This window comes from Pseudoalteromonas sp. SR41-8 (genome assembly GCF_014163915.1).
Lineage (GTDB): Bacteria > Pseudomonadota > Gammaproteobacteria > Enterobacterales > Alteromonadaceae > Pseudoalteromonas > Pseudoalteromonas rhizosphaerae.
This window is the reverse complement of the sequence record NZ_JACJEE010000007.1, coordinates 57,672-115,342: the sequence shown is the minus strand read 5'-3', so window position 1 is coordinate 115,342 and position 57,671 is coordinate 57,672. Positions and strand designations below refer to the sequence as shown.

The window sequence follows — 57,671 nt, the reverse complement described above, 5'->3', positions numbered from 1 at the left end:
CACAAGGGCTGATAATGAAGCGTGTTTGGTTGCTGCTTTATAGTTTTGTACTTATTTCATTCTCAGCCAATGCAACGCAGATCACCTTAGATAAGCATTTTGAACATATATTAAATATTCCTTTTGAATATTCTCAACAACCTTTAACAATAGAGCAAGCTAAGCTAGCCCCTACTCAGCAATGGCAACAACTTCCTGAGCAATCGCTCAATTTAGGACTAACCAATCAAGCCGTGTGGCTGCGCCTACAACTGGTCAACGCTGAGGATTCAGATCTACAAATTTTACTGTCCATTGATAATCCGTTATTAGATAAAGTGGCTGTATACCATTACTTTAAGCAAAACAGATTATTGTTTAAAGAAATTGGTGATGCATTACCACTCAATAACCGACAAATTAAAACAGAATCATTATTAGTAAAGCTAACACTCCCACCGAAAAGTAACTCAACATTACTACTTCATATTAAAAGTCTAGATGGTGTCAGAGTGCCGTTAAGTCTTTGGCAATATGATGAATATTTAAAATATAAAAGTAAGTTTAATTTAATGTATGGCTTGCTAGTCGGGTTTATTTTATCTTTAGCGATCACTTGCTTGGTTATGTTTGGTTTTTCACGAAAGCGCTACTTTGCACTCTGTGGCACTATTTTAATGACTTTATGGTTATTACTGATTTACTTATATGGCTTTGGCTATCGGTATTTTCACCCGTCTTTGCCTAGTCTGCAGCAGCTTGCAGTTCCAAGCATGTTGATATTAACCACTTGCTTATTCAAACTATTATTTGAACAATTACGACTGTCCACGAAAATGTGGCTGCAACCCTTACATAGATTGAGTAACTGGTTACTTTTTATCAGCCTATTTTTTATTTGGTTATTACCAACAAATATCATGCTTTATTACAGTCTACTCTTGCCCGCGCTAGTGATGTTATTACACATAGCGGCGTTAGGGATCGATATTAAGCAACAGCGAACACAGCCACTATGTGCGCTGCTATGTGGAGCGTTGATGTTTTTTTCCGCACAGCTTTACATGATTATTGTTGTGTTTAATTTCTATGATTTTAATGCGCGTGGTTTACCGTTTGTATTTTTTAGCTTTTTAATCTGCTCACTCAGTTTAAGCTTTGCTACCATCAAACACTTTTTAATCGAACGCGATGCCCAAGTTACTGCACAGCAGAGTAAAATAGCCCAAAGTGAAGCACAAGATGCCATCTTACAAGAACGTTTAGAGCTGCAAGAACAAGCTAGGTTAGATTTAGAAGCAAATATAGAAGAGCGAACGTTTGAACTTCAGGTCACTCTGCGTGAGCTTGAAGAAAAGAATCGCGCACTTGAACAAATCAATATGGAAGATCCATTAACACAAATAAAAAATCGCCGCTATTTCGATAAAAAGCTAGTAATGGACTTGCGTCGCTCTCGTCGGGAGCAAACATCTTTAAGCGTGATAATGCTCGACATAGACCACTTTAAGAGCATTAACGACACCTATGGGCACTTAATTGGCGACCAAACTATTCGTGCTGTGGCTGACATTATAAAAAGCCATTTAAAACGCCCACTTGACGAAGTAGCCCGTTATGGTGGCGAAGAGTTTGTTATCTTACTCCCCAATACCGCCCTCGGTGGTGCTGTAGAAATAGCGGATCAAATCCGCCAAGCAATCATGGATGCGACAATTACAGTAGCAAACAATGAGATAAAGTTTACTATTAGTGCTGGTGTATATAGCGCCATCGCTGAAGACATTCACAATCCGGGATTATTCACCGACTGCGCCGACAAAGCACTTTATCATGCCAAGCAAAGTGGGCGTAATCGTGTAGTTAGTTTTCCAATTTTAGACTAGGAGCAAATAATGGCCCAATCAGGTCTCGACCTTTTCCCTTATACTCGCATGCGCAGAATGCGCCGCAATGATTTCTCTCGCCGCTTGATGGCTGAAAATCAACTCAGTGTGAATGACTTAATTTACCCAGTATTTGTGCTTGAAGGTAACAATCGCCGAGAAGCCATTGCATCGATGCCAGGCATAGAGCGCTTATCGATTGACTTACTGCTGATTGAAGCAAAAGAGTTGGTTGAATTAGGTATTCCTGCAATCGCTATTTTTCCGGTCACCCCTGCGGACAAAAAATCATTGCTTGCTGAAGAAGCTTACAATGATGATGCACTGGCACAACGCACTGTACGCGCACTCAAAGAAGCCTATCCAGAATTAGGGGTAATCACCGATGTAGCACTTGATCCCTTTACAGTGCATGGGCAAGACGGAATTATCGACGATGATGGCTATGTAATTAACGACATCACGACAGAAATATTAGTTAAACAAGCGATATCTCATGCACAAGCGGGTGCAGATATTGTTGCCCCTTCAGATATGATGGATGGCCGCATTGGCGCGATCCGTGAAGCGCTAGAGGCCGAAGGCCATATTCATACACGCATTATGGCTTATTCAGCTAAATATGCCTCAAGTTACTATGGACCATTTCGTGATGCAGTCGGTTCGGCTGGTAACTTAAAAGGTGCGGACAAAAAAACCTACCAAATGGACCCAGCTAATTCCGATGAAGCCATTCGTGAAGTAGCGCTGGATTTACAAGAAGGTGCTGACATGGTGATGGTGAAACCCGGTATGCCTTATTTAGATATCGTACGCCGAGTTAAAGATGAATTTGGTGTGCCGACGTTTGCTTATCAAGTGAGTGGCGAGTACGCGATGCATAAAGCGGCGATTGATAATGGCTGGCTTGCTGAAGAAGCCACAATTATGGAGTCCTTGCTTGCTTTCAAACGTGCTGGCGCTGACGGTATTCTTACCTATTTTGCAAAGCAGGCTGCACAACTGCTAAAAAGGTAAGCCTTATACATTTTTAATTTAGAAAAGGGCGATTCTGCGCCCTTTTTATTTCCATATTATTAACATTTTGTATTTTCTTTGTCATAAATTTTCCTTAAACTGTTTGTCCCACTCGGGACACAATACACGGGAAAAAATAATAATGTTTAAAACAAAAATAACGCCATTGGCGCTTGTAATTGCAAGCCTCAGTGCACCAGCTTCTGCTAATTTAATAATTTCAGAATATGTTGAAGGTGGTAGTAACAATAAAGCAATTGAGCTTTTTAATACCTCTGGCGAAACACTATCGCTTGATGGCTATAACATCTCACTTTTCGCCAATGGCAATGGCGACCTGACAGCTCCAAATAATACACTTGCTCTATCCGGTAGCTTAGCCGCCAATGGCACCTATGTAATCGTAAATGCAGGCTCTGTAGACGAGCTTAAAGCTAAAGCTGATATTGAAGCAACCGTTACTTATTTCAATGGTGATGATGCATTGGTACTTACGAAAGACGGCACTATTGTTGATAGCTTTGGTCAGTTAGGCGTTGACCCTGGTAGCGAATGGTCAGCCGGAGGTGTTAGCACCAAGGACAAAAGCTTACGTCGCAAGCTAAGTATTACTGCAGGTCGCAGCGATGCTACTGCGTCATTTGATCCAAGTGAACAATGGCTACAATTTGATAAAGATGACTTTTCAGGGCTCGGTTTTCATGGTGAGAGTACTGAGCCAACCCCAGATCCAGAACCAGTTATTCCATTAGAATGCGGCGCAGCTAAAACACTTATCAGCGCAGTACAAGGTGAAGGTGGTGATAGCCCTCTATTAAACACAGAAATTGAGCTGGAAGGCGTAGTAACTGCTGATTTTCAAGGTAGTGAGCAATTAAGTGGCTTCTTTATTACATCACTTGATGCAGATATTGATACAAACCCACTTACTTCTGAAGGTATCTTTGTTTATTTTGCTAATACCGATGTCAATGTTGGTGATCACGTGCGAGTTAAAGGCAGTGTCGCAGAATACTTTAATGCCACCCAAATTGGTGATGTTAGTCAAGTAGAAGTATGTGCTACAGGCTTAACGCCAACAGCAACAAGTATCACTCTCCCTGTTAATAATGTAACCGATTTAGAAGCTTATGAAGGCATGCTGGTTTCACTAGAGCAACCGCTGGTTGTTAGCAACAACTATGGTTTAGGCCGTTATGGTGAAGTAGGTCTTGCCACAGAACGCTTATATCAAGGTACACAAATAGCCCTTCCTGGTGATGCTGCTAACGCTGTTGAAGCCGAAAACATAAAAAAACAAATCTTACTTGATGATGGTTCAACGAAGCAAAACCTTGACCCAGTTTCTTACCCTGGTACTGGCTTAGACGCTTATAACACATTACGTTTAGGTGATTCTGTAAACGGAATCACTGGTGTAATGGGTTACAGCTTTGATCGCTATCGTATTCACCCAACAGTACAACCAACTTTTGTTGCAACTAACCCACGTACAAATGCGCCAGAACTGCACGCTGATGCAGATATTCGAATTGCAAGTTTTAATGTCCTTAACTACTTTAATGGTGATGGTCAAGGTGCTGGTTTCCCAACCAGTCGTGGCGCTGATAGTGAAGCTGAATTTATTCGCCAACAAGCGAAAATTGTCAGTGCACTTGTTGCTATAGAAGCTGATGTTATCGGCTTAATGGAAATCGAAAACGATGGTTTCGGTGCAAATAGCGCTATTGCTAGTCTAGTTAATGCGTTAAACGATGAAGATAGCAATAATGAATACGCCTTTGTTAATTTTAACGTAGATAAAATTGGTACTGATGAAATTACCACCGCACTTATCTACCGTGCAAATAAAGTCGCACAAGTTGGCACCGCAGCTATCACAACCCAATATCCATTTGACTATAGTAACCGTACACCTATCGCACAAAGCTTCAAATCACTTGAATCAGAAGAAGTATTTACTGTTGCTGTAGCACATTTAAAATCCAAAGGTAGCTGTGGCAGTGCCGATGGCAACAATGCCGATTTAGGTGATGGGCAAGCATGTTGGAATGAGATCCGCGTTGCTGGTGCTAATGGCTTTGCAGACTGGCTTGATAGCAAGCCAACAGGCATAGACGATGAGGACATCATATTAGTAGGTGATATGAATGCCTATGCGATGGAAGATCCAATACGTGCATTTGCAGACAAAGGATTTAAAAATGTCGTTGCAGAATTAGATGGTAACACTCTTGGCTATTCATATAGTTTTTCTGGACGTATGGGCAGCCTAGATCATGCAGTTGCCAGCCCAAGCTTACTCGCGAAGGTTGTTGCAGCGACAGATTGGCATATCAATGCTGATGAGCCGATCAGTCTGGATTATAACGTAGAGTTTAAATCTGATTCTCAAGTTGCTAGCTTGTATTCAGAGAGTGCTTATCGTGCCTCTGATCATGATCCTGTAATTATTGATATTCAATCTGCCCCTGCTGTAGAGCCAATTCCTGAGCCACAAGCTCCAGTTCTAGAGCCTGAGCAGAGTTTTAGCATCAGTGAAAATAGTCCAATTGGCACTGTCATTGGTCAATTGAGTTTTAGTGATGCCGATGCACAGTACACACCCGTTATTGGCTTCATTGTATCTGGCCACGATGCAGTAACTATAAATGAGCAAGGGCAACTAATCGTTGCTGGTGATTTAGACTATGAGTTTGAAAGAAAAATCACATTAATGGTACAAGCAAAAGACAGTGCTGGTAATTTATCAAATGCGCAGCTCGTTTACATTAATATCGCTAATGATGAGACTGATGACGAAGACGATGACTCAGGTTCATTATTTTGGTTAACGTTACTGGCGTTACCACTAACATTCCTACGCCGTAAAAAAGCGTAGCATAAACTAAACTCTGCTTGTAATAAGTTTATTCAGCAGAGTTCAGATTAGTAAAAAGGCCGCTAAACTGCGGCCTTTTTTATGCATTACATTGGGTATGCTGTGAATTATTACAGCTATTCTTCTTACTATACCAATACATAATTGACTGCTGAGCTTGATCATCAAACTGCCAATTATAAAAGTGGATTACTTTGCTATCTTCTAAAGAAACCGATAATACAGTCAGTAATTTTAATGAGTTAAATTGAATATCAATAATTTCATCTGCATTAATATATTTTTTACCTAACCCCTGAGAGTAATAAATGCCCGCTTTATAACAATGCAAAAAGCGTAAATTGATGATGCTCAAAATTGAGATAATAAATATAACAGGAACAATAATTAGGGCTAAAAAAGTCTGATTTACAGCAAAGATGATTGTTAGCAAAAAAGCAACAGCACAAAGGGTTAGTATCATAACTAACTGCAACAGCCAGTTTGGGCTCAATTTAATTGAATTCATATAAACGTCCTAAAAAGTACACATATATGTCTCTTTATTCGAGAGACTTCCATTTCTCTAATATGCGTATATGGGTGGCATAAGCGGGTATTCTACCTGTATTAGTAACTAAGATTCAAGTAATTGCACTACTTTTTACCTAGTTATAAATAACTAGTTTAATTAGTAAGACAGCCAGCTTTTAAACTACAGCTTATGAGTGGAATAACGTTTAAGCTGCAGTAATAAATAGTTGATTATTTGACTCTTTGCTTCAATAGCGACTAAGAGTGCTAACGACTCATTGCTAGCATAACAACAAAAAAGTATTCGATTGTTGGAGGGATAATATTTCTGGCAATAAAAAACCCGCAACAAGTGCGGGTTTTTTTAAGAGTTTAAAGGCTAATTACTTAGCAGCTTTTTTCTCTTTTTCTGCAGCGATTACAGTTTCAGCTACGTTTTGTGGACATGGTGCATAGTGTGAGAACTCCATAGAGAACTGACCACGACCTGATGTCATTGTACGTAATGAACCGATGTAACCGAACATTTCTGATAACGGAACGTCAGCTTTAATACGAACGCCTGTTAAACCAGCTTCTTGGTCTTTCATCATACCACGACGACGGTTAAGGTCACCGATTACATCACCAACGTGATCTTCTGGAGTGAACACGTCAACTTTCATGATTGGCTCAAGAAGTTGTGCGCCCGCTTTAGGGATCGATTGACGGAAAGCGCCTTTAGCAGCGATTTCGAATGCGATTGCAGATGAATCCACGGCATGGAAGCCACCGTCGAAAAGTTCAACTTCAACGTCAAGCACTGGGAAGCCAGCTAGCACACCTTCGCTCATCATTGACTTGAAGCCTTTCTCAACTGCAGGCCAGAATTCTTTAGGTACGTTACCACCAACAACTGATGATTTAAACGTGAAGCCTGAAGCAACTTCGCCTGGCTTGATGCGGTAGTCGATTTTACCGAACTGACCAGAACCACCTGATTGTTTCTTATGCGTGTAGCTATCTTCGATTTCACGAGTGATAGTTTCACGGTAAGCAACCTGTGGTTGACCAACGATAAGATCTACGCCGTAAGTACGCTTAAGGATATCAACTTTGATATCTAAGTGAAGCTCACCCATACCTTTAAGGATAGTTTCGCCTGAATCTTCATCAGTCTCAACTTGGAAAGATGGATCTTCTGCAACCATTTTACCGATAGCAACACCCATTTTCTCATTACCGCCTTTATCTTTAGGCTGTACAGCAATCGAGATTACTGGAGTTGGGAATACCATTGGCTCAAGTGTTACTGGGTGCTTAGGATCACAAAGAGTGTGACCAGTTTGCACGTTTTTCATACCTACGATTGCAATGATGTCACCAGCTTGTGCGCTAGTTAATTCATTACGGTCGTCTGCTTGCATCTCAACCATACGGCCAACACGCTCAGTTTTACCAGTAAACGCGTTAAGGATAGTGTCACCCTTATTAAGTTTACCTGAGTAAATACGTACGAAAGTTAATGCACCAAAACGGTCATCCATGATCTTAAACGCTAACGCTTTGAATGGTTCGTCAGTAGATACGATTGCGAATTGACCATTTTCGTTACCTTCTTCATCCATAAGAGGTTGAGGATCAACTTCTGTAGGAGATGGTAAGTAGTCAACAACAGCGTCAAGTACTAATTGCATACCTTTGTTCTTGAAAGCAGAACCACAGTATGTAGGGAAGAAAGCAAGGTCACGAGTACCTTTACGGATACAACGCTTGATATCTTCTAAAGAAGGCGCTTCACCTTCCATATACGCTTCAAGAAGTTCGTCGTCTTGCTCTAGAGCAGTTTCAACTAGCATTTCATAGTATTCTTCAGTTTTGTCTACCATGTCAGCTGGAACGTCTTCGATCGTGTAGTTCTCTGGAAGACCAGTTTCGTCCCAGATGTATGCTTTTTTAGTTAAAACATCAACAACACCACAGAACTCATCTTCGATACCGATTGGTAACGTCATGATTAGTGGGTTTGCGCCAAGTACTTTACGTACTTGCTCTGTTACACGGTAAAAATCAGCACCCATACGGTCTAATTTATTTACGAAAATAACACGTGCAACTTCTGATTCGTTAGCATAACGCCAGTTAGTTTCTGATTGTGGCTCAACACCACCAGAACCACAGAATACACCGATGCCGCCATCAAGTACTTTTAATGAACGGTATACTTCAACTGTGAAGTCAACGTGTCCAGGAGTATCGATAACGTTAAAACGGTGATCTTTCCAGAAACAGCTTACAGCCGCAGACTGGATAGTAATACCGCGCTCAGCTTCTTGTTCCATGAAGTCAGTTGTTGATTCACCATCATGAACCTCACCAGTTTTATGGATTTGACCAGTAAGCTTTAGGATACGCTCAGTAGTCGTGGTTTTACCCGCATCAACGTGCGCGAAAATACCAATGTTTCTGTACTTCGATAAATCTGCCATTATTTTACTCTTAATAAAGTCGAAAAATTATTCGGCGGGAGTATAGCATTACTTATAGCGAACATCACCATACATGTCGCTTAAAATGCAATCAATTTTATAATATTTTACTTTCTATGGGTTTTGAAGCGCATAGCCACACTAAAGCCGAGCGCTTTAGCCATTTTATGCACTTTTAAAAAAGCACCGCTGACCCTTCACATAGGTCGCCTGAATACTAAAATCGCTGTTTAAAATAGCAAAATTCGCATGCTTACCTTCCGCTAAAGAACCAACTTGGCTGGCAATATTAAGAAATTGCGCGGGCACAATGCTGGCCATATTTATCGCCTCACGTAGCTCAACACTGCCTAATTGATGCATATTTTTAACTGCTTGCTCAAGCGTTAAAGTGCTGCCAGCTAACGAGCCGGAGGCAGTTCTCGCCACACCTTGTTGCACAACAACATCCATTTTACCCAATTTATACTCACCATCATTTAGTCCACCGGCATTGATACAATCACTGATCAAAGCGATTTTTTGTGGACCTTTTAGCTTATAGATCAGCTTTAAAATTGTAGGATGAAGATGTACACCATCTGCAATCACTTCAACAAGTGCGTCATCATTCATCAATACCGCGCCGGCACAACCTGGATCACGATGATGAATGCCACGCATCCCATTAAAAACATGCACCCCACCGCATGCGCCATGCTCAAGCGCGCTTTGAGTTTGTTCATAATTGGCATCACAGTGACCAAGCATTACCCTAATTCCTTGCGCTGTCAGGTATTCAATTAATACATTTGCGCCTGGCTTTTCTGGCGCCAACGCAACCACTTTTAAGCTACCCGTGGCTGCATTAATCATCGCTTCTAGATGCGACTGCGATAGCTCTAAAAAGTAATCTTGATTGTGCGCGCCTTTATGAACTTCACTGAAAAACAGGCCCTCACTATAGCCACCTAGCACCTGAGCACCGCTAGGTTGCTGCGTGTATGCCTGACCAATTACACTCATAGCATTAAGTGTTTGTTGCCAATCGGTGGTCACTGTCGTTGCTAAAAAGCCTGTTACTCCATGCTCTGCAAGTGAGCATGAAATCGTTTCAATACTACTCATTTTACAATCAATCACATCACAACCTTCGCGACCATGAATGTGTAAATCAATTAAGCCTGGAATAATTGCAGCATTACCATAATCATCAATAGGCACACCGGCTGTAGGGTTTTGCGTAAAATGACTAATAATGCCATTTTCAACTAACATGAAGTGATTTTTAAGTACTCGTTCTTGACAATAAATTACATCAGCTTTGACGTAAAACACGGATCCAATCATGCCAGCGCTCCCACTTGTTCTTTGGCCAAAATAGCGGCACCGCGAGCGCCACTGGCATCGCCAAATTCAGCAAGCACTATTTTTGGCACCCGAATATCAGCAAATACATACGGTACGATTGCCTCTTCAAGCTTGCTCATTAGTTCATCAACTAAAGACATACCCCCACCAACTACAATCACCTCAGGGTCATAGGCCATAATAATTGCCGCAAAAGTACTGCCAATTAAATCCAAATAACAGGCAAAGCTTTGTTGGCAAAATACGTCGCCTTTTCTCAACCCTTCAACAATTTCAAAAGTAGTTAATACTTCGCCAGAAAAGTGCTGGTAAATTCTCGCCAAGCCAGGGCCTGCAATATAACTTTCAATGCACCCTGTTAAACCACAGCCACATTTTAAAATAGGTAACTGGTACTTCTGCTGTAACACTGCAGAAAGTGCGTAATGACCGTATTCACCTGCAATTCCTTGGGCGCTTTTATACAATTGACCATCAATACACAGCCCACCACCCGCACCAGTACCAAGAATTGCACCGAACACCCGGGTATGTTGCAAACCAACGCTGCTGCGCGCTTCTGAGAGTGCAAAACAGCGGCAATCGTTTTCGATCGCAACCGGGCGATTTATTAACTGAGCTAAATCTTGCGCGGCATTTTTACCGGTCGCATGAGGCACGTTAGCCGACAGTACTTGTTGGTTCGCATTAACAATGCCAGGCATACCAATACCGACCGCACCGTGACATTGATATTTATGATCGGCACTTAAAATCATACCTACTAACGCATTTAGAAAGTCTTGATAACTATTTTGCGGAGTCGCAATGCGCCATGATTCAAGTTGCTTTAATGAAGCGTCAAATACAGCAAGTTCAATTTTACTACCGCCAATATCAATGCCATAAATATACTGCTTAGTCATTAATATCACCTTGTTTTAGCGGGTAAATCGTCACCCCTTGCACCACTCTGTTTACTTCACCAGTTGGGCATGGGTTATCTACTGTAATGCCTAGTTGCCACGCTTTATAGAACGACATTATTTGCGCGCAGACCATATAATATAAGCCATTAAATACATCGTCTAATTGCTGCATCACCGCGTCATCTGGCAGCGTCAAGGCGTGAACATCAATAGCTTTATTATCGCGACGTAACTCATTCAACAAATCAATATCGTACTGCTTGGTATAGGTATTAGTTGAGCCAAATAAAACAATTAAAGTTTTATCATCAACCAATGATTTTGGGCCGTGACGAAAACCAAGCGGGGATTCAAAATACCCCATAACTTGACCCGCACTTAATTCTAATAATTTTAATGCTGATTCTTGCGCATAGCCTTTTAAGGATCCTGCGCCTAAATACACTAAGCGATGCATAGGCAGTTCAGCCAATGTTTTTAGTTCAGCTAATTTACCAGCAATATTTTTTTCAACCGCTTCTGCAATAGTTAAAACAGCGTTATCTGCATCACTAAATATTGCCACACTTGCCACCAACATTGAGGTAAAACTACTGGTCATAGCGAAGCTGTGATCAAGTGTTTGCGTAGGCATCAATAACGAGAAATAGTTTTCATCTTGCGCTGCTTGTTTATGCAGTGCTCCATCAGGGTTACAAGTAATAAATAGATGCGCGCAGTGTTTTACATAGTTATTCACTACATCAACAGCGGCAACACTTTCAGGACTATTGCCCGAGCGTGCAAATGACACTAATAAAGTTGACTTATTTGGCTGTAAATACTGCTCTGGGCAGGCAACAAGCTCTGTGCTACTAACACTTCGACAAGCAATATCCAATTGTTGATTCAAATAACCAACAACCGCCTCACCAACATAAGCTGAGGTACCGGCACCGGTAAAAATTATTTGCGCATTTGGCTTATCTAATACGCCTGCAAGCCAACTATCTAGCTGCGCTCGCGCAGCTTTTACAATACTGAGCGTTGCTCGCCAACAATCGGGCTGCTGCATAATTTCTTTTGCAGTCCATAAACTATTTTTAGCTTCTAAAAGGGTTTCATCAATTGCTAAATAACTAGACATTACTACCTCACTTACGTCTATTGTTGTTTAAAACACGCATCTGCGTAGCGACTGGTTACTTGCATTATGTGATGAAGTACCAAAGATTTAGGGCTGTTTTGCAGGGTGTTATTTCGCACTGCAAGATACTGCAATGGCATATATTGGCTTAGTAACGGCAGTGGTATCGGTTGTTCTTGTAAATTACAAAATAGCTTATCAACGGCAGCTTGATTGCCTTGTTGTCCCCAGTAATAACGGATTCGATCACTAAAACTAAAGCGACGATAAAGCTGCTGCACTGATTTATCAACTTGATAAAAACGCTGCCAATTTTTCGGAAACTGCTGCATATCGGCATCAATAACAGTGCGTATATGTGAACATTGCTCGGTGTCTATTAGCGCATCTTCAATATGGCTTAATGCAAATAATGCCTCACGCAAAGCAAAGGTAAGCTCTGGGCCCACTTTTAAAATCGCAAAATGATCATTTACTAATTGTTGATACGCAATGGGCGTTTGATAATCAGTTGAATGTGCTTCAAAGGCAATGCCATCAACGGCCTTTATATATTGCTTTAGCCGTTGCGCTTTAGCGCTATCATAATCAAATACTTGCGTGTTATCGAATTCCACACCTGGCTGTACAACCAAGCCAACTACTCGCTGCCATGCCGATGATAACCCCTGCTGTAAAAATGCATCGTGATGCAATGCCAATGTACTAGCAACATGGTCAGTTTCTGTGACTGCAAGCGTATCTATTTGCTCATCGGCACCACCGGGCGGCGGCACCTCAGTACCAATAACATAGACTAAGTCACTGCGGCCAAAGGTATCTAATGCTGTTTGTTCAGCCACTGCACACAACTGCGCCGCACGTGTTGCAACTGTTTCATCAGCTAAAATTAATTCATCATCGGCGCAGCGCATACTGGTGTCTAAGTGAATTTTTTTGAATCCTGCACCAACATAACTGGCGATCAACTGCTCAGCTTTTTGCATCGCCGATTCAGCGCTTTCATCACACCAACACACAGGGCCTAAATGGTCACCGCCAAGGATCAGCTTATCAATTGCAAACTCTTGCTTTGTCGCAAGCTGCTCAATAAATGCCATAAAATCAGCAGGTAACATACCCGTATAACCACCAAACTGATTGACCTGATTAGCGGTTGCTTCGATTAATAAATAACTATTATCTTGTTTGGCTTGCAATATGGCAGCTTCTAGCACCAATGGATGAGCGGAACAAACGGCATAAATACCCTGTTTTTCGCCGCGTTTATTCGCTGCGATTAATTGCTGTAATATCGTCATTGCAAGCCTCTTCGTTAGATAATCTTTGTTTAGTTATGAAAGTTAAAGATCGAGAATATGTAACCGCACACCTGCATCTTCGAGCGCGGTTTTTATCTCTGCTGGAATTCCACTGTCTGTAACCAGTACGTTTATTTCACTGGCGGCAATAATTTTATGCACGCCTTTACGATTAAATTTACTAGAATCTGTTACTACTATGATCTCTCGCGATACTTCACACATCACCCGATTTAGCAGAGCTTCAAGCTCAAAGTGCGTTGTAATACCAATATCTTTTTCAAAGCCATCAACACCCAAAATTAACTTATCAAAGTGATATTGTTGTAAGTGCTGTTCAGCTTGGCGGCCATAAAATGACAGTGATTTTTTACGTAGCGTGCCACCAGTCATTAACACTTCAACCGATGGCGCATTAAGTAGTGAGTGCGCCACATTTAAGCCATTGGTCATCACAACTACGCCGTGGTGGCTGGTTAGATTTTTAGCGACTTCTTCAGTTGTTGTCCCTGAGTCTAAAATAATCGATTCACCATCCTTAATTAGACTCGCTGCAAATTTACCTAAGCGCTCTTTAATACCGCGATTTGCATCGTGTTTTTCTTTTAATGATAATTCTTGAGTTAAGCGATTACTGGCAACTGCACCACCACGGGAGCGTACCAACAATCCTTTTTCATCCAACTCATTTAAGTCGTTACGGATAGTTACCGTTGAAACACCAAACAACTGAGCTAACTCAGGAACCTGCACCCGCTCTTGTTTGTAGACCAATTGCACAATCTCATGACGCCTTTCGATAGTGTTAAGCATGCCCGCTCTCTTTCATTGTTAACTTTCATTCATTGTACGCAGCTTTCGTTTACTTTCAATTCAATTTTTTTACATTTATCTTTAAACATTAAAAAGTTAAATTAAACCATTGTAAATAAAGACTTTAAAATAAAAAATAAAAAACAACACCACCAAAACGAAAGCAAATGAAAGATTTTTATCTTGCATTGACATTTCATTGTGTGTACAAATAAAAGCCTGCGAAAACAAATTTACAAATAATAAACAATAAGGGCAATGTTATGGGCGATCTCAACCGTAGACGATTTTTACAATCAATGGCCGCAATTGCAGCAACCAGCGCGGCTTTGGGTTGTACCTCTACCACCAATTCCAAATCAATATTAAGAACCGCACAACAAGGACGTTCAACCCTTGGCTTAACAGTGCCAAAAATGGACGTAGTAAGGGTTGGCTTTATTGGCGTGGGTGAACGTGGTGTTGGTGCTGTTAAGCATTTTTGTCATCTCGATGGCGTTGAAATTAAAGCAATTTGCGATACCCATCAGGCCGTTGTAGACAGGGCCGTGAAGATTGTCGTTGATAAAGGTTTTAAAAAACCAGATACCTATGGCAAAAACGATCACGATTACCGTCGCATGCTAGAACGCCAAGATATTGATATTGTTATTATTTCAACACCATGGCAGTGGCATACGCCGATGGCTGTCGATACCATGGAAAGCGGCAAGCATGCTTTTGTTGAAGTACCAGCAGCAGTGACTGTAGAAGAGGCATGGCAACTAGTAAACACCTCTGAGCGAACTCAAAAAAACTGCATGATGTTGGAAAATGTTTGCTACGGACGCGACGAATTAATGGTTCTTAATATGGTTCGCCAAGGCGTTTTTGGTGAATTGTTGCATGGTGAAGCAGCATATATCCATGAGCTACGCTGGCAAATGAAAGAAATTGACCATAAAACAGGTTCTTGGCGTACACCATGGCATGCAGCGGTTAATGGTAATTTATACCCAACTCATGGCTTAGGCCCTGTTTCACAATACATGAATATCAATCGTGGCGATCGTTTTGACTATATAAGCTCGATGAGCTCGCCATCATTAGGCCGTGCAGCCTACGCTAAAAAAGAATTCCCCGCAGATCATAGCCGCAACAAACTTAACTATATTGCGGGTGATATGAATACCAGCATTATTAAAACGGTTAAAGGTCGCAGCATTATGGTGCAACACGATACCACCACCCCACGTCCTTATTCTCGTCATAACTTAATTCAAGGCACTAACGGTGTGTTTGCTGGCTTTCCAAATAGGATCGCACTTGAGCAAGGTGGCAGTAAAAGCTATCACGAGTGGGATTACGACATGGCTGATTGGTATAACAAATACGATCATCCGCTCTGGCAAAAAATGGGCGCTGAGGCTGAACGCAACGGCGGCCATGGTGGCATGGACTTCTTGATGTTTTGGCGGATTATTTTTTGCCTACGCAATGGCGAACCACTTGATCAAGATGTGTATGACGCAGCCGCATGGTCAGCTGTTTTCCCGCTATCTGTTGATTCTGTAGCCGATAGAAGTAACAGCAAAGACTTCCCAGATTTCACCCGTGGTCTTTGGCAGCAAGCAAAACCACTTGGCATTATTTCGTAATTAACCTCACGCGTGTTGGAGAAAAATACACTCAACACGCGTGGCAATAACTCAATAAAAAAACAACCATCAACAAGTAAAATACAGGTAACTATTATGAAAGCACAACTAAAACTGTCCACACTGTTTTTGTCTATGAGCGCCATCTTCAGTGGCACCTCGCTGGCAGCTGATGAAGACAAAAAAAAAGAAAAAGAAGCCGAAGCAGAGCAAGTCGAAGTAATTGAAGTTAGAGGTGTTCGCTCGAGTATTAAAGAATCCCTGTATTTAAAACAACAAGCTGTGGGGGTTATGGATGCTATCGTTGCTGAAGATATCGGTAAGTTTCCCGACCAAAACATTGCCGAGGCATTGCAACGGATGACGGGGATTGCAATTACGCGTAACGGCGGCGAGGGCCAAAATGTTACCGTGCGAGGTTTAGGTGGTGACTACAACGTTACCACCGTTAATGGCCGACGCATGGCATCAGAGCATTCTAGCCGTAACTTTAATTTTGACTTAATCGCCCCCGAAATAGTCCAATCCCTCGAAGTATACAAATCCCCACAAAGTAAAACACAAGAAGGCGGCATTGGCTCAGTTATCAATATCAAAACCCGCAAACCTTTGGATTTAGATGGTTTCACTTTATCAGGCAGTGCCAAAGGCATTTATGAAGAACGTACTGGCGACACCAATCCACAAGCTTCGTTTTTAATTAGTGATACCTTTTTTGATAATACCTTTGGAGCGCTGTTTACAGCGGTATATTCTGAACGTACACAGCGTGAAGACTCTTATGAAGGTGAAGGTTTTTATGATCCAGACGAGAATGTTGATGTACGTATCCCAATCGATAGTAACGGTAACGGCAAGCTTGAAGATAATGAGCAATCATACCCATCGATTATTCCAGGCTACGTACGTTATTCAAATTGGCAGGATACGCGTGAGCGACTGGGTGCAAGCTTAGCGCTGCAATGGCGCCCGTCAGATAGTATAGATGTTAACTTTGACAGCATGTACTCACAATACGAAACCAATGGTGAGCAATATCAAATTTCATTTGTAACCTATGATGAATCTTGGACACCGGGGATCCCCGCTATCGGTGAAGTAAAGTTCAATGAAGATGGTAATGCTAATTATGTAGAACTAGTTGATGGCGCAATGGCTGAGCTGTTAAATGTGTCTGTGCCACGTAATACAGATACTTGGCAATGGGGTTTTAATACGGTTTGGTATGCCACTGAGAGCTTAACGGTTGATTTAGATATTTCACAGTCACAAGCTAAAAATGTCAGCAATGGTAACAATCGTTTTATTGTTGCACGTGGTTTTGTTGATGGTATCACTATCGACCAAACCGGTAGTAATATGCTGCCAGATGTGACCATGACCCCAGCACTGAGTGCAGAACAACCTTTTGGTGCGCATTACAGCTACAATTCAGGCACCGATGTGAAAGACCAAATAGAAGAGGTGCGCTTAGCAGCAACCTATATTCCCTCTTTTGAACTAGTGAAAGATATTCAATTTGGCGTTCATTACGGCAAACAAACCAAAGAACGCAGTGTTTATAAATCAAAAAATGCATCAATGTTCAGTAATGGTGGCGCTTATTTTAAAAACTCAGAATACGACAGTTTTGACGACTCAAGTGTTGAAGAGCTAGGCGGCTTAAACCTATTTCGTTTACCAGCAGATGTACTCGTGCCAGCTAACTTTGATAACTTCTTAGATGGTGAGCCTGGTAAACATCCGGATCCATGGGCAAGCTTTAATTACGACAAACTGTATGCTTTTTATGAATCAATTAATCCACAAGCGGCGCAAGATAAAATTGTCGCAAAGAACAGCCCAAAGGATTCATTCGCCCTTACTGAGCAGACCTTAGCGGCTTTTGTTGAAGCAAATCTACAAGGCGATATTGCTAAACTGCCTTTTGCACTAAACATGGGCGTCCGTGTAATACAAACCGATGTCACATCAGATGGTTACATCTTTGATGTTGATAATGTTCGTTACAATATAACCGAAAAAGATGGCGCATTAAGCTATCGCGTTGAGGGTGAAATTGAAGATTATTACACCCGCTCCACCACTGAAGAAAGCTACACCGACGTACTACCGAGCTTAAACTTTAAATTGCATCTACGTGATGACTTACTCTATCGTTTTAGTGCGGCTAAAGTAATCACACGCCCAAACTTAGATTATCTATCGCCTTATAGCTACTTAGATTTTAATAATGCCGAATACCATGCCTCAAACCCGGGTATTAAGCCACTAAGAGCCAATCAAATAGATACGACGATTGAATGGTATTTCTCTGACTATGGTGCACTAACCTTTGCAGCCTACTATAAAGACATCGAATCAGTGATTGCCCGCGGCCGAGTAGGCACTGCGCAAGTGGGTAATTATTTTAAAGATGGAGTGGCTGTAGAAGGCCCAGTTTTTACAAAAATCTCACCTACATCGGAAAAAGGCGCAACAATTTTAGGCTTTGAAACAGCTTATCAGCAGTCTTTTGACGAAATACTTCCAGCACCATTCGATGGCCTGGGTGTACAAATAAACTATACTTTCACAGACAGCAGCTATGACGACGAAGAGCTAAATGATCTGCCATTTGTGGGGATGTCTGAGCACTCGTATAACGCGGTTATTTATTATGAAAAAGGTGATTATCAAACCCGTATTGCTTATAACTGGCGCGACGACTACTTAGTCTATCCTGATGCATGGGGCGGACCAGAATGGGCGGCAGACTACGGCCAATACGATTTCAGTGCCAGTTACAATATCACTGAGAAAGTGCGAGTTGATTTAAGCGTAACCAACTTAACCAATGAAAGACAGTGGTCATACGTAAAAACAGAAGAACAAATTCGTCGCTTAGCGCGCTATGGTCGCTCGATTAGCCTTGGCTTTTCAGCATCATTTTAAGCTTATACCCAAACCACCTCAAGATGCAGAATTCACATCTTGAGGAGGCTTGGGTATACCCTCTTATATTAGCGCCGTTTGTCGGCGCTTTTTATGGAGCTCACTATGAGAGTTTTACTATTTATTGGTTCATTATTATGGACTTCATTTTCGCCATTTGCAGTGGCAAACCAAACCACGGATTACTTTATTCCCAGTTATGGCAATAGTGCTACTAGCCATAGTATCGCAGCAAATAAAAAACTGATTAGTGATGTGGGGATCACGCACTGGCAAGACTCTGCAATACCAGTTAATCACTACTTTTACCTGCCAACAAAAGCGGCTTTTAATTTAAAGTTGCGCGCAAAAGTTGCAGGCGATCGCAGCCAGCTTAAAGTCGACTTTAATCAACAGAGTCAGTTAATTACGCTCACTAATCAGCAATTTCAAGATATCGATCTTGGCGAATTTCTGCCAGATCAAATCGGATACCAACAATTGCAACTTACCGGTATCGCTAAAACAGCTGACACCTTTGCTGATATTCAAGGTCTTATTGTCACGCTAGATAAAGAGTCGGCGGCGCCTTTATATGTAAAAGATGATATTTATTGGGGTCGTCGCGGGCCTTCCGTGCATTTAAACTATCCCATACCTGACAAGACTAAAAACTATCAATGGTTCTATTCAGAGCTGAGCGTACCACAAGGGTATGATCATCAAGGCTCGTATTTTATGGCCAATGGTTTTGCTGAGGGTTACTTTGGTATGCAAGTAAACTCTGACACTGAACGCCGTGTATTATTTTCAGTATGGAGTCCTTTTCAGACCGATGATCCAGCTGCTATTCCTGTGGAAATGCGTATTCAGCAATTAGCTAAAGGGCATGATGTGTATACCGGTAAGTTTGGTAATGAAGGTTCTGGCGGGCAAAGCTATTTAGTATTCCCTTGGCAAGCAGAACAAACCTACCGCTTTTTATTGAAAGTAAATCCGACTGAAAACCTTGCTAATCATACCGACTACAGCGCATATTTTTATGACCCTATCGCCGCAAAGTGGCTGTTCATTGCTTCATTTAGACGCCCTAGTACAGATACATATGTGGCAAGGCCACACAGCTTCTTAGAAAACTTCATCCCTGATGCAGGGCAATTCGAGCGCAAAGCGCTATACAGAAATCAGTGGCTCAGAGATACTCAAGGCCAATGGCACTCGCTTGATAAAGCACAATTTACTTATGATGCAACGGCTGCCAAGCAATCAAGAATGGATTATCAAGGAGGCACTGAAAACGCAGGTTTTTACTTACGCAACACTGGCTTTTTTACAGGCCCAACTAAATTACACAGTGAATTTGAACGCCCAGTTGGTCAAGCGCCTGAGGTAGACTTAAGCGCTTTGCCAGATAACTAAGCCATTTTATAACAGCGCTCTGGCCGACCTATGCTGCCATAGCTTTGGTCGGCACTGACTTGCTCTGCCTCTAGTAAATATTCTAAGTAACGGCGTGCAGTTGAGCGACTTACTCCTACAAGATCGCCCATTTGCTGTGCTGTAAAAGGCGTTTTTTTGTGCTCTTTAAATGCATCAATAATCTTTTTTAAAGTAAGCTGATCAACCCCTTTCGGCAGTCTAACCGGTGCTTTACTTTGTTCGCTTGAGCCAAATAAAGTGTCGACCATAGATTGGGTCACCTCGTTAGCATCAGACAAACACTGCTGGCGTGACTCAAATCGCGCTAACGCCTGATCAAGTCGATTAAGCATCAAAGGTTTAACCAAAAAATCACACGCCCCTAACTGCATTGCCTTTTCAAGAGTTTCGACTTCTTTGGCGGCAGTCAGTAGCATCACTTCGCTTTTAATTGAGCGCCGACGCAAGTCTGTTAATAACTCAAGGCCATTGCCATCTGGTAGATGGATGTCAAGCAAGATCAAATCGGGCTCTATCGCCTGTAATAGCGCGGTAGCTGTACTTAAGTTTGCTGCAATACCAACTACTTGATACTGACCTTGACGCAAGCTTTGTCGGGCAGTTTGGTTCCCCGCAACCCCATTCGGTAAAAGCAGGTATTGAGCAAGAAGTTGTGCAACTTCGAGCTCATCTTCGATGATAACTACTGAATATGTCATTTTTTATTACTCATTTTAGCGTTGCAATGTTAGCCCATTTACTTTTATTGTTGTTTGCTTGGCCACTGCTTATTAGCCTAAATTACCTTAGGGTTATTTAGGAATATAGACGCTTAATCGCGCGCCTTTTAAATCTGACTCACCAATTTCTAAACTACCACCACACGAATCTAAATTAGTTTTCACTAAATATAAACCAATGCCATGCTCTGCCCCTGCTTTTGAACTGTATTGTGGGGTAAATATCACTTCATGGTCGTTACCCAAGCCAAAACCACTGTCTTCGACATCAAACAATAATGTCTTACTCGTTTCATCAACCGTGACTCGTACATGAGGTTCTCGATCTTTACTGGCTCTGATCGCCGCATCAATGGCGTTATCAATTAAGTTGCCCAAGATTGATACTACTCGTTCTAACATTTCAGTACGTGCGATGGCACCAAGTAAACTTTCTGGGTTTAATTCCAATACTACGTTTAACTCGCGGGCTTTATGGTATTTACCCACCAGCAAACCGGCTAACACAGGATCTTGAATACGTTCTAATAAATGGTGGATCTGTGCTTGTGAACCTTGGCTTTCTTGGCCGATCAATTCGATTGCTTGCTCATTTTTACCCATTTGAATAAGCGCCCCAATTAGATTTAGCTTATTCGAATAGTCATGGGTTTGCACCCTTAACAACTCGGCAAATGCTTGTACTTTAGTAAGTTGCTGGCTCAAGTATTCAAGCTCATCAGCTGGGCGCAGAGTGAGTAAAATACCATCCGCCTGCCCTTGCACTTGCAATGAAAAACGCGACAACACCAAACGTTTATCCGCAGCAAACAACTCAAAGCCAACCATTTTACGACGCTGATTTCGTAATAAAAACTCAGCATGCTCTGGCAGTAAATCTTTCAGAGTTAATGACTGATTAATACAGGCGACTGGTTTATCTAAAATTTCACAAGCACGCTGAGTCAGTTTGCGTACTCGTCCGTCGGGATCAAGTGCAATAACACCGCTACGCATGGTATTTAAAATAGCGTCCTGCTCTGAAAACAACCTCGCTATTTCATCTGGTTGCAAACCAAAGATGGCATTTCTTACTCGCTGACCAATAAAGATAGCGGCAATAATACTCAAAGCAACTAACAACAAACCCCAAATCATAATTTCAACAATCCGCTCACGGATCAACGGCTCAACCGATTGCACTAAAAAACCGACCGAGACCAAACCAATAATATTTTGTTGCTCATCGTATACCGGCACTTTACCGCGAATGGATTTACCTAAGCTGCCCTGCGCCACCGAAATATAACGCTCGCCGTGTAACGCGTCTTGGCTATCACCGCCAACCATTTTTTTACCGAGTTTATTGCTATCTGGATGGACGATTCGATGCGCATTTTTATCACCAATAACAATAAAATCTGCGCCAGTTAGCTGGCGCAGATTTTCTATTTCTTGGTTGATTGCCACCAAGTTACTAGGGTTCTTTAAAGCTTTAACGACATCATCGCTTGATGCAATACTCGTCGCCACAGCGAGTGCTTTGTCACCAATGTGATCATGCAAACTTTGTGCGGTAATTCGATACACCAAACCGCCAAATAACACCGCTTGTAATACACACAGCCCTGTAACCCAAATTATTAACCGCGTTTCTAAACGCTTAGGCTTTTTAACTATGTTTTGCAGCGGATTTTGCGTCTTGGTGTAGCTCATTTTTTACCTCAATTATGCATGCTCTTGCTTCACTTTAAGCGCCGCTTTATCTGCCCGGCGTTGGGTTATAAAGTCTTTTAATGGAAATAACAACACTAATATTGAGATAATAAAAATGCTCAATGTTAGTGGGCGTTCCCATAAGAAGCTTAATGAACCATCCGAGATCATCATTGAACGACGGAAGTTACGCTCAATCATGTCGCCTAAAATAAAGCCTAATAGTAATGGTGCCATTGGGAAAGCCAGTAATCGTAATACCAACGCCACCACAGCAAAGCCAACCATCATAAATAAATCAAAGGTATTAAAGGAAACTAAATACACACCAATTAAGCTGAAGAACAAAATCATTATCGTTAATACTGATTTTGGCATCGCTAATACTTTTGCAAAATATGGTATCAAAGGAAGATTCAAAATCAGCAATACGATGTTACCAAAGTACATGCTAACGATAACCGCCCAAAATACACTTGGGTTTTCTTGCATCAGCATTGGACCTGGCTGAATACCGTAAGCAATTAAGGCACCTAACATAATAGCCGTAGTACCCGAGCCTGGAATACCTAATGTCAATAATGGTACAAATGAACCGGTACATGCAGCATTGTTCGCTGACTCCGGTGCTGCCAAGCCTCGTAATGAACCTTTACCAAACTTTTCTTTTAAGCCTTTAGGCGCTAAGTTACGTTCCGTCGCATACGCCATAAAGCTAGCGATAGTGGCACCTGCACCCGGCAATACGCCAACAATAAAACCAAGTATAGACGAGCGGCCAATAACTGGCGCAATGTCTTTGATCTCTTCTTTGGTCAATTTAGTTGAACCGATTTGCGGTGTGTCTGAATCATTAATACTCTTAGTTTCTTTTTTCTCTGGACGCACTACATTAATAAGCGCCTCAGCCAGTGCAAAAGTAGCCATTGCCACTAATAAAAAGCTAATGCCATCAAGTAAGTCAGCTTGGCCTAACGTAAAACGCTCAGTACCAGATGATGGATCAATCCCCACAGTCGCGAGCATTAAGCCAAATACTGTCATCATCATGGCTTTTAAAAATTGCCCTTTATTAGAAAACGCCGCGATCGCTGTTAAACCTAAAAACATCAGTACAACGTAATCTGGAGATTGAAAACTCAGCGATACTTTTGCCAACAAGGGGGCTGCAACCATCAATAAAATTGCGCCTATGGTTCCGCCGATAAAGGAGGAGTAAGCGGCTATCGCCAATGCTTTGCCAGCATGACCTTGTTTAGCCAGCGGATAGCCATCAAAGGAGGACGCAACTGTACCCGCCACCCCAGGGGCATTAATTAAAATAGATGATGTTGAACCGCCAAAAATTGCACCGTAATACACCCCCGCCATCAGAATCATCCCTGAATCGGCACCGATGCTATAAGTAATTGGGATCATTAACGCAATAGCAGTAATTGGCCCAAGCCCCGGAAGCATGCCGATAAAGGTACCAACAAAACAACCCACTATTACATACAATAAATTGTTCCAGTCGAGTACGGTCGACAAGCCCAGCATAATTCCATCAAACATAACTTAACTCCACAGGTTGCCAGGAACCAAATAAATACCGAGCACTTGGGTCATTAAAAACCAAAACACTACAGCAACAGGGATAGAGGCCAATAAGAGAATAGCCTTGCGGCGCTCACCCATAACAAAAAAGCCAACTAATAAAAACGCACTGGTTGAGATTAAAAAGCCAATAGGCTCAAGCGCTGCGCTATATATCACCATCAATATAAGCAACCCGATTGTTCGCAATACATGTGACTTTTCGAGCGCATTATCTTCATCAACGGCTGCAGTTGGTTTAAGTAAAGTAGCCCCGATAGAAAGCAGACAAACGATAATACCAAATGCCGCATATACTTTAGGTAAGGTGGCAGAAGTAACCGTTTCATACTCTTCAAATGGGAGTAACGGAATTTGCCATGCAACAATGGCGTAGAGGGTAAATAGCGCCAAGAATAAACTTGGCCCTAGTAGTTCGCGATTCAACATAAAAGCCTCGATTAACGTGACGTACGAATAAAGCCGAGTTCTTCCATAACAACTTTAAGCTGTGCTTCTTGCTGTTCAAGTGACTTTATAAATTGATCTTTTTCTTGGAATAGGTTTAACCAACCGTTACGTGCACGGACTACTTCCCATTCTGGAGTGGTTTGTAATTTACGTAACTTCTCGGTGTATTCTGCAAGTTTATCAGCCGGTAAATTAGGTGCCGCAAAGAAACCACGCCAATTAACAAACTCCATATCATAACCAAGTGATTTTAAGGTTGGAATTTGTGGATAATCTGGTAGTGCCTCACCAGAGGTCACAGCTAGAATACGTGCTTGACCGCCATTAGCGACTTCTAACGCTTCGCTAAGTCCGGTAGAAAGTAAGTTAACCTCGCCAGATAACAACCCTGCTTTGGCTTTACCACCCGCGTCATAAGGGATATAACGCAAACGACGTCCGTCAAGGCCTGCCGCTTTAACTGCTTGCGCTGCAACTAAGTGATCCATGCTGCCACGTGCAGAGCCACCAGCTACTTTTACAGAGCCTGAATCTTCTTTCATTGCTGCGATCACATCCTGCCAGGTTTTAAATGGCGAATCGTTACGTACTACAAATGCACCGTAGTCGGCAATCATACTGGCAACGGGAGTTAAATCACGGTAGCTGTAAGGAATTTTACCGGTTAGTGCCCGCAACACGATAGGTGTTGAGTTAACCATTAAGATATCGCCTTTTTTAGTACCAGACTCAATCAGATAAGCGATTGCACGGCCACCGCCGCCGCCCGACATATTTTGAAAAGACGCATTATCTTCAATACCCGCTTTCACTAAACCTTCACCCACACCGCGTGCTGTGGTATCCCAGCCGCCACCAGGGCCGCCCGGTACTAAAAAGTGAATGTCAGCCATAGCAAACGGACTGCTTAGTACTAACGATGCCGCAAGTACCGTAGTTTTAAATGATTTAAATGATTTTTTAAGTAAGTTCATCTCAATTTACTCCTAAAATAAATACTGCATGCGCGCACTAAAGCCCATACCTGAGTCTTCATCACCCACTAACGCAGTTGCGCCTGGACCCTCTACATCGCTGTAGATCAAGTTGCCCATAAATTTGATATCGCTGCTGATATAATAGGATGTGCCTAGGGTATAAGTAGTTACTTCAGTACCTTGCGTGCTACTTGTTGCATCCATTTGTGATACTCGGGCGACAAGCTCCCACGCATCTTTAATGCCTTTAGGTTGTACAAATAATGCTGAACCGGCTTTGTACCTGCGTTGCTCACCACCTAAGAAGTAGCTCGCTGATACATGAAAACCATCATAACGCTCGCCATCAAGCGGGTCGGCGCCATTAACAGCATCGAGTGTGCGGCTTGCGTATTCAGCCTCTAGCGTTAATGCATCAGCTTGATACGCAAACTCAAGACCACTTTGCGACAAACTATCCAATGCCACGGCATTACCACCCACCGCATAATCAACAAGACGTACATTGGCTTCACGTATTTCGCCACGGGCAAAGCGCGCACCTAACTCGTTACCACCCATATCACGGTATGAATGCCACGCACCTAAATGAATCACATCGCCTGGGGCTGCGCTTGACCAAGTAACACGTCCCGTTGCAGCGAGTGTTAGTTGATCATCTTCGTCATGACCCGTCGCACCAAAGGCATCATTTTTATAAACACCAACGGCATAACGAAAACCACTGTCTTTAAAGTATTGAGACGCTGACGCTCCCCAACGGAAGAACGGCGAAAAAGTATTGGCTAGCGTACTGCGCTCTATAGTATTGGTATGCTTAGAGCTCGTTAAGCCATTTAAAGTGATGTCTTCACGGATTTTACCCGCTTTAATTTTTAGACCATTATCGAAATTATAACGAACTCGCGCCATCACGATTTCTGCTGTACCTTCGGCAAACTCAAGCAGTAACTTGTGATCCCAGTTACCATGCTCACTTTCAACATAAGTACGAATACGACGCGCAAAAAAATCACCGCCCGCATCACCGTCATTATTCGCGTTATATGCACCATCAAAATAGTTGTAATCAAGTTGCACTCGACCACCAAATTCCAAATTAAAGCCGCTAGACTTCTTCAGCGCAGCGACTTCTTTTTGTAGTTCGTCTAGTTGCTGCTGTAATTTTTCAGTGTCATTGGCAGCGAATGCTGAGGTACTTGCTAGCGCTGCTGCAATGGCTAAAGCCAATTGTGTGTTACTTGCTTTCATTGGTTGTTCTCTCCACACCTGTTGATGATTTTGTTGTCGTTAGATGAGCGACTACACACTGCTATCTGTCTTCGAGCATAGTGTTAACGTCAGATTAACGAAATGTTTAGAATTTAAGCTGCATTGATCTGCTTAAAATGCATTTAGCGCATAAAAATCACGCACAATATGCACAAAACTACAGTTTAATAACTCGTTGATAGTAATTGATTATTTATTGAGGTTTAGCTAAAAGAGGCATCTTAAGGGGTGATAAATAATTCACCCCCTTGATAATACTTATACTTTAAAGTTGCTTACTAGGTTGTCTAACTGTTGACACTGCTGTGCCAATGCTTGGCATGCACGCTCAGCCTGATCCACTTTGTCTAGCATATTGCCACTTGATGTAGCGATACGTTGCACATTGATATTCACATCTTCACTCACTTGGCTTTGCTGCGTGGCAGCGGTGGCAATTTGCATGTTCATATCGTTAATAATGGTAACTGCGTCATTAATACGCTGCACCGATTGCGCGGCACCGCGAGAGTGCTCAATCGTTTGTTGACCGCTTTTGGTACTGGCTTGCATTGCACCAACCGCTTGATTGGTGCCTTGTTGGAGCTTTTCAATCATGGCGTTGATCTCTCCGGTACTATCTTGCGTGCGACTCGCTAATGAACGCACCTCGTCAGCAACGACCGCAAAGCCTCGCCCCTGCTCACCCGCGCGCGCGGCTTCAATGGCCGCATTTAACGCTAACAAGTTTGTTTGATCAGCAATACCACGGATAACATCAAGCACAGTGGCGATATTCATTACATCTTGCTCTAAGGTGTTTATTACGTCGCTCGATGCCGAAATGTCGGTCACCAGTTGATTAATTAACGAAATGGTTTCTTCAATTGTGGCTTTTGCTACATTGGCATCATTATTAGCAGTACTTGTGGCACTGGCCGCATCATTAGCGTTTTGGCTTACGTTATCACTGGTCGTGCTCATTTCATTTACCGCAGCTGCCACTTGCTCACTTTCTATTTGCTGATTACTGGCTTCACTTAATACACTTGCAGTAATAATGCGCAAACTTTCAGTTTCATTGCGCACCTGTTCAGCCGAGCCGACAACCGCCAATACTGTGTTATGAATTTTACTGATAAAGGTATTAAACGAACGCGCAAGCGCACCCATTTCATCGTTTGACTCACTGTTTAACCGTTGCGTGAGATCGCCTTGGCCACTAGCTATGTTTTCTAATGCTAACTGCATTTTCTTTAACGGCGCCAAAATAACGGTAGACAGCAGCCAAGTTGCAGCTATTGATAAAACAAAGCTCAATACAATACCAAACTGCAAAGCAAAGCTAGCAGACTCTTGATTAGCGGTTACTTCAATTAAAGAATTTGTAAGTTTGGCATCTATTTCATCACGCATGCTAGTAACATTTTTGCGAATACGCGCTAACACTGCTTCCATATCTTGTTTATGCTCAGCTAAGTAACTAGCCGCAAGCTGGTGATCACTAAAAAGTGCTTGGTAGTAACGAGACCAAATAGCGACATCGGCTTTGATATTCGTAACCCGCTGTGCATTGATCGCATCAATGTAGCCAGACTTCACCAGCTTTAATGGGCTAGAAAGGCGCGCGTCGATACGGACTATATTATCTCGGTACTCTGCAAGCTGTACTATATAGTTTTGTTTGTCGCCTTGTCCTAGCACCATGCTCAAACCTGCCGTTTTCACCTGAAAGAGATCACGATAGCCGTCTTCAAGATCGTCCAGCACCGTTCGCACCTCTAAGCTTATAAAACTGTTAAGTCGAGCTTGCTCTTTAAACGTATACAACACGTAACCCGACAACACCGAAAAAATAACTAAGGCGACGACGACAGGAATAGCAAATTTAACTCGAAAGCTAAGGTTATTTATAAATTGGCTCATTTTTATCACTTATCAGTTTGCGGGCAATGGGAGGGTGTGTTTAAAAGAAAAATAGCGCTATGTACCTGAAAAAACAAATAAACTAAATGAACAAAAAGAATTAAAAAACCTAATAGCCACGACCATTCCAAGTATATTTATTAAGCCCTATAAGCCACACTCCCACTTTTAATTTTATTTTCCCAAAGCTGGGAAACTGCTTCTAACAATAAAAAAGCAAACCAAGCAATTTCAATCACTTATAGTTTGGCATGTTATTCGCTTTAGGCTATTCAATTGCCTTAACAACAAATTACCAATGCCATGGATATAGATAGCACCTTAAAACGCAGCACCAAACCGAGTCAGCGTAAAAAACTCATATTTGGCACCTTACTTATTAGCATAGCGCTTATTATTTGGCTGATTTACTCATGGCTAGCACCTACCACATTGGCGGCTAATCAACTGCAAATAGCCACCGTAACTCAAGCTGATTTTGTAATAAAAATACGTGGCTTTGGCCGTTTAAAATCAAAGTATCAGCGTTATTTAACCAATACCGATAGCGCCATGGTCGAAGCTATTCATGTATACCCCGGCACCCGCGTCAATAAAGACACCGTTATTTTAACCCTGGTAAATCCACTACAAGCGCAACGTTTATCAGTCGCACGGCTCGAATTGGCAAGACAAAAAGCCAGCGCTAACGAACAAATAATCAATCAAAAGAGTCAGCTATTAGAGCGCCAAGCAAGCCTGACTATTTTAAAAAGCGAGCTTGAAAGTGCCCAACTGCGTGCACAGGCCGAAAGTAAATTAATCGAGCAAGGCATTGTTTCAAGCCTTGATTACAAGCGCAGTTTATTAACCGTGAAGCAACTAGAGCAACGTGTTGATATTGAAAAGCAACGCTTAGTCCAATTAGCCGATATGCACCATCAGCGCAGTAAAATTCAACAAGAGCTATTAAGCCAATTTGAATTGAACTATCAAGTACAACAGCAAGCCTTTGATGACTTACAGGTCACCGCCGGCATTGACGGCATGCTGCAAGAGCTTAATGTAGAGCTTGGTCAAAACCTTACACCAGGTACACGCCTCGCCATAGTAGGCTCAGATACCGCTCTCAAGGCTGAGCTTAGTGTGCAACAAAGCGATGCAGAAAAAATAGCTTTAAATATGCCAGCAAGAGTAAACACGTTTAGCACGGGTAATAGTGGCGAAGTAATCGCAACTGTCACCCGTATTGACCCTATCGTCAGTGATGGCCGCGTGATGATTGAACTTGATTTAACAGGTTCGTTGCCAGCTAACGCACGCCCAGATTTAAGTATTGAAGGGTATGTAATAAGCCACGTCATACCCAATGCACTCACCGTTAACTTACCCATCAAAGTGCAAGCCGATACTGACGCTACGCTTTTTAAACTTAACCCGACTACCCATTTAGCACACCCCACGCAAATTGAATTTGGTACACTCAGTGATAACAAAATTCAACTGCTGAGCGGCGCTAAAGTGGGTGAACAGCTGATCATTTCAGATCTCTCTAAATGGCAGCATTTGGCAACTATAAAAATAGAACAGGAAAGTTTATGAACACCAATACACTTATCTCATTAAAAAATATCGCCAAGGTTTATCGCAGCCAAAATGTTGAAACCTACGCCCTCAAAAATATCGACCTTGAAATAAATCAAAGCGATTATATTTGCATTAGTGGCCCATCAGGTTGTGGTAAATCAACGCTGTTATCTTTACTTGGCTTGCTAGACAGCCCTACCGAGGGGCAATATTTTATTAAAAACGTCGATACCAACACCCTCGACATGGACCAACAGGCAGAGCTGCGTAATTTACATATTGGCTTTATTTTTCAGTCATTTAATTTAATAGATGAACTTTCGGTGTTTGATAACGTAGCATTGCCGCTGACCTATCGTGAGCCTGCTATGAGCCAAGCTGATATTCAGAGCGCAGTAAAGCATGCTCTTGATGAGGTTGAAATGGGGCACCGCGCCCAACATAAACCTAATCAGCTCTCTGGTGGGCAACAACAACGTATTGCTATTGCCCGCGCCCTTGCCGGTAAACCCAGTATTTTATTGGTTGATGAGCCAACCGGTAACCTTGACTCTAAAAATGGTGATGCAGTGATGGACTTGCTCGACGCACTGAATCAAAAAGGCACTACCATTTGTATGGTAACCCATGATTTACGTTACGCAGGACGCGCAAAAACTCAGCTAAAACTACTCGATGGCGAAATTATCTCGTATTCGCAAGCACGCCAAGATACGCACACTGAAAATACCAGCGCTGTATCCGCTGATACTGCCGAGGTGATTTAACATGAGCCGTTTAACTAAAACACGTAGTCAACTGCGCTTGGCGTGGGCATCACTGATGAACGCACCGGGGTTTGTTACCGCCGTTGTAGCCACCTTGGCGCTCACTCTCGCGACCTTATTTGTAGTGCTAAGCCTAGTAAATAGTTACTTTTTAAAACCCCTTGATGTATTTGACGAAACCCGCATGGTGGTGGTTGAGCAAAGCCTAACCTATGACGACTACGATGCGGTTGGCTTTCAAAGTTATCAATCGATGGTGCACTGGCTTAAAAACAATCAAAGCTTTGAGCAAGCTTTTATGATGAATGCCGCTGAAAATGTTTTTTTATACTTAGACGGCCAACCAAAAAAGGATGTGCTGTATGTCGGTGGTGAATATTTTGAGCTCCTACATACTCCTTTTTTACTCGGACATGGCTTTAAAAAGGGCGGAACTTTAGAAGAAGCTGATAATAGCGCGGTCATTTCAGAGAAGTTCTGGAAAGAACATTTTAATAGTGACCCTGATGTAATTGGTAAGCCCTTAAAAACAGCCAGTGAGATTGAAGGTGATGGGCATATAATAACGGGGGTTGTAGCGGCTAATTTCAGCCCACCTTACATGATTAAAGCGGGCTCTGTTGATGTGTGGTATCCAACCAGTTCTGACCGTCGATTTTTCCATAATGATGACTGGCAAAGCCCGTGGACCAACACGTTTAGAAACTTAAAACTGATTGCAGTATTAAAGCCTGGCGTCACTAACGAGCAAGTAAAAACCGACTTAAAAGCCCAAATTGATAACATTAAATCTGAGTGGTTCAATAATGGCGGCATTACTGATGTAAAGCCCGTTGTAACACCGTATCGTGAAGTTGAGCTTGGCAATAACGATCAACTTAGTTTAATGATGCTTGCAGGCGCGGTGGGGCTATTGGTCATCGCTGTACTAAACGTCAGCACCTTGTTTTTTTCACGCGCGTTAGCACAGCATAAAACCTTAGCGCTGCAAGCTGTACTGGGCGCAAAACGTAAAACTTTATTTAGCAGCATTTTACTGCAATCACTCATTTTAATGAGTATATCGGTCAGCATTGCACTGTTTTTATCTATTTGGGGTATTCGGTTATTCAAAGTACTTGCAGAAGGACGCTTGCCACTGGTGAACAGCTTGGCTGTTGACCTTAATTTGGTGCTGATAGCGGTAGTTATGTGTATTGCTTTAGCGTACATATTCTCAGTGATCACTGCACGTTTAGTTAACTACAAAACCTTAAATAGCCAAATGCAAAACAGTGGCAAAGGCGGCGTGTCGCAAGTATCTGGTCGTACTGTGCGTATACTAATTGGCACACAAATGTTTGTGGCAGCCTTATTAGTTAGCTTTTCAATTATGATTGTTAGCAAAGCACTCGACACCATTAATCGCCCACTGGGTAGCGACACTGAAAACCTGTACTTTGCACAGTTATTTCAAACCAATAACAATGCAACACTGGCTGAGCGCTACGAGCAAATTAAGCAGTATCAAAAAGTATTACAAAATAGCGAAGGCATTAAAGATGTTGCTCTTGGGCAAAGCCCAGTATCCGCAAGACAAAATGCCAATACCCTAACCGATGTTGCAGGTAAAAGCTCAATCTTCTTTCCAAGCCAGTGGGTCGGGCCTGATTACTTTGATTTAGTGGGCACAAAAATACTCGCTGGGCGTACTTTTAGTGAGCAAGCAATGCGCGGTGAAACTAACGAGTTATTGGTATCTATCAGTGTCGCTAAATGGCTATTACCCGACCAGGAGTACACAAATGTTATCGGTAAAAGCTACAAAGGCCTTGAAGATAAAATGTTTGAAATTGTCGGTATAACGGAGGACTTTAACCACCCTAAATACTACGACGAATCATTTGGTCGGCACATGTGGTGGCCCGCACAGCCTTGGAGCTATATGTTTGTTATTGAAACAGAGCAAGGTGTTGAGCTGACCAGCAAGCAAGTTTTAAGTTTATTAAGAAAAGCCAATAGTCACTTAACTTTATGGCAATTTAGAGACTTACAACAAGAGTACGATGATTTATTGTATATGAGCCACCTAACAGTAGCACTGTGTAGTACCTTGGCATTATTTACTCTATTATTAGCAGCAATAGGTATCTTTGGCGTGCTGAGCTATAACCTAGGTCTGCGCCGTTATGAGTTTGGTATTCGCATGGCGCTCGGCGCTAAAAAGATACGCTTATTTAAATTAATGAGCAAAGAGGCGGTGATCCCTGTGCTGGTTGGCTTTGCCCTTGCAATAATAACCGTGTTAGCTGGTTATTTTATACTTCAAGAACAGCTAATGTCATGGCTAATCATGGATGTCCGGCTGCAATTAATGGCATGGACAATTACCTTAATTATTGCCATGTTCGCGTGTTTTAGGCCATTATTACTGTTAATTAAAGCAAAACCCATGGCTGCGCTTCGTAACGACTAAGCAATATGATGTGATAACCAAGCAAAAGTAAAGCAATTTGCTTTTGCTTGAAACAAGAAGAACAAAATGGACACAATTTTAGTTATCGACGACCAAGCCGATGTACGCATGGCGGCCATCGTGGCATTAAATCAAATTGGCTATCAGTGCATTGAAGCACAAGGCCCAGAGCAGGCGCTGGAAATAATCAGCAGCACAGCTATAAGCCTTATTTTGCTTGATATGAACTTTAAACTCGACACCACATCCGGCGCTGAAGGACTGCGATTTTTACAGCAACTGCAGACCCTGAGCGCTAATATCCCGGTGGTAGTCATGACCGCATGGGCAAGCGTTGATGTTGCTGTAAAAGCCATGCAGTTGGGTGCGGTCGATTTTGTTGAAAAGCCATGGAACAACCTGCGCTTAACTGCGGTGGTACAACAGCAGCTGAAACAACAAAAAACCAACCACGACAATGCTTGTTTAAAAGCATTGCATAGCACCAGCGATGCTAATTACATTGCCCTGTCAGCCACTATGCAACAGTTATTAGCCCGAGCTAAACGCGCAGCCCAAACCAATGCCAGCATTTTAATTACTGGCGAAAATGGCACTGGCAAGAGCCTCTTAGCACATTACATACATCAACATTCAAACCGCAGTGAGCAACGCTTCGTTAGCGTAAACATTGGTGCTATTGCCCCATCATTATTTGAAAGTGAATTATTTGGTCATAAAAAAGGCGCTTTTACTGATGCCAAAGAAGACCGCTTAGGCCGCTTTGAAATAGCCAATAGCGGTACCTTATTTTTAGATGAAATAGCCACTTTGCCGCTGGAGTTGCAAAGTAAAATGCTGCGCGTACTCGAAAGCCAAGAATTTGAAGTGCTCGGCTCCAGTCAAACCAAAATTGCCGACGTTCGTATTATTGCTGCAACCAATGCAGAGCTTGCCAAAGCCATTGAAGAAGGCGAATTTCGCCGCGATTTGCTGTTTCGACTCAACACCATTGAACTACACATTCCGCCCCTGCGCGAACGCCCGGAAGATATCGTTGAGCTGGCTAATCACTTGTTGGCAACACACAGTAAAAAATATCAGCGCAGCGGCATGACACTGACTGGCGAAGCGACGCTGGCGCTTACCCAGTACCATTGGCCTGGTAATGTAAGAGAGCTTAGCCATTGTGTTGAGCGAGCCGTGATTATGAGCGACAACGACAATATTGGCGCCTGTGATTTAATTCTTGCACAACCCAGTAGTGAAGCAAGCATCAGCCATAGCGCAGCAGCCAATCAATCATTACCGCTATTACCGCTGGAGGAGCTAGAAAAACAAATGATCCAAAAAGCACTGGCTGAATTTAATGGCAATGTTATTGCTGCTGGGGAATTTTTAGGATTAAGTAAATCAGCTATTTACAGGCGCATCGATAAGCATCAGCTTGATTTAAAAGAAGCAGACAGTTAAATGCCAACCAACCAGTCACTTGAACAGCACCTTAAACGCTACCTTTATTTGATGGTTTTTATCCTGCTGACGTTATGTATTTTGCTTACGATCAGCTGGGATTTAGATTGGTTTGCCAATATCAGTATATTATTGCCGTTGATCACTCTAACGGTACTTGCGGCGCTAAAAAGTTATCGGCTAGTTACTGATGTACTCGATCGGTTTGGCTTACAACTTGATGCCCTTGCGAATAACGAAAGCAATAGCTGGCACTTAGCCAAATACCAAGGTGGGCGCATTACAAGCTTAAAAGCCGACTTTAATAAACTCAGTAACAAAATTGCTAAAAATAAACGTCATTACATACAAACCGAAGAGTTTGTATTTGAGTTTGTTGGCATGCTTGATTTACCCATTGTTATTTTAGACCCGCACGGATTAGTCTATTTCACTAATCAAGCATTCTTAAATAGTTTAACCACTCCTAACGTTGCAGGTTTAACAGCAAATAATCTCGGCCTCATATATAACCAAGGCATGTGGCAACAACATGATGATTCATGTTTTGAGCAGCGTTTTCATATCTCATCACAAACATTTTGGCGTGCAGGGCGAAGCTACGAATTACTGACATTATTTTCGATTGAGCAACAACTACGTAGCAACGAGCAACAAGTATGGCAGCGATTAATACGCGTACTTAATCATGAAGTTAGAAACTCCCTCACACCGATTTACTCAATGAGTCAGTCTCTTCAGATCATGAAGCAGCAAGGACAGATCAGTAATGCACCTGATTTAGCCAGCGACATGCTACAAGTGATTGAAAAACGCGCCCAGCATTTGCTCGACTTTGTAGCCAGTTACAGTGCCTTTTCACAGCTGCCTGCCGCTAATAAGCAAGCCGTAACCACAAAACAAATCAATCTGAGATTACATGCCTTATTTCCACAGTTAGTTATTCAAGCAACTGAACCTCAGCACTTCAATGTAGATTTAGGCCAGTTAGAACAAGCACTGATCAACCTAATTAAAAATGCCTTTGAAGCCGGAGGTTGTAGCGCACCTACTCTTAGCTGGCAACAACATAAAGATAAAGTTGTTATTAAGCTGCTCGATAGCGGCACTGGTATTACAAATCCTGAAAACCTATTTGTGCCTTTTTATTCAACAAAAGCGCAAGGCGCGGGGATCGGTTTAGTGATCAGCCGCGAACTCATTCGTAATCAAGGTGGTCAGTTACAATTATTAGCCAATCCTGAAGGTCAAGGTACTCGTGTATTAGTTACCTTACCAAGATAATGCCCTGTATTTTATTGGCTTATAAGCCATAGCTTGGTAATCTAACAACAATAGGGACACTTAAAACCAGCCAAAAAGAAGAACAATAATGAAATGGACTCAATTAACGAGCCTCACACTCAGTGTGTGTTTTTTAGTTATAAGTTTTTATAGCACCAGCCAAGAATACCAAATCCAAGCTGCAGATGATTGGGTGAAACAACAGCCACTGATTAAAACGGAAATCCCAGTCAACCAAATCGTCGATGGTACTTATTACCGATTACTTGATACCCAAATAAAAGTATCTGCTCAACATCCTCAGCAGCGCTTCACGCGTACTGTGATGCAGGCGGTGAACCAAACTGGCATCGATTACATTAGCCAACTTAATTTAGACTTTGATCCCAGTTATCAAACCCTCACACTCAATAGTCTTGGCCTTATCCGAGATGGGCAATACATAAATAAACTCGCTAGCGCACAATTTAAGGTCTTACAACGAGAAACCGAATTAGCCAATGGAATTTACAACGGCAGCCTAAGTTTAAATATTATTGTTGATGATATGCGCATTAACGACCAGCTCGATTACAGCTTTACGATTACTGGCCGCAACCCTATTTACCAACATTTTAGCGCGTCTCGCACATTAAACTGGTCGGTACCGGTGGCGCAACAATTTATGCGTGTGTTATGGCAAAAACCCACACCACTTTATATCAATACAATTAACGGCGAGGTTGACATAAAAGACACCCCGCTCGCTGTTGGTCATGACTATCAAATCAGCTTACACAATCAAGCAACAATCACATCTTCAAGCCAAACACCATATTGGTATAACCCGTATAAACAGGTTTTTTTCTCTGAATTAAAATCATGGCAGGAAGTTGCTAACTGGGCAGCCCCTTTATATCAATCCGCAATAGAAGTAACAGATCCTGTAACACTCATTGCCGATGAAATAGCCATGCATAATCCACAAGCCTCCGATCGTATCGCCGCTGCATTAAAATTCAGTCAAGACGAGGTTCGTTATTTAGGCTTGGAGATGGGTACTAACTCCCACCAACCAACGTCGGCATCTGAAACTCTGGCACTTCGTTATGGTGATTGTAAAGACAAAACCGTACTGCTAATTTCATTACTTAAAGCAATGGGGATCAAAGCCTATCCTGCATTAGTGAACACTGACGAAGGTAAACGGTTAATTGAACTACCAGCCTCAGCACAAATATTTGATCATGTCATTGTCACGCTTGAGCATGCAGGTCAACGTTATTGGCTAGATCCAACAATAAACTATCAAACCGGAACTTTAGCGCATTTAGCACAACCAAATTATGGTTATGCATTGATTGTTAAACCTTTTGAGCAACAGCTTACAAAAATGAGTCCCCCTGTCGATGGTATTACAATTAAAACGCATGATAACTACACCATAGCTCTTAAACCTGAACAGCCAACAACATTTCAAACTAGTTACATATATAGCCAGTTTGATGCTGTAAATAGACGCAGTTCATTAGCCCGCAATGGACTCGATAAAATAGCGAAAGATTACCTAGAATATTACCAAGGCTATTTTCAAGGCATAACCATTGATAAGCCGATGACGGTAACTGAGAATACAAATAACGGCGAGCTGTTAAGTGACGAGTTTTACCTTATTAATGATTTTTGGCAACCTGACGACGAAGGACTCAGAGCTGACTTTTATGCCTCAGAGATACAAAATAGCGTTTACGAACCCGATCAAATTAATCGCACAACGCCGCTGTATTTTAAGTACCCAAATAATATTGAAACAACGATTAAAATAAAATTTGAAGAACCAAATTGGCACTTTGATAATAAGCAAAGTGAAATTGATAATGCGTTCTTTAATTTCAAAAAGAATATCCACTTTACGGACAATATATTAACACTCGATTTTTCATTTAGCGCCAAACAAGATCATATTCCAGCTGATCAGATTAAACTGTACCTGAGCGAACGAGACAAGCTAATCGACAATGCGCAGTTTGGCATTGTTAAATATGTAACTGCAGATACCACTAGCAGTTTTGATTTAAACGATAATTGGATCATTGTAGTATTACTTGCTTACCTGCTCGCACTGATATTTTTTATTGTGGCATGGCGTATCGAGTCAGCAAAGCGCCCAACATTTAGTGATGCGCAGTTTTACCCAGTTACTAATGCAAAGTTTATTCTTTATAGTATTTTTACTTTAGGACTTTTTATTAACTACTGGAGTTATCGCAACTGGAAAGCAATTAAAATACAGCAAAATAGTCATATCATGCCGATTGCTCGCGGGATTTTCGCGATATTTTTTTATTACTCTTTATATTTAGAGCTAGTTGCACACAGCCAAACGCAGCACAATAAAAATAAAATCATGCCAAACGTCTTGGCAATTATTGCGTGGTTACTGGTTATTTTGGCAAGTCTCATGACCCGTATTGACGAAGCAACTACTATAGCTATTTGTATCCTGCCATTTTTATGGCTGCCATTAGTTAATTACATTCAACACCTAAACCAATCATCTGACGCACTTGCATACAATTCTAAATGGCGAGTAAGAAATATAGTTATCGCCATAATCTGGGTACCTATTTTATTTTTAAGCTTACTGGAAGAAGTCTATTTATTACCGAGTACCGCTATCGTAAAAGGCGATAAATTGTGGTCATTTCAAATGCAATTCTTAAAACGCCATCAATTAGTACCTATTGATGAAGATGTTTTATATTTTTACAGCGATGCGTGGGTAGATTTTCGTAACGACGGCAATGGTATAAGCGACAACTACATTTTTAGCTATTGGCAAAATGAACAAGGCCAACTTGAATCAAACTTAAAACACTTTAAGGATGTTACTAGCGTCGAAGTCACTTATGGCAGAACACAACTTGATAATACAGTGATTAAAGTTATCGACAAACAAGGCGAGCACTTTTTACTTATAGTTAATAGCGAAGGAAGCAAAGATAAAGAATTGGTAGAACAAATAAATAACCGCATTGCAAGTAATAAGACGCCATAAGCATTAGCAATGCAAAATAATCTAATATCAGCAAGAAGTCGGGCTGTGTAATATTAATGCCAACAAAGTGCTTTATTTGTTGTTTTTATCAGCAAATAAAATAAATGAGAATTATTTGCAAATGGGTGTTGACAGATCATAAGATCTAACTGATAATCAATATCAACAAGACGCAAAGCACAACGACTTGTACGGAATAAACTGATTTGTTTCTCGACCCTGAAACACGTGTGGCGCACGTAAACAGCTAAGGTTACCTGTTACTAACCGCAACGCCCCTTGATGTTGGTGACAGGTAACCGCCCTACTATTTTACTTGCTACATTGCTCATATCGGTGACGGTAGATATGAAACTAAAAAAGCCCTTACGGGCTTTTTTTATGTCTGTAATTTAGTGAGCTAACCAGTGGAAAAACAATTACCGGCGGTTTTTACGTGCTCGTGCTCGACGTTGTTTTTTCTCTTCTTCTTTAGCGGCTTTTTTAGCCTCAGCCGCAGCACGAAGCCCTGCAACCATCACTTCTTCTTCTTCACGCATAGCTGGAGTTTCCATAGTGATACGACCAATTATGCCATCGCGTAATTCATTAATTAGAATTTCTGACATTTTATAAGTATCAATTTGGTTACCACCACGAATACAACCACGCTTTTTACCCGCCATTTCAACAAATTCCCAATCATTTTCAGGTAATTCATCAATTTTATAACGCGCTTTTAAAAGTTCAGGATACGCCCGCAATAGATATTCAGCGGTGTAACTAGCGACTTCTTCATATTCAAGTGCGGTATCACGTATCGCACCTGTAGCACCTAAACGGTAGCCTGAGTTTTCATTTTCAACTTTTGGCCACAACATACCCGGTGTGTCGTAAAGCATGATGCCGTCTTCAAGCTTAATACGTTGCTGCGCTTTAGTAACCGCCGGTTCGTTGCCTGTTTTCGCAACAATACGACCCGCTAACACATTAATTAACGTAGATTTACCCACGTTAGGAATACCCATGATCATGGCTTTAATTTGCTTATCAGCACCGACTTTGTGTGGTACTAATTTTTTACACAGTTCATTAATACGATGAACTTCAGCCGCTTTATCATTACCAAACGCAATCGCTTTTACGCCATTTTCTTGCTCAAAGTAATCCTTCCACGTTTGCGTCATTTTAGGATCGGCTAAATCAGCTTTATTCAAAATTTTGATGACCGGCTTACCTTCACGCAACGTCGCCACCATCGGGTTTTCACTACTGTAAGGAATGCGCGCATCAAGCACTTCAATGATCACATCCATTTGTGGCATTATTTCTTTAATTTCATTACGGGCTTTATTCATATGCCCAGGGAACCACTGGATAGCCATTTTTAACTCCTACAGATAATTTCGGGCTATTTTAACTGGCTCAGCCCTTAATTGCGCTATACTGGCGCAAATTTTTTTAAATAAACTGTTATGGCTCTTAAATCGACGATTATTAAAGCGCAGTTATCGCTAAGCGATATGGACCGCAACGTATACCAAGACTTTAATTTAACCTTGGCACAACACCCTTCAGAAACCGAGCAACGCTTGATGATCCGCTTGCTTGCCTATGCACTTAATGCCTGTGATGGTTTAGAATTTACTAAAGGTTTATCGGCTGATGATGAACCAGAGCTGTGGCATAAAAGCTATAGCGATGAGATCGAGCTGTGGGTTGAGCTTGGTTTACCTGATGAAAAGCGTGTTAAAAAAGCCTGTAATAAAGCTAAAAAAGTGGTGCTATACACTTATGGTGAAAACAACCAAGCAATTTGGTGGCAAAAGCATCAACCTAAATTGTATGAGTTTAAAAATTTAAGTATTTTTAGTTTAGATTTTGCTACAACTCAAGCGCTGGCAGCGCTGGTTGATCGCAATATATCGCTGACTATTACCATTCAAGATGGTGATGTATGGGTGAGCTCTGATTCAGTTAACATTGAAATAAAACCAGTACAATTAATGTAATTGTAGGTTCAATAGATTAAGAGGGTGTATGACTGTTAAACGCGTTGTGGTATTACACGGATTGTATATGTCTGGCTTTGTAATGCGCCCTTTATGCTCGCAGCTCGAAAAGTCTGGGTTGGATATTCTCAACCTCTCTTACAATACATTGTCTCCCGATCGCGCCGCTATTTTTAAACAGATTGATAATTTTATTAATGATAAAAATACGGCCCTTGTTTGTCATTCAATGGGCGGACTGGTGGCGCGCGCATACCTTGCTGCAAATTCTCAACAAAGCCAAAACGTAACAAAAGTTATTACTTTAGGCACACCGCATAAAGGCAGCCATATAGCCCGCAGAATGCAGCAAAAAGGCTTTGATGTATTTTTAAAAAACAGTGTGGAATTTTTACTGACCGAAAATGGTGATTGGCCATTTAATGCCAAGCTTTATAGTATTGCTGGCGATTTACCGATCGGCCTCATGCCGCTAATTGCCAAAGGTAGTCAATCAGATGGCACGGTATTAATTGATGAAACCAAACTCAAAGGCATGGCAGAACATAAAGTGTTTCATTTAAGTCACACCAGTATGATCTACTCACGCCAAGTGATGAATTATATTGTTGAGTTGCTGGTTTAATCTTCTGCACTAGCAGCCACTTTATAGGCAACAAATGCGATGATTGCTAAGATCAGTGGTGTTGGCGCTGCGATATAACCAAAGGTATCAAAGTTAGCAAAGCTTGCTCCTGCTAAATGGCCGACTAAGCCAACTACAAATGCAATCAACGCTATACCAATAACAACTAATTCCATTTTACTTTCTTTTTGTGTTTTAGCCTGCATGTTATCTCTCCATCAAATTTATCTGTGTTGATTATGCGCCGACTAAAAACGTTAATTTTGACCTAAATCAAATAACCACTCGCCATGTAATAGCTTGCTATAAAAGCTTGTTTTAGATCATCTTATTGTGCTTTTATTAAGCGATTTGCGGTTATTTTGATTTTTGGGGTGGTTTTTTAAAGATTGGAGCCCATCTCTATTGTACGAACAAATTAATTACTACAGCAGGTTGGCTAATAGGTAAAATCTATTAAGGTTATCGATTTTAACCATTTTACAGATTACTAAAAATGGCTGATACTTGCTTCAGTGTTTAGAAAACATCTTATCAGTTTATTAAGGAGAAGTTATGTCACAGGTAAACGCAATTGGTCTTAACAGCGCGAAAAGTGAAGATATCGTCAAGTCACTCAATACCCTGCTAAGTAGTTATCAAATTCAATATATGAATGCCCGCGGTTTTCATTGGAATATTAAAGGTCGCAACTTTTTTGAACTACACATCAAGTTTGAAGAAATTTATAACCTATTACTTTTAAAAGTAGATGAAGTCGCTGAGCGTATTTTAACGCTTGATGGCGCACCACTGCATGCATTTTCTGATTACTTAGAGATCAGCAAAATTAAAGAAGCAAAAAATATCAGTGATGGTGTCGCAGCAGTCGAAAACTTACTCGCTGGTTATAGCACGCTAATTAAAATGCAGCGCGATATTTTAGAGCAAGCAAGTGATGCACAAGATGAAGGTACGGCTTCATTGATGAGTGATTATATAACTGAGCAAGAGAAGCTAGTGTGGATGCTTAAAGCATATTTAAATTAATCATAACCAGGTTTTAATATATAGATGTTCCGGGTGCTTAGCTAAGTAACCTGGAATATCATCGTAAAATTGTATATCCATATCGCTACCCCGCCAGATATGTTCCAGCAAACTTTTGGCTACAGCACTTGCTTGAATATAAACAACACGTTTATAACCGCGCGCTTTAACACCATGAAAGTATTCAGTTGCAACCGCCAAGCTATCTGCGGTCGCTAATTCAAACTCAACTAAATTAATCACCGCATATTCAATAGATTGAGGCGGCAACTTTGCTAAATCAGCAAATACATCCTTGGTAAAAGCCTGTATACCTTCTCGATTAAAACAACCAATCACTTTGATATATATCGTTGGTGATTCAATTGAGTATTCCCAGCGCCCATGCACATTAAACATATAAGTACCTCCAAACATAGTGAAACTCAATTGAATAGAAAATCACACTTAATCAGCCAAACTGATAAAGAAAGCTATCTCTAATGCTTTTTCTTCCAAGCTTTTAAAGCGCCCTGATGCTCCGCCGTGACCGGCATCCATATCGGTTTTAAACACCAAAATATTATCGTCAGTTTTATATTCACGCATTTTAGCCACCCACTTCATCGGCTCCCAATATTGCACTTGTGAATCATGCAAACCGGTAGTCACTAAAATATGTGGGTATGCCTGTGCGGTAATATTGTCATACGGTGAATACTGAGCAATCACATCATAATAGGCAGGGTCATTTGGATTACCCCATTCATCGTATTCATTGGTAGTTAGAGGTATTGACTCATCCAGCATGGTGGTTAGCACATCTAAAAATGGCACATGGCAGCCAATTCCTAAATAAAGCGCTGGCGCTTGGTTAACAACCGCTCCCATTAGTAAGCCACCGGCACTACCGCCTGAAGCAAACACTTTATCTTGCGCACCATAACCTTGCTCAACCAATGCTTTGGTTACATCAATAAAGTCGTTAAAGCTATTTTGCTTATGTTGTTTTTTGCCTTGCTCGTACCAATCACGACCCAACATCTCACTACCACGAACATGTGCTATGGCATACACAAAACCACGATCGAGTAAGCTTAATGAGGTACTCGAAAAGCTCGGATCGATGGTTATGCCATACGCCCCATAACCATATTGAAACAGTGGATTAGTGCCATTTTTAGCAAAACTATCTTTACGATAAACCAGCGACACGGGCACTTTAATACCATCACGCGCTGTTACCATTAACCTTTCAGAGGCATAGTTTTGCGGATCAAAACTGCCTAATACTTGCTGTTGTTTTAATAAAGTTTTATCACCATTATTTAAGTCTACTTCAAATAATGAACCTGGCGTGGTGAGGCTTGAGTAATAAATACGAGCTACGTGCGTATCATGCTCAGGATTCATTGCAATGGCAGCATAATAACAAGGATCATCAAATTCTAAGGTCATACGCTGCTGTTGCTTATTAATGACCACAAAGCGTGTTTGTCCTTGCTCGCGCTCAGTAAGCACCAAGAAATCGTCAAACAGCTCTACGCCTTCTAATAAAACGCTATCACGATGAGGGGTATGCTCAAGCCACTGTGTTTTATCTGCAATGGTACTTGTATTAGCCGTCATTAAACGAAAGTTTTTAGCTTGCCAATTGGTCACGATATAAAACGTATCGCCGAGTTTATCAACATCAAACTCATGCCCTTCTTCGCGTGGCAGTAACTGAGTAAACACTCCTTGCGGCTGTTCAGCATCTAGCACCCAAGTATCGTTCGTTTCTGTAGTGGCTAAATCAATAATGATCAGCCCCTCATCACGGCTTTTACCAAGCCCCATAAAAAAGCTTCGATCTTGCTCTTCATATACCAATACATCGTGCGCTTGCTTAGTACCTAATACATGGCGATAAACTTGATAACCTAATAACGTTTTAAGGTCTTTCTTTACGTAAAAAACCGTTTTATTGTCGTTTGCCCAAACGATTTGCCCTTCGGTGTTTTCTAATACATCTTCAAGTAAATCATCGTTATCAATAACTTTAAACTTTACGGTATAGATACGACGGCCATCGGTATCTTCAGAGTAAGCCAACAATTGTTCATTAGGACTAATTGCCACCTCGCCTAATTCATAAAATTCAAAACCTTCTGCAAGTATATTTACATCTAACAGTAGCTGCTTATCTGCGGCATCCATCTGACGACTACGGTAATGGCGAGAATATTCATCATCGCCACGTACTTCAGAGTGATACCAATACTGGCCATCTTTAACGGGAAAAGTATTATCGTCTTTAACAATACGCCCTTTTAGTTCTTCGAACAGTTGCTTCTGAAAAGACTGAATAGGCGCTAGTTGCTGTTCACAATAGTCATTTTCAGCAGCTAAATGTGCCAGCATCGCTGGATCTGTACGTTCGTCATCACGCATCCAATAATAATCATCAATGCGTATTTTTTTGTGTGTTGTTAACGTGTGCGGCTGTTTACGCGCAACAGGAGCATTAGGAAGTGAAGACAACGATAAGTTTGATAGAGCCACAGAAAAACCAATAAAAAATTTCGATGGCTGGAGTTTAACATAATTTTCAAAAGTGCATAAAAAAGCCCACTCAATGAGTGGGCCGAAAAATGCTAAATAGCATTAAGGGGAAACTTGCTGCCAAGCAAGGTGCCAACTTTGTCCAACACCGGGCTCGTAAAGTGGATTATTTTCTTCTTTCACATTGCAAAACTGGCTGAAAGGCCAAGGTTTACATTTATAAATTAAGCCTGTTTTTGGCTGTAATACTTTTACACCCGCATTATATACACCACACTTTTCAGGATAGATATAATCATATGCGGGCTTAACAACCTGGTAATCATCACATTTAGCAATACATTGAAAAGTTAATTCCGCACGAGTAATCCCGCAACCTTCGAGTGCATAAATCTGGTTTGAACGATAAGCTACCACTAAACCTTGCTCAGTCATTCTTCCTGCTTCGACTAAGGGTATATGAGTATTAATATATTCCGCGACAAAGCGTGGCCAATTATGTGGCTCACCTTGTTCTTCGGTGATAATTTCATATTGAAATGATAAATCGACTAGCTCTCCTTGCGTGTCATAAAAAGTCACCGTCACCATATCACCTACAAACAATTGGGTATGATGATTTAGACAACCTATTGGCATCCAATTTCCACAGGCCAATGACGTATGCATAAACAAAGCAACACCTTAAGAATATCTAATAGGTACTATCCAGCATTTATTGGATAAAAGAAATACTTTTAACTACATTGTAGGGCTGATGACACACAGTGAGGTTGGTATTACCCTGTGCGACGGCCCCGCTATCTTAGTTTTAATGCTAAAACCTTAGACCGGAAACTTTGCGTCCTAACCTTTCGGTTAGTTTGCCAAAACAGCGTGAGTATAGTGTGACATAGCTCGAAGATCAAACTAAAGAATGTAATCAAAAGTTAAAGCTGGCACTTAAGTTTAATTAACCTGCACTCTGGTTAAGAGATTTTCTGTAAAAACAAGGTTAATTTACGTCTCAATAGCTGGCCTCTTGTAATTAAACTCAAAGCTACCAGTATTATAAACAGCTGCTCAAACATGATTTATTACATATAATTCAGAAGCTTATACTTATTTTTGTCGACATAAAATAAAAAAGCCAACCTTAAGCTGGTTGGCTTTTTATTATGGTGTAAGCAAAACCTTAACACTCAAAGTTAGCTTACTTTAACCTTTTGGCTAGTAAATGGACGTTTAAACAAACCCCCAATATCCGTTAAAATAATATACAGACATGGCACTAAAATAAGTGTAATTAAGGTTGCAAACATCACAGCAAAACCAAGTGCAACTGCCATAGGTATTACAAATTTAGCCTGTAAGCTGGTTTCAAACATAATCGGCAATACGCCTGCAAATGTAGTAATAGATGTCAGCAATATAGGTCTAAAACGAGCACAACCGGCCTCTATAACCGCATCTTTAATATCTATTCCTGCACGGCGTGCTTGATTAATAAAATCAGTCATTACCAAGGAGTCATTAATAACCACCCCTGCTGCGGCAATTAATCCAAAACCCGACATTAGACTAATGTCTAAGCCAAACCAAAAGTGGCCCCAAATTGCTCCTGTCAGACTAAATGGAATAACCGACATTACAATTAAAGGTTGTGAATAACTTTTAAGCGGTACGGCCAATAATATGTAAACTAAAATCATCCCGCCTGCAAAAAACAGTTGCTGCTCATTTGCTTGCGCTTGCTGCTCTTCTATTGCACCGCCTAATTCAGACTTAACACTTGGGTATTCTTCTTGAAGCTGTGGTAGTAAGTTTTCTTTAACTTGTTTGACTACCTCACTCGGTTCAATTGCTTCCTCGTCAATGTTGCCATAAACGTAAACAGTACGATAACCACCTTCACGGCGAATATAACTAATGCCCGGTGTTTCTGTTAGCTCAACCACATCACCTAATAAAACTTCTCGGCCTTGTGGCGTTGTAACAACCGCATGCTTAAGTGATGAAAATGCCTCACGAGTGAGCTTAGGATAACGCACCATCACCCGAACCTCCTCACCACGGCGAATAACGCGCTGCGCTTCACCACCATAAAAGCTTGCACCTACTTGGTTCGCAATTGCCGCCAGATCTAAGCCTAAGTCATAGGCAACTGGTTTTAAGCTCATTTGCACTTCTTTACTGGCAGGATCGATAGTTGAGCTAATATCAAACAAACCTTCTTGCTGTTGTAATAGCTGTATAAAACGACGACCCGCATCATTAAGCGTATCGATATCAGAGCCATATAGTAAATAGCCAAACTCGCCACCACTACCGCCGCCTCCGCCGCCAACATCATCTTGAATAGTTAATGATTTGACACCAGCGATAACCGGCATCGCTTCACGCCAACGTCGAGATAGCTCAAATGCATTATATGGACGCAGTTCTTCGTCAACTAATGGTGCGAGTAATTGCGCTTCAGTACGACCTTGATTGAACACTAGCACATCACGCACCATCTTCTGGCCTTCTTCACGCTCTGTTTGTCTATCAACCTCTAGCACCATAGCTTCAATTTCACGTATCGCATTAATGGTTTGAATGTCGGATACATTGTCGTTCATTTCTACATTAATTTGCGGGAAGTCATGAGGTACCTTAGGTGAAGGGATCATACGCACTTGATTAGATGAAATTAAACCAAAGGTTAAAATTAACAGCGCAATAAAACCAAACATCACCGTCCAGCGCCATTTTATGCAGTTCACTATAAATTGTTTATAAGGGCCATTAACAAAGCCAAAAAAACGGTTATTAAAACGTGCTCGCCAACCATCAGGATTAATAGGTGAGAAATGCGTATGCGCAATATGTGCTGGTAAAATTAATTTAGATTCAATGAGGCTGAAAACTAAACATAAAATAACCACCACTGAAATACCATAAAAGAAGGCACTTTCAGGACCACTCGAAAGCGTAAACGGAGCAAACACGGCAATAGTTGTTAGTACACCAAAGGTTGCAGGGGTTGCCACTCGCTTAGCGCCATTGACCACATTAACAACACCACCGCCTTTTTTCTCTATTTCGGTGTAGGCACTTTCGCCTATGACTATGGCGTCATCCACCACAATCCCCAGCACCATAATAAAGGCAAACAGGGACACAATATTAATAGTGACACCAAACAGCGGCATCAACATCATCGCCCCTAAAAAACACACAGGTAAGCCAATCATTACCCATAGCGCTAATTTAAAGCGTAAAAATAACGAAAGCATGATTGCTACCAAAATAGCGCCTTGAAATAAGTTAGCTTTCATCATATCTAAGCGCGCATTTAGGTAGTAGGTAAAGTCCATTAATGGCTCTAAACGCACACCGAGCGGTAACTCTTTATTTTTTTGATCAATATACGCTTTTACCGAGTCAGCCACCGGAATAATATTTTGATCTTCGGTTGCTTTTACCGATAAGTAAACCGCATTTTCACCGTTAAACTTAAAGTAACGCTCCCCTTCAGTGAACTGGTCTTTAATAACAGCAATATCTTGTAGTAATACTTTTGCGCCATTAGCGCCAATTTTAACCGGAATTTGTCTAAACTCTTCACCCGAGTAAAACTGATTCTCTACACGAACCGAAATAACTCCTGCATCTGTTTTTAATTGCCCAGCTGAAAAGTTAGCCGAATAACGACGTACAGCATTTACCACGTCCGACAAAGTTAAATTATATTGGCGTAATGTATCTGGTTCAATTTCTATTGCGATCTCATCCAGAGGAACGTCATTAACCACCAATGACACATTAGATAGCTGTAACAGCTCATTCTCAATTTGATTGGCTATAGGTTTTAATTCAATTAAGGGTAAGTCGGCCACCAGCGTCATACCTATTACGTCTTGGCGAAACTCCACTTGACTTATGGTGACCGGTTCCATTCCAGCAGGGAAAGTGGCAATACCATCAACGCGTAGTTTTACCTTATCAAGCACGTCGGTAAGTTCGGCATCAGTGTTTATTTCAAGGCTGGCCGTGCCGCCATTTCGAAATGCGCGATACACCCCTTTTTTTATCTCTGTTATATCTTTTAATGATTCTTCAATTTTTATTAGAATACTTTCTTCAATTTCTTGTGGCGAGGCCCCAGGATAGTTCGCCGACACATTAATATAGTTAATTTCTATATTAGGGAACATTTGTCGCTGAATCGTAAAGTAACTTATCAACCCCATTACAATGATAAAAAACATCATTAAATTAGCAGCAACAGAGTTATTAGCAAAGTAAGCAATTACCCCTGTTTGTTTAGCCTTGTTGGGTAGTTCGGTGTTATTCATAACTCAATCTACCTTTTATAGTTGTTCAGTAGATGCACTTTTCGGTGCCTCTATTTCTTTAGCATCTTGAAGGCCTGCAATTTTTACTGCCATGCCTTTTTGTGGATACTCCGGTAAGGTAACAACTAATTGATCATCAGCCTCTAAACCATCACTAATATAAAAGAACTCTCCTTCTTCGCGGATCACTTTCACTTTACGTGGTTCAAGTTGCTGTTCATCATTAACTATCCATACCATTTGGTTATTCACCAGTTCTTGCGGTAAACGATAGATATTATTAAGCATGGTGCCGGCAAAATTAACTTGTACATAAGTGCCAAACTTAATCGCTGGTTGTTTATTCACTAAACCATACGGATCGTCAATTCGAACAACCAAACTACTCATACGCGTAGCATTATCAACAATACCTAAATCACGATCTATTACCGCTTGGCGAGTAAAACCATTTAAGCCCGTTTTAATCACTGTTGCAGTGACGCCTTTGACGCGCTCAGGTAAAAAAACACTATCAAACCCAGCTATAGGTATGATGACTTCAGCGGTTTCAATATTATTTAATTCAGCAACTTGTGCGCCCATAGAAACAAATTGACCCACACCAACATTACGATTAATAACTAATGCATCGTATGGAGCGGTTACTTCACAGTTGTCTAAATCACGCTGTGCACGTTTTAATCCTGCTTGCGCTGACTTAACTGACGCTTGTGCACTTAGCACTTGTGGCTTACGTAAAAATAAATCGGTGCGTGCTTTGCTAGGGAATCGCTTAGCTTCGTCTTCTGCTACTTTGGCTTGCGCTTGCTCTTCAATTAACATCGCCTGCGCACGAGCTAGTTCAGCTTCAGCTTGCAGTACAGCCGCTTCGTAATTATCTTTTTCAATAGTAAATAGAACTTCTCCACGTCCAACAATACCACCGGCGACAAAATTAGGATGCCAACTAACAACTTCACCTGACACTTGTGCTGAAAGCTGTGTGTTTTCCAACGGTTTTACTTCACCATAACTGTTAATCATTACTTGGTGATCGTTGGCAGCCACAGCCTCAACTTTTACAACCGGCCGAGTGTCGACTATTTCTTTTTTTTCTGGTTCTTGGGCAATCGCATTAATTCCCACAAAGCCAACAATCCCTATGCCAAGCGCGACAAAAGGAAGTCCCCATTTTAATATCGTTGTTCGCATAATCAGTCCCCTTAATATTTTACTAAAGCCATAATAACAGAGCTGAATGAAACATTAACGTGACATTTGTAAGCAACTGTTACAAAAAAATTGATATCTTTAAAAAGCTTTAAAAAACCATTGTTAATCTATTATTTAATATTTTTTGTTATATTTTGATACAAAAAATAAACCATATAAATCAAAATGATAAAAACAAGCTTAGGAATTTCATCCTAGATTTGTTTCTTCCCGAGTCAGTTTGGGTACACTGAATAAGATTTTAACAAGTAAAATAAAGAGTATAAAATGAAGTTAACAACCATTACGCTAGCATTAAGTTTAGCTTTAGCGACCAACGGCCACGCTTTGGCCGCAGATAAAAAAGACGAAAAAAAAGACAAAACCATTGCCGAGCTGATCAAAGATAAAACCGAGTTTGCGGGGATATTTAGCCTCTATCAAGATGAAAAAACCGGTGATCACTTAATGGTAATTGATGAATCACAGCTTGATACCCCATTTGTGTACTTTGCCCATACTGTCGATGGCGTTACTGATGCTGGTCACTTCCGTGGGGCTTATCGTGAAACAAAGCTTATTGAATTTAGAAAGTATTTTGATCGCATAGACATTATCAGTAAAACACCTCGTTACCAGTTTGATGAAAGTAGTGCTATTGCAAAAGCTGCTAATGCAAACATCAGTGAAGCGGTACTAGCTAGTATTAAGATTGAAAAACAAGAGCAAGGCAAAATTGCTTTTAATGTAAACAAACTATTTTTAAGTGAAGCACTACATAAAGTTTCTCCTTGGCCAAACCCAGATGATAAAAATGCCAAAAAACGCTTTAATCTTGGTAAATTGAGCGACAAAAAGTCACGTATTATCAAACAGCGCCCTTACCCTAATAACCTCGATGTTGTTGTTGACTACGTATTTGAAAATGCTAACCCAAGCGTACGCGGCTCAAGTGCAGTAAGTGATCCTCGCAACGTATCCTTAAAGGTACAGCATTCATTCGTAGCACTGCCAAAGAATGATTACCAATCTCGTATTGACGATGCTCGCATTGGTTATTTCACAAATCAGTTTGATCAAATGACCTCCCCAGACTGGGCACCATATAATGATGTGATCAAGCGTTGGGACTTACAAAAGAAAGATCCAAGCGCTGCGTTATCCGAACCTGTAAAACCAATTACTTGGTGGATTGAAAACACCACCCCAATTGAGTGGCGCGACACCATTGCAAAAGCAACCCTGGCATGGAATAGCTCATTTGAAAAGGCTGGTTTTAAAAATGCTATAGAAGTAAAAATCCAGCCGGATGATGCAAAGTGGGACGCAGGCGACATCAACTACAACGTGCTACGTTGGACTTCATCACCAAAGCCACCATTTGGCGGCTACGGTCCAGCCCTAGCAAACCCATTAACCGGTGAAATTTTAGGCTCAGACATCATGCTTGAGTTTGTATTTATGAAAAATCGCTGGATTTACGATACGCTATTTACACAAGGCACTATGAGCCACAGCAATGGTGCTGCTAATACCGGTGAACTAAACTGCTCGCTAGGACATGAAATACAACAAAATATGATGCTAGCAAACAGCCTTTCAACCGGTGCAAGCATTGAAGACAAAGAAATTTTACGTCAAGGTTTAACCCAACTAGTGCTACATGAAGTTGGCCACACACTAGGTTTAAACCACAATATGAAATCATCCATTTTGTGGAATGAAAAAGACGTTCACGACAAAAATAAAACACAAGGGATCGTAACAGGTTCAGTGATGGATTATGCCCCTGCTAATATTGCTCCTATTGGTATGGCTCAGGGTGATATTTTCCAAACCAAGCCTGGTCCTTATGATGATTGGGCAATTGAGTTTGGTTACAGCCAAGCATTAGCGGATGAAGCAGCTGAACAGCAACGCCTTGAAAAGATTTTAGCCCGTTCAATCGAACACAAACTTGCGTTTGGTAACGATGCCGATGATATGCGCGCACCCGGTAGGCATATTGATCCTCGCGTGATGATTGGCGATATGTCATCAAACCCAGCAGCGTATGGTGCTGATCGCATGGCGCTAATCAACAAACTGTTTACTGAGCTCAAAGATAAAGCGCGTGTTGCTGGTGAGTCACACCAACAATTACTGATCTCAGCAAACAGCTTATTTGGTCAATATCGCACCCAAGCGAATATAATTTCTCGCCAAATTGGCGGAGTCTACGTAGAGCGCGCTGTTGTGGGTGGTAATGATGCTGTTGCACCATTTACCCCTGTGCCACTAGAGCGCCAACAACAAGCCATGCAAATTTTAGCGAAAAATGTATTTGCCCCAGATGTACTTACCAGCATGCAGCCTCTATATAACTACATGCAACAACAACGTCGCGGCTTTAATCATTACGGCAAAAATGAAGATCCAAAACCACATAAAATGATTTTGGGGATGCAAAAATCAGTATTAGCCCAATTACTCCACCCCGCTGTTATGCAACGCATCTCAGACACGGCACTATACGGTAATGAATATAGCTTAAGTCAGTTTATGAACGATTTAACGGCGAGTATTTTTATTGACAGTAAAGCAGCTAATTCAATCAGTCATAACTTGCAAATTGAATATGTCAATCAGCTAATTGCTATCGCGGGACTAGGTAAACCAAGCAAGCACGATAACTTAGCAAAAACTGCAGCGCTTTATCAATTAACTCAAATTGCAGACAGCAGCACGCCATGGGGTGCAGATACAGCGACAAAAGCACATAAAAAGTATATCGATCGCCTAATCAATAAAGCGCTCGAAGCATAACTAACCACGCAATAATAAGGCCGCACCTTCAAGTGTGGCCTTTTTTATTTTTAAAACCGAACACCTGCGTGTTCGATATCGAACAGCTATCACTTTATAATCACCATATAAAAACTTAACCAACTGAAAATAAACAGTATTTATTTATGGCATCAAACTTTCATTAACTACACTATCAACCACGTAGATTTGTAGATTATGAATATTAATATTGAGAAAACCACAAAACTAAACAAAGTTAAAATAGCCCTCATTGTTGCCGCACTCATACTGCTTGCAAGCATCAGCTATTTTGCTGTGCAACCTGCTGTGCCGCAGCTAAATGCGAGTACGCTCAATGTGGTGACCGTCCAACAAGGTGATATTGATATTATGACGCCGGTGTATGGTCAATATGCATCACGCTATGAGCGCCTAATTAGTGCCCCTGCAGTTGGTCAAGTTAGTGAAATTTATCTACGTGCTGGCGCAGATGTTGAAGCTGACACTGTGATTGCCAAACTCACCAACCCAGATCTAGAACAGCAATTTTTTGAAGCTCAAGCCAAGCTAGAACGTATGCACTCTGAATTTGCTGCATTTAAATTTCAAAAACAAAATGAGCAGCTGACCTTTCAAGCTGAGCTTGCTGATATTGATAGCCAAATACAAAGCGCTAAATTAGATGTTGATGTCAATCAGCGCTTATCAGAGCAAGGTATCGCCGCCAAAATTGATTTAGAACGAGCTACGTTGAAATACCAACAACTTAAAAAGCGTCTTGAGTTTGCAATCTACCGTTTTGAAAAACAAAAAGAAATGCACAAGTTAGAACTGCAGCAGCAACAAATTTTATTAACACAGCAACAAAAACAAGTAGATTTAGTCAGTAATAAAGTGACGGCATTAACAATCATCGCAGGGATTGCAGGTACATTACAGCGCTTAGATATTGAACTTGGTCAGCGAGTAAGCCAAGGACAAGCTATGGCGCGAGTGGGCTCAAAAAGCCAACTAATGGCTAAATTAAATATTCCGCAACGCATTGCTGAGCGCATAACACTTGGTGCTCGAGTCGAACTAAAACATCCATCAGGCATGTTAAAAGGCACAGTTAAGCAACTAACATCCGTAGTCGAAAACGGCTTTATTATTGCCGAAGTACACCTGAGTGAACCATTACCGACCAATCTGCGTCCTGCGCAGCCTGTCAATGCTTTAGTATTTGTTGAGCGTAAAGAAAATGCCCTCTATGTGAGCCAGCAACCTGGATTAAAACCTCTCGGTGCGCAACTGCTCTATAAACACTCAGCGAATCAAGCGCAATTACAGCAACAAGAGATCACCTTTGGCGAGCTAACGGGCAAAGATTTACTCATCACCGCAGGTGCAAACGCTGGTGAAAAAATTATCACAAATGATTTAAGCCAATGGCATACTTACAGCCACTTGGCGCTAGATACTGCAAAACTTTAAGGAAAAACACCATGACAGCACTCGTTACCATTAACAACATCAATAAAGTGTATAGCAAAGGCCAAGTTAAAACTCATGCGCTACAGGATGTTTCTTTAACAATAAACAAAGGCGAGTTTATCGCTATATCTGGCTCATCTGGCTGCGGAAAATCAACCTTACTGAGTATTTTAGGATTGCTGGATACGCCAACCGATGGCGACTATCAACTGGCGAATATTGACACTCACAGCCTCAATGTTGATCAACGCTCTAGTGTTAGGAATAAGCATATTGGCTATGTATTTCAGTCATTTAACTTGATTGATAGCCTAACCGTATTTGAAAACGTGGCTTTGCCGCTGGAGCACCGAGGTACGCCAAGTAAAGATATTAAGGCCGCCGTAGAGCAACAACTAGCGGCAGTTAACATGAGCGCCCGTTTACATCATAAACCAAGCCAACTCTCTGGCGGACAGCAACAGCGCGTTGCGATTGCTCGCGCGCTAGTTGGCAACCCCGACTTACTACTTGTGGATGAACCAACTGGTAATCTAGATAGCCAAAATGGCGATGCTGTAATGCGACTCTTGCTAGAGCTGAACAAACAAGGTGCCACTGTCGTCATGGTGACCCATGACGAACGGTATAGCCAAATGGCGCAGCGTCAAATTCGCTTATTTGACGGCAAAGTACTTGTTGAACATAAGGAAGCGGTAGCATGAGTTTTTACCTTCGCGCTCTGCGCCATGGCGTTTTGAGGCTATTTACTTTGCCGCGCCTATCTTTGCCCATTTTAATTACACTCAGCTTTACGCTGGCAGCCGTGTTGGTTGTGGTCGCAATGAGTAGCAACCTAATTTTTAAACCGCTACCCGATATTAAAGACGAACAAAGTCTCTATACAATTAACCGGACTATGGCTGTCTCAGACGATATGCGAGTATCAATATTTACCACTAAACGCCTTGCACTGTTAGCTGAACAATATAAACATTATGGCAAATTTGCAGGCTTTCAAGCAGATGAAAGTGCTATAAAAGTGGATGAGGTTGCTTATCCTGTATCGCGCTTTGATGCCAGTGATAACTTTATGACGGTAGTCGGCGGCGAGTTATTAGTTGGCGAACGACCAAGTCAAGAAAATAGCCAAAATGCAGTGTGGATTTCTCAAAGTTTATGGCGCAGTGCATTTCAAAATAATGCTAATGTAATCGGTCAAACCTTACAACTTGAAGGCCAATCACTGCAAGTTCGTGGCGTTGTTACTGATTTTTCATCTTTTTTATCGGAAACTGACGAAAAGTACGCCCAGCAAATATGGCTTTACTACAATTTAGCAGAGCAAGTTTCAAAGCCAACACAAATGACGATTGATGGCAGCCTGCAACCTCTGTTTAGAAAAACTCAGCAAGCAATTACAACAAGCGACATCGAAGATTTCTGGCTGCAATATTACCAACAAGAAAGTGAACAACTTGGCCCGATGAAGCAAATGTTTGAAAGCATGAATCCAGAAAGTACTGCGGTTCTCTATCGAGATAGTTTAATGGCTGAGCAACAAACTATGATCTGGTTTTTACTCGCCGCTGTCACCATTCTACTCATAATGGCAAGCCTAAACCTACTCAATTTATTTATTGCTCACTATCAGCAGCGTGAACAAGAATTTGCAACTCACCTATGCATGGGTGCCACCCGCAACAAGCTACTGGTGATGAGTTTCTTAGAAAATCTCAGCACCTTTTTACTTGCCGCAGTGTTAGGTTTATTAGGTGCTGCGTGGTTGATCCGCATATTACCCATAATCAGTGGCGGTAATATAGAGATGCTCGAACTGGTAAAAATTGACGCCGTAACTATATTGGTTGCACTAGTGGCCGTTTTAACTATCAACTTGTTTTTTGCGTTTCTATCAACCCAGCAATTTGATCAAACGCAGCTGATTAGCAATTTAAATAACGGCAATAAAGGCATTAATGCAGGGAAAATAACCATACTTAGTCGCATACTGTTTATTGCACAATTAAGCTCTGCCGCCGTGATATTAACAGGTACCGCGATGCTAGCAAATGCGGCTTATAACAGCTTAAATGTCGATTTAGGTTTCACCCCTGGTAATACACTTGTTGCTCAGGTAAACCTACACAATAACGAAAAAGCTCTTTTAACGAATGCCGAGTTGGAAGCACAAAAAGTAGCGCTAGATAATGACCAAGATAGCGAGCAAAAAGCGAAGCAACGCTTTTTGGGCACCCTCGATATAAAGCGCCAATTAAGTCAGGCTGTTCAAAAGATTCAACCAAATATAACCATATTACAAAGCCAAGGTGAACCGTTTAAT

41 protein-coding genes and 1 riboswitch (2 of these 42 cut by a window edge) are annotated in these 57,671 nt (G+C 41.5%); of the genes, 20 read left to right on the top strand and 21 right to left on the bottom strand.

Features of this window, described 5'->3' with window-relative positions:
• The 4 genes from H5162_RS06980 to H5162_RS06965 all read left to right on the top strand — a co-directional run.
• Positions 1 to 12, top strand: the 3' end of a protein-coding gene (locus H5162_RS06980) for a TatD family hydrolase (protein WP_145240063.1). 771 nt of this gene lie to the left of the window's left edge; 12 of the gene's 783 nt are visible here — the last part of the coding sequence; the start codon falls outside the window, past its left edge; the stop codon is at positions 10 to 12.
• 2 nt (positions 13 to 14) lie between these two features.
• On the top strand, positions 15 to 1,865 hold the full coding sequence (locus tag H5162_RS06975) for a diguanylate cyclase (protein ID WP_182778046.1): 1,851 nt from the start codon (positions 15 to 17) through the stop codon (positions 1,863 to 1,865).
• Between the two features lie 9 nt (positions 1,866 to 1,874).
• Positions 1,875 to 2,882: a porphobilinogen synthase gene (gene hemB / locus H5162_RS06970; RefSeq protein ID WP_145240066.1), complete on the top strand. Its 1,008-nt coding sequence runs from the start codon at positions 1,875 to 1,877 to the stop codon at positions 2,880 to 2,882.
• 142 nt (positions 2,883 to 3,024) lie between these two features.
• Positions 3,025 to 5,763, top strand: coding sequence for an ExeM/NucH family extracellular endonuclease (locus tag H5162_RS06965; protein ID WP_182778044.1), 2,739 nt, complete (start codon positions 3,025 to 3,027; stop codon positions 5,761 to 5,763).
• A 79-nt stretch (positions 5,764 to 5,842) separates the two neighbouring features.
• Here H5162_RS06965 and H5162_RS06960 read toward each other — a convergent pair whose 3' ends face one another.
• The 7 genes from H5162_RS06960 to agaR all read right to left on the bottom strand — a co-directional run bounded on the left by H5162_RS06960 (position 5,843) and on the right by agaR (position 14,242).
• Positions 5,843 to 6,271, bottom strand: coding sequence for a hypothetical protein (locus tag H5162_RS06960; protein ID WP_145240070.1), 429 nt, complete (start codon positions 6,269 to 6,271; stop codon positions 5,843 to 5,845).
• Between the two features lie 388 nt (positions 6,272 to 6,659).
• On the bottom strand, positions 6,660 to 8,744 hold the full coding sequence (gene fusA, locus H5162_RS06955) for an elongation factor G (RefSeq protein ID WP_145240072.1): 2,085 nt from the start codon (positions 8,742 to 8,744) through the stop codon (positions 6,660 to 6,662).
• Positions 8,745 to 8,909: 165 nt separating this feature from the next.
• Complete coding sequence (gene nagA / locus H5162_RS06950; RefSeq protein ID WP_145240074.1) at positions 8,910 to 10,073, bottom strand: N-acetylglucosamine-6-phosphate deacetylase; 1,164 nt, start codon at positions 10,071 to 10,073, stop codon at positions 8,910 to 8,912.
• Positions 10,070 to 10,999 carry an ROK family protein gene (locus H5162_RS06945; protein ID WP_145240076.1) on the bottom strand — a complete coding sequence of 310 codons (930 nt, stop codon included), beginning with the start codon at positions 10,997 to 10,999 and terminating at the stop codon, positions 10,070 to 10,072. Before H5162_RS06945 ends, nagA begins: the two co-directional genes overlap by 4 nt.
• Positions 10,992 to 12,128, bottom strand: a complete 1,137-nt coding sequence (locus H5162_RS06940; protein WP_182759940.1) for an SIS domain-containing protein — start codon at positions 12,126 to 12,128, stop codon at positions 10,992 to 10,994. The genes H5162_RS06945 and H5162_RS06940 overlap by 8 nt, the downstream gene beginning before the upstream one ends.
• 17 nt (positions 12,129 to 12,145) lie before the next feature.
• On the bottom strand, positions 12,146 to 13,429 hold the full coding sequence (locus H5162_RS06935; RefSeq protein WP_182778042.1) for a D-tagatose-bisphosphate aldolase, class II, non-catalytic subunit: 1,284 nt from the start codon (positions 13,427 to 13,429) through the stop codon (positions 12,146 to 12,148).
• Between the two features lie 42 nt (positions 13,430 to 13,471).
• Positions 13,472 to 14,242 (bottom strand): transcriptional repressor AgaR, encoded by a 771-nt coding sequence (gene agaR, locus H5162_RS06930; protein WP_145240083.1) that lies wholly within the window; start codon positions 14,240 to 14,242, stop codon positions 13,472 to 13,474.
• A gap of 263 nt (positions 14,243 to 14,505) precedes the next feature.
• Here agaR and H5162_RS06925 point away from each other — a divergent pair, with 263 nt between their 5' ends.
• The 3 genes from H5162_RS06925 (at position 14,506) to H5162_RS06915 (ending at position 20,211) form a co-directional block, all read left to right on the top strand.
• Positions 14,506 to 15,879: a Gfo/Idh/MocA family protein gene (locus H5162_RS06925; RefSeq protein ID WP_182730721.1), complete on the top strand. Its 1,374-nt coding sequence runs from the start codon at positions 14,506 to 14,508 to the stop codon at positions 15,877 to 15,879.
• 96 nt (positions 15,880 to 15,975) lie between these two features.
• Positions 15,976 to 18,813 carry a TonB-dependent receptor gene (locus H5162_RS06920; protein WP_145240087.1) on the top strand — a complete coding sequence of 946 codons (2,838 nt, stop codon included), beginning with the start codon at positions 15,976 to 15,978 and terminating at the stop codon, positions 18,811 to 18,813.
• A gap of 105 nt (positions 18,814 to 18,918) precedes the next feature.
• Positions 18,919 to 20,211 carry a DUF3472 domain-containing protein gene (locus H5162_RS06915; protein WP_182778040.1) on the top strand — a complete coding sequence of 431 codons (1,293 nt, stop codon included), beginning with the start codon at positions 18,919 to 18,921 and terminating at the stop codon, positions 20,209 to 20,211.
• On the opposite strand, the gene H5162_RS06910 is transcribed toward H5162_RS06915, so the two are convergent.
• The 7 genes from H5162_RS06910 to H5162_RS06880 form a co-directional block, all read right to left on the bottom strand.
• Positions 20,208 to 20,930, bottom strand: coding sequence for a response regulator (locus H5162_RS06910; protein WP_149982231.1), 723 nt, complete (start codon positions 20,928 to 20,930; stop codon positions 20,208 to 20,210). The two genes, H5162_RS06915 and H5162_RS06910, sit on opposite strands and share 4 nt — an antisense overlap.
• Positions 20,931 to 21,023: 93 nt before the next feature.
• Complete coding sequence (locus tag H5162_RS06905) at positions 21,024 to 22,646, bottom strand: sensor histidine kinase (RefSeq protein ID WP_182778038.1); 1,623 nt, start codon at positions 22,644 to 22,646, stop codon at positions 21,024 to 21,026.
• 12 nt (positions 22,647 to 22,658) lie between these two features.
• Positions 22,659 to 24,200: a tripartite tricarboxylate transporter permease gene (locus H5162_RS06900; protein WP_145240095.1), complete on the bottom strand. Its 1,542-nt coding sequence runs from the start codon at positions 24,198 to 24,200 to the stop codon at positions 22,659 to 22,661.
• Positions 24,201 to 24,203: 3 nt separating this feature from the next.
• The gene (locus tag H5162_RS06895; protein WP_145240097.1) at positions 24,204 to 24,671 is read right to left on the bottom strand and encodes a tripartite tricarboxylate transporter TctB family protein; all 468 of its coding nucleotides are present in this window, start codon (positions 24,669 to 24,671) and stop codon (positions 24,204 to 24,206) included.
• An 11-nt stretch (positions 24,672 to 24,682) separates the two neighbouring features.
• Complete coding sequence (locus H5162_RS06890; RefSeq protein ID WP_145240099.1) at positions 24,683 to 25,666, bottom strand: tripartite tricarboxylate transporter substrate binding protein; 984 nt, start codon at positions 25,664 to 25,666, stop codon at positions 24,683 to 24,685.
• Positions 25,667 to 25,678: 12 nt separating this feature from the next.
• Positions 25,679 to 26,920 carry an OprO/OprP family phosphate-selective porin gene (locus tag H5162_RS06885; protein ID WP_145240101.1) on the bottom strand — a complete coding sequence of 414 codons (1,242 nt, stop codon included), beginning with the start codon at positions 26,918 to 26,920 and terminating at the stop codon, positions 25,679 to 25,681.
• 279 nt (positions 26,921 to 27,199) lie between these two features.
• Positions 27,200 to 28,846: a methyl-accepting chemotaxis protein gene (locus H5162_RS06880; protein WP_182717510.1), complete on the bottom strand. Its 1,647-nt coding sequence runs from the start codon at positions 28,844 to 28,846 to the stop codon at positions 27,200 to 27,202.
• Positions 28,847 to 29,149: 303 nt separating this feature from the next.
• On the opposite strand from H5162_RS06880, the gene H5162_RS06875 reads away from it, so the two are divergent.
• The 6 genes from H5162_RS06875 to H5162_RS06850 all read left to right on the top strand — a co-directional run bounded on the left by H5162_RS06875 (position 29,150) and on the right by H5162_RS06850 (position 39,407).
• Positions 29,150 to 30,427, top strand: coding sequence for an efflux RND transporter periplasmic adaptor subunit (locus H5162_RS06875; RefSeq protein WP_182778036.1), 1,278 nt, complete (start codon positions 29,150 to 29,152; stop codon positions 30,425 to 30,427).
• Positions 30,424 to 31,179, top strand: coding sequence for an ABC transporter ATP-binding protein (locus tag H5162_RS06870; protein ID WP_182735021.1), 756 nt, complete (start codon positions 30,424 to 30,426; stop codon positions 31,177 to 31,179). The genes H5162_RS06875 and H5162_RS06870 overlap by 4 nt, the downstream gene beginning before the upstream one ends.
• Position 31,180: 1 nt before the next feature.
• Positions 31,181 to 33,634, top strand: a complete 2,454-nt coding sequence (locus H5162_RS06865; protein ID WP_182778034.1) for an ABC transporter permease — start codon at positions 31,181 to 31,183, stop codon at positions 33,632 to 33,634.
• A gap of 66 nt (positions 33,635 to 33,700) precedes the next feature.
• Complete coding sequence (locus H5162_RS06860; protein ID WP_145240299.1) at positions 33,701 to 35,086, top strand: sigma-54 dependent transcriptional regulator; 1,386 nt, start codon at positions 33,701 to 33,703, stop codon at positions 35,084 to 35,086.
• Positions 35,087 to 36,370, top strand: a complete 1,284-nt coding sequence (locus tag H5162_RS06855; protein WP_182778032.1) for a PAS domain-containing sensor histidine kinase — start codon at positions 35,087 to 35,089, stop codon at positions 36,368 to 36,370.
• 88 nt (positions 36,371 to 36,458) lie between these two features.
• Positions 36,459 to 39,407, top strand: coding sequence for a DUF3857 domain-containing transglutaminase family protein (locus H5162_RS06850; RefSeq protein WP_182778030.1), 2,949 nt, complete (start codon positions 36,459 to 36,461; stop codon positions 39,405 to 39,407).
• A 419-nt stretch (positions 39,408 to 39,826) separates the two neighbouring features.
• Here H5162_RS06850 and ylqF read toward each other — a convergent pair whose 3' ends face one another.
• Positions 39,827 to 40,771, bottom strand: coding sequence for a ribosome biogenesis GTPase YlqF (ylqF, locus tag H5162_RS06845; protein ID WP_182717516.1), 945 nt, complete (start codon positions 40,769 to 40,771; stop codon positions 39,827 to 39,829).
• Positions 40,772 to 40,861: 90 nt separating this feature from the next.
• Here ylqF and H5162_RS06840 point away from each other — a divergent pair, with 90 nt between their 5' ends.
• Positions 40,862 to 41,398, top strand: a complete 537-nt coding sequence (locus H5162_RS06840) for a YaeQ family protein (RefSeq protein ID WP_145240254.1) — start codon at positions 40,862 to 40,864, stop codon at positions 41,396 to 41,398.
• A gap of 28 nt (positions 41,399 to 41,426) precedes the next feature.
• Positions 41,427 to 42,023 (top strand): alpha/beta hydrolase, encoded by a 597-nt coding sequence (locus H5162_RS06835; RefSeq protein ID WP_182735016.1) that lies wholly within the window; start codon positions 41,427 to 41,429, stop codon positions 42,021 to 42,023.
• On the opposite strand, the gene H5162_RS06830 is transcribed toward H5162_RS06835, so the two are convergent.
• Positions 42,020 to 42,229, bottom strand: coding sequence for a hypothetical protein (locus H5162_RS06830; protein ID WP_149982248.1), 210 nt, complete (start codon positions 42,227 to 42,229; stop codon positions 42,020 to 42,022). The two genes, H5162_RS06835 and H5162_RS06830, sit on opposite strands and share 4 nt — an antisense overlap.
• Positions 42,230 to 42,578: 349 nt before the next feature.
• On the opposite strand from H5162_RS06830, the gene H5162_RS06825 reads away from it, so the two are divergent.
• Entirely contained in the window at positions 42,579 to 43,052 is a 474-nt protein-coding gene (locus H5162_RS06825) for a Dps family protein (RefSeq protein WP_145240248.1), read from the top strand.
• Here the strand turns inward: H5162_RS06825 and H5162_RS06820 are convergent, their stop codons facing one another.
• The 5 genes from H5162_RS06820 to H5162_RS06800 form a co-directional block, all read right to left on the bottom strand.
• On the bottom strand, positions 43,053 to 43,451 hold the full coding sequence (locus tag H5162_RS06820; protein ID WP_182735014.1) for a hypothetical protein: 399 nt from the start codon (positions 43,449 to 43,451) through the stop codon (positions 43,053 to 43,055). It abuts the gene before it with no gap.
• Between the two features lie 48 nt (positions 43,452 to 43,499).
• Entirely contained in the window at positions 43,500 to 45,575 is a 2,076-nt protein-coding gene (locus H5162_RS06815) for a S9 family peptidase (RefSeq protein ID WP_182778028.1), read from the bottom strand.
• A gap of 102 nt (positions 45,576 to 45,677) precedes the next feature.
• Positions 45,678 to 46,244, bottom strand: coding sequence for a chitin-binding protein (locus tag H5162_RS06810; protein WP_145240240.1), 567 nt, complete (start codon positions 46,242 to 46,244; stop codon positions 45,678 to 45,680).
• A 118-nt stretch (positions 46,245 to 46,362) separates the two neighbouring features.
• Positions 46,363 to 46,453: riboswitch (cyclic di-GMP riboswitch) on the bottom strand.
• A 309-nt stretch (positions 46,454 to 46,762) separates the two neighbouring features.
• Positions 46,763 to 49,894 carry an efflux RND transporter permease subunit gene (locus tag H5162_RS06805; protein WP_145240238.1) on the bottom strand — a complete coding sequence of 1,044 codons (3,132 nt, stop codon included), beginning with the start codon at positions 49,892 to 49,894 and terminating at the stop codon, positions 46,763 to 46,765.
• A 15-nt stretch (positions 49,895 to 49,909) separates the two neighbouring features.
• On the bottom strand, positions 49,910 to 51,088 hold the full coding sequence (locus H5162_RS06800; protein WP_145240236.1) for an efflux RND transporter periplasmic adaptor subunit: 1,179 nt from the start codon (positions 51,086 to 51,088) through the stop codon (positions 49,910 to 49,912).
• Positions 51,089 to 51,376: 288 nt separating this feature from the next.
• Between H5162_RS06800 and H5162_RS06795 the strand changes: the two genes are divergently transcribed.
• The 4 genes from H5162_RS06795 to H5162_RS06780 form a co-directional block, all read left to right on the top strand.
• On the top strand, positions 51,377 to 53,893 hold the full coding sequence (locus H5162_RS06795; protein WP_182760278.1) for a zinc-dependent metalloprotease: 2,517 nt from the start codon (positions 51,377 to 51,379) through the stop codon (positions 53,891 to 53,893).
• 198 nt (positions 53,894 to 54,091) lie between these two features.
• Positions 54,092 to 55,348 (top strand): efflux RND transporter periplasmic adaptor subunit, encoded by a 1,257-nt coding sequence (locus H5162_RS06790; protein WP_182730697.1) that lies wholly within the window; start codon positions 54,092 to 54,094, stop codon positions 55,346 to 55,348.
• Positions 55,349 to 55,359: 11 nt separating this feature from the next.
• Positions 55,360 to 56,052, top strand: coding sequence for an ABC transporter ATP-binding protein (locus H5162_RS06785; RefSeq protein ID WP_145240229.1), 693 nt, complete (start codon positions 55,360 to 55,362; stop codon positions 56,050 to 56,052).
• Positions 56,049 to 57,671: the 5' portion of an ABC transporter permease gene (locus H5162_RS06780; protein ID WP_182778026.1), read on the top strand. The gene runs 873 nt beyond the window's last position; 1,623 of the gene's 2,496 nt are visible here — the first part of the coding sequence; it begins with the start codon at positions 56,049 to 56,051; the stop codon falls past the right edge of the window. The genes H5162_RS06785 and H5162_RS06780 overlap by 4 nt, the downstream gene beginning before the upstream one ends.

Bases quoted from the DNA above. Each gene is read 5' to 3' on its own strand.
- H5162_RS06905 (WP_182778038.1), bottom strand. From the start codon at position 22,646: ATGAGCTACACCAAGACGCAAAATCCGCTGCAAAACATAGTTAAAAAG.
- nagA (WP_145240074.1), bottom strand. From the start codon at position 10,073: ATGATTGGATCCGTGTTTTACGTCAAAGCTGATGTAATTTATTGTCAA.
- H5162_RS06885 (WP_145240101.1), bottom strand. From the start codon at position 26,920: ATGAAAGCAAGTAACACACAATTGGCTTTAGCCATTGCAGCAGCGCTA.
- H5162_RS06855 (WP_182778032.1), top strand. From the start codon at position 35,087: ATGCCAACCAACCAGTCACTTGAACAGCACCTTAAACGCTACCTTTAT.
- H5162_RS06800 (WP_145240236.1), bottom strand. From the start codon at position 51,088: ATGCGAACAACGATATTAAAATGGGGACTTCCTTTTGTCGCGCTTGGC.
- H5162_RS06860 (WP_145240299.1), top strand. From the start codon at position 33,701: ATGGACACAATTTTAGTTATCGACGACCAAGCCGATGTACGCATGGCG.
- hemB (WP_145240066.1), top strand. From the start codon at position 1,875: ATGGCCCAATCAGGTCTCGACCTTTTCCCTTATACTCGCATGCGCAGA.
- H5162_RS06830 (WP_149982248.1), bottom strand. From the start codon at position 42,229: ATGCAGGCTAAAACACAAAAAGAAAGTAAAATGGAATTAGTTGTTATT.
- H5162_RS06870 (WP_182735021.1), top strand. From the start codon at position 30,424: ATGAACACCAATACACTTATCTCATTAAAAAATATCGCCAAGGTTTAT.
- H5162_RS06975 (WP_182778046.1), top strand. From the start codon at position 15: ATGAAGCGTGTTTGGTTGCTGCTTTATAGTTTTGTACTTATTTCATTC.
- H5162_RS06795 (WP_182760278.1), top strand. From the start codon at position 51,377: ATGAAGTTAACAACCATTACGCTAGCATTAAGTTTAGCTTTAGCGACC.
- H5162_RS06805 (WP_145240238.1), bottom strand. From the start codon at position 49,894: ATGAATAACACCGAACTACCCAACAAGGCTAAACAAACAGGGGTAATT.
- H5162_RS06825 (WP_145240248.1), top strand. From the start codon at position 42,579: ATGTCACAGGTAAACGCAATTGGTCTTAACAGCGCGAAAAGTGAAGAT.
- ylqF (WP_182717516.1), bottom strand. From the start codon at position 40,771: ATGGCTATCCAGTGGTTCCCTGGGCATATGAATAAAGCCCGTAATGAA.
- H5162_RS06890 (WP_145240099.1), bottom strand. From the start codon at position 25,666: ATGAACTTACTTAAAAAATCATTTAAATCATTTAAAACTACGGTACTT.
- H5162_RS06810 (WP_145240240.1), bottom strand. From the start codon at position 46,244: ATGCATACGTCATTGGCCTGTGGAAATTGGATGCCAATAGGTTGTCTA.
- H5162_RS06935 (WP_182778042.1), bottom strand. From the start codon at position 13,429: ATGACGATATTACAGCAATTAATCGCAGCGAATAAACGCGGCGAAAAA.
- H5162_RS06790 (WP_182730697.1), top strand. From the start codon at position 54,092: ATGAATATTAATATTGAGAAAACCACAAAACTAAACAAAGTTAAAATA.
- H5162_RS06835 (WP_182735016.1), top strand. From the start codon at position 41,427: ATGACTGTTAAACGCGTTGTGGTATTACACGGATTGTATATGTCTGGC.
- H5162_RS06820 (WP_182735014.1), bottom strand. From the start codon at position 43,451: ATGTTTAATGTGCATGGGCGCTGGGAATACTCAATTGAATCACCAACG.
- H5162_RS06840 (WP_145240254.1), top strand. From the start codon at position 40,862: ATGGCTCTTAAATCGACGATTATTAAAGCGCAGTTATCGCTAAGCGAT.
- H5162_RS06920 (WP_145240087.1), top strand. From the start codon at position 15,976: ATGAAAGCACAACTAAAACTGTCCACACTGTTTTTGTCTATGAGCGCC.
- H5162_RS06960 (WP_145240070.1), bottom strand. From the start codon at position 6,271: ATGAATTCAATTAAATTGAGCCCAAACTGGCTGTTGCAGTTAGTTATG.
- H5162_RS06900 (WP_145240095.1), bottom strand. From the start codon at position 24,200: ATGTTTGATGGAATTATGCTGGGCTTGTCGACCGTACTCGACTGGAAC.
- H5162_RS06915 (WP_182778040.1), top strand. From the start codon at position 18,919: ATGAGAGTTTTACTATTTATTGGTTCATTATTATGGACTTCATTTTCG.
- H5162_RS06940 (WP_182759940.1), bottom strand. From the start codon at position 12,128: ATGTCTAGTTATTTAGCAATTGATGAAACCCTTTTAGAAGCTAAAAAT.
- H5162_RS06945 (WP_145240076.1), bottom strand. From the start codon at position 10,999: ATGACTAAGCAGTATATTTATGGCATTGATATTGGCGGTAGTAAAATT.
- H5162_RS06925 (WP_182730721.1), top strand. From the start codon at position 14,506: ATGGGCGATCTCAACCGTAGACGATTTTTACAATCAATGGCCGCAATT.
- H5162_RS06895 (WP_145240097.1), bottom strand. From the start codon at position 24,671: ATGTTGAATCGCGAACTACTAGGGCCAAGTTTATTCTTGGCGCTATTT.
- H5162_RS06910 (WP_149982231.1), bottom strand. From the start codon at position 20,930: ATGACATATTCAGTAGTTATCATCGAAGATGAGCTCGAAGTTGCACAA.
- H5162_RS06785 (WP_145240229.1), top strand. From the start codon at position 55,360: ATGACAGCACTCGTTACCATTAACAACATCAATAAAGTGTATAGCAAA.
- agaR (WP_145240083.1), bottom strand. From the start codon at position 14,242: ATGCTTAACACTATCGAAAGGCGTCATGAGATTGTGCAATTGGTCTAC.
- H5162_RS06865 (WP_182778034.1), top strand. From the start codon at position 31,181: ATGAGCCGTTTAACTAAAACACGTAGTCAACTGCGCTTGGCGTGGGCA.
- H5162_RS06880 (WP_182717510.1), bottom strand. From the start codon at position 28,846: ATGAGCCAATTTATAAATAACCTTAGCTTTCGAGTTAAATTTGCTATT.
- H5162_RS06875 (WP_182778036.1), top strand. From the start codon at position 29,150: ATGGATATAGATAGCACCTTAAAACGCAGCACCAAACCGAGTCAGCGT.
- H5162_RS06850 (WP_182778030.1), top strand. From the start codon at position 36,459: ATGAAATGGACTCAATTAACGAGCCTCACACTCAGTGTGTGTTTTTTA.
- H5162_RS06965 (WP_182778044.1), top strand. From the start codon at position 3,025: ATGTTTAAAACAAAAATAACGCCATTGGCGCTTGTAATTGCAAGCCTC.
- fusA (WP_145240072.1), bottom strand. From the start codon at position 8,744: ATGGCAGATTTATCGAAGTACAGAAACATTGGTATTTTCGCGCACGTT.